A 57,671-nucleotide genomic window follows, 5' to 3' on the forward strand; every position below is an offset into this window, starting at 1 on the left:
TGATTGTGCGGGTCAGCGACAAGGCCGGCGGCACAGAGGGCGGTATGAGCACCGGCACGGTGCTGCGCGTTCGCGCCGGCATGAAGCCGATCGCCACGATTCCCCGGGCGCTGCGCACGGTCGACGTGGCAACGAGCGAGCCGGCAGCGGCGCACCACCAACGCTCCGACGTCTGTGCGGTTCCGGCGGCCGGTGTCGTTGCCGAGGCCATGGTGGCGCTCGTGCTCGCGAATTCGGTGCTCGAGAAGTTCGGCGGCGACTCGATCAAAGAGACCCGCCGTAACCTTCAGTCTTATCTGGCCGAAATTCCCGCCAACCTGCGCACGGGTGCGTCCAGCGACGCGACACTGTGACGAGTTTTCGGCCTGACCGATGCTGAGTCTGCGTAACTCGTTGCTGCCGATCGTCTTCATCGGGCCGATGGCCGCCGGTAAGACCAAGATCGGTCGCCGAGTGGCGCGCGGCCTGGACGTGCCCTTCATCGACACCGATAAACGCATCGTCGAACGCTACGGTCCGATTGGCGAGATCTTCGCTCGTGAGGGCGAAGAGTACTTTCGCATCATCGAGCGCGAAGCCGTCGATTGGGCTCTCGGTGAGCCCGCCATCGTGTCGCTCGGTGGGGGAGCGGTGCTGAATGCCGACACCCAGTCCGATCTCGAAAACGCGACGGTCGTCTACCTGAGCGTCACGACGGCGGCAGTGCAGGCGCGCCTGGGGGGCGGCAAAAGGCCGCTTCTGGCGGGGGGAATCGCCGACTGGGAACGCATTTACAACGTTCGTCGCTCCACTTATGAGGCCCTCGCGACGATTCACTTGGATACTTCCAACCGACCCATCAGCGGCATCGCCGACGAAATCGTGAATTGGGTACAAGAAAGAAATGATGAGTGAGATTTTCAGGATGACCGAGATGACCGAGATGACCGAGCAGCCCGCAACTACCGTGATCACCGTGACGGGGGTCGATAGCTATCAGGTCCACGTGGGGCGTGGCCTCGTCACCACCGTCGCCGAGCAGCTGGGCAGCGGCGTCAACAAGGTACTCATCGTGCACACCTCCACCGTCGGTGCCCGCGCCGTTGCACTGCGGGATAGCCTGCTCGAAACCTATTCCGAAGTATTGCTCGCTGAAGTTCCCGACGCCGAGGCCGCCAAGCGCGTCGAGGTGGCAGCGTTCTGCTGGGGCGTGATGGGTCAATCCGACTTCAGCCGTACCGACGCCGTGATCGGACTCGGTGGCGGCGCGGTCACCGACCTCGCCGGTTTCGTTGCGGCTACCTGGCTGCGCGGTGTGAAGCTCGTGCAGATTCCCACGAGTGTACTCGGCATGGTCGACGCCGCCGTTGGCGGCAAGAACGGCATCAACACCGCCGAGGGTAAGAACCTCGTCGGCACCTTCTACGCGCCCGCCGCCGTGCTCTGCGACCTGGACCTGCTCGACGCGCTGCCGAAAAATGAGATCCTGGCCGGTTTCGCGGAAATCGTGAAGGCCGGCTTCATCCAGGTTCCCGAAATTCTCGACATCATCGAAGCGGATGTCGACCGCGCCACCGACCCGACAACCCTCGAATTTCGCCGGCTGATCGAACTGTCCATCGCGATGAAAGCCCGCATCGTGGGGGAGGACTTTAAGGAGGTCGGCCTCCGTGAGATCCTCAACTACGGCCATACCCTCGGCCACGCGGTCGAGCACGCCGAACGGTACGGCTGGCGCCACGGCGCTGCCGTTGCCGTCGGAATGATGTTCGCGGCCGAGCTCGCCGCACTGAGTGGCCGGCTCCCGGTCGAGGTCGTCGACCGGCACCGCAGCATTCTCGAATCGCTGACCCTGCCCACCGGCTATCCGGTGGGTCGCTGGCCCACCCTGCTCGCCACGATGCAGCGCGATAAGAAGACGCGCAGCGGCATGCTGCGCTTTGTCGTGCTCGATGATGTGGGCAAGCCCACCATCCTCGAGGGCCCGGACGCCTCCTTGTTGTTCAGCGCGTACCAGGCCATCGGCCAGTAGCCTCAGGCTGGAACAGCCTTCGTGGCGCTGGCCACGGCATCCTCTCCGGCGGTGTCGGTTTCGGCCGAGTCGGCAAACGGGGTCATCGTGGTCATGAGCTCGGAGCGGATGAGAAAGCGCACACCGCGCGGGGCTTCGGCGCTGAAGCCGCTGCCGCGACCCGGTACGACGTCGACGGTGAGGAAGGTGTGGCTCCAGTAGGTGAACTGTTCGGCGGACATCCAGAAGTCGAGGGGCTGGCTGGGCTCATTGGCCGGAGCGATATCGAACTGGCCGAGGCGCACGTCCTGGTCGGAGGTGATGAACTCGCCGGCCATGAACAGCATCGGGGAACTACCGTCGCAGCATCCGCCGGACTGGTGGAACATGAGGGGTCCGTGCTCCTCCCACAGGCTGCGGAGCAGGTCGACCGCGACCGGGGCGAGCTGCACGCGGGGAACGGTTTCATCGGCGATCGTGACCGATGCGGTGATCGTGGGTGTCGACATTGACTGACCTCCTGCTAGACGGATGATGATAAAAAGGGCTGCCTACGACGTTACGTCGTTGGCAGCCCCCCGGCCAGCCCTCCAGCGAACTCCCACCGATAGGGCTACTCGGCGACCAGATTGATCGGTTTAGAAGAAGCCGAGCTTATTTTCTGAGTAGGAAACCAGCAGGTTCTTGGTTTGCTGGTAGTGACCGAGCGCGAGCTTGTTGTTCTCCCGGCCGATGCCGGAGCTCTTATAGCCGCCGAACGCGGCGCCGGCCGGGTAGGCGTGATAATTGTTGACCCAGACACGACCGGCCTGGATATCACGGCCAGCCCGGTAGGCGACGTTACCGTTGCGCGACCAGACACCCGCTCCGAGGCCATAGATGGTGTCGTTGGCGATGGAAATAGCGTCGTCATAGTCCGTGAAGCTCGTCACGGCCAGTACCGGTCCGAAGATCTCCTCCTGGAACAGGCGCATCTTGTTGTGGCCCTCGAAGATGGTCGGCTGCACATAGTAGCCGTCGGTGAGGTCACCGCCAAGATCGGCTCGTTCGCCGCCGAGCGCCAGTTTCGCGCCCTCCTTGGTGCCAATGTCGATGTACGACAGGATCTTCTCGAGCTGGTCGTTGCTGGCCTGTGCGCCCATCTGGGTGTCCGTGTCGAGCGGGTTGCCCTGGATGATCTTTTTGGCGCGCGTGACCGCGTCCCCGAGGAAGCTGTCGTAGATCGGCTTCTGTAGCAGCGCCCGGCTGGGGGCCGTGCAGACCTCTCCCTGGTTGAAGGCGAACAGCACGAAGCCTTCCTGGGCCTTGTCGTAGAACGCATCCTTCGCCTCTGCAACGTCGCTGAAGAAGATATTCGGGCTCTTACCGCCGAGCTCGACGGTCGACGGGATGATATTGGCCGAGGCGTACTGAAGAATCAGGCGGCCGGTGGTGGTTTCCCCGGTGAAGGCGATCTTGCGGATGCGGTTGCTCGAGGCGAGCGGCTTGCCGGCCTCGAGGCCGAAACCGTTGACGATGTTGACCACTCCCGGGGGGAGGATGTCGCCGATGAGCTCCATCAGAACGAGAATCGAGACCGGGGTCTGCTCGGCTGGCTTGAGGACGACCGCATTGCCGGCGGCGAGGGCAGGGGCAAGCTTCCAGACGGCCATCAAAATGGGAAAGTTCCACGGAATGATCTGGCCGACAACGCCGAGCGGCTCGTGGAACTGATATGAGACCGTGTCGCCGTCGAGCTGGGCGTGGTCGCCGTCTTGGGCGCGGATCGCCGCAGCGAAGTAGCGGAAGTGGTCGGCGGCGAGGGGAATGTCGGCATTGATCGTCTCGCGAATGGCCTTGCCGTTGTCCCAGGTTTCGGCGACGGCGAGCATTTCGACATTGGCGTCGATGAGGTCGGCGATCTTGCCCAGGACCGCGGCGCGCTCGGCGGGGCTGGTCTTTCCCCAGGCGGGAGCAGCCTTGTGGGCGGCGTCGAGCGCCAGCTCGATGTCTTCGGCGGTGCCCCGAGCCACTTCGGCGAATGCCTTGCCGGTGACCGGGGTGATGTCTTCGAAGTACTGGCCTTTGACGGGGGCGACCCATTCGCCGCCGATCCAGTTCTCGTAGCGGGACTTGAAGGTAATTTTGGAGCCGGGTGTTCCTGGGACTGAATAGACGGTCATGTCACTCCTCTTTCGACGACGGTGTCGGGCTCGCAAACCTGCGGCCTATTTCTACTCTAGGAGGGGGGACGTTGCAAAATGTTGCGATGGCCACCGATTTCGACTTCGATGCGGGCAAGATGCGCCACGACCGTTGCACGTTTGGGCGATCGGGCCGGGAGCAGCTCGAGGCAGGCCCGCCAGACTTCGGCGTCCCAGGTGGCTTCTTCGGTACGCGCGTAGGTGAGCAGCAGGTCGACCGAAGCATCCGCGAGCATTGCCTCGCGCAGTCGGCTGCTCACTTCTGAACGGATTTCGATGATCCCGGGAGCGGACGATCCCGGGAGTACAGCGCCGCGGTAGGCGCCGAGAGCCACCCGGTGAGCGCCGCGATCCAGAAAGGCCAACACCTGTTGCGCATCGAGTTCGAGCCGTGATTCCAGCCGATACGGCCGGGAGGTGATCGTGATCGAGGGATCGAGGAGGGCGAGTACCTTGCGTACCCGCACCATTTCGGCGCGCAGCGTTTCCACTGCTGTGTCCAGATCAAAGAGGTAGCTGGCCAGACGATCGGCGGAAAGTCCTTCGCGGTGCCAGGCGAGAAGTGTGAGAATCTCGGTGTGGCGGGGCGAGACATCCACGGTGCGGCCGCCGCAACATAACTGGCCGTGATCGGTGCCGAGCACACTCAGACCGGCCGGCGCCAGTCGCCGCACGGTCGTCGGCAGCGATGTATGCGACCGGCGAGCGGGCGGCGAAGAATTCGGCTGGCCAAGACGCTGGATGCGCAACTCTGCCTCCATCGCGGCGACAGCTGCTTCAACGAGGGGGAGTGTTTGCGGTGCGACCGCCTGATCGCCGCCGGTGATGTCGATCACGCCGAGGATTTTGCCGGTGTCTGGATCGTGGATGGGTACGGCCGTGCAGCTCCAGGGGTGCGCGAGGGCGTTGAAGTGTTCGGCCCGCCGAATCTGAATACCGCGGTCCAGGGCCAGTGCGGTACCGGGGGCGCTGGTTCCGACCCGTTTTTCTGACCAGTCCGCTCCCTCGACGAACAGCATTTCCTCGACCTGGCGGCGCAGCGCCCGGTCGCCGTCGATCCAGAGCAACCGGCCGGATTCGTCGCCGATGGCCACGAGTAACTCAGCATCAAAGGCGTGGCGAATAAGCAGGTTCTGCACGACGGGCAATACCGTGGCGAGCGGATGCTGGTTGCGCAGGTCCCGCAGTTCGATATCGGTCAGTGCCCGCTCGGGTGCCACACTGCCGGGGTCGAGGCTGAGAGAGAGCGACCGCTGCCAGGAATCCTGCACGAGCTGGCGCACGCCGGACTGGAAGACTCGGTCTGTGACGGCGGATTCGTGGGCCCGTTCCAGGGCGAGCAGGCTTTCGTACGCCGACCCGGACGGAACCGACGAGGTACTCTTCAAGCCGTGTCCCATCAGCGTCTGCCTCCATTAGCAGTAGCGGGCGCAGCTGCCGCGGCCGCCGTTTCAGTGTCATTCTACGGGCACTGACGCAGCGGGGCGTGCGGACCATCGAACTACCCGAACCGTGCCACCGCCGTCGCCCGAATTGAACCGCAACGTCGCCGTCCGAATTGAACCGCAACGTCGCCGACACCCGGACGACCGGACGCCCGCCGGAAGATACCCACAGCCGAGCGGATTCAGGAAATTCCTGTGGATAATCCTTCGCGACTACGAGACCGGCTCATGCTGGGCACATGACAATCAACATCGACGACGCTCCGCCCGTGAGCACTGTGGTGCAGGCCAAGGCACGGGTTTTCGACCTGATCGGCCCCGCTATCCGCCGCCAGCTCTGGCTCATGGTTCTCGACGCCCACGGGCAACAGCTCCCACTGATGATTCCCCTCGACGGCATTCCGCTCCGGCCGGAACCTGGTTCGGTGCGACCGTTCGCCGTGAGAATCAATGAAATCCTGGCCCGGGACGCCCCGGGGGGCAGCCTCATTGTGACCCTGGAACGACCAGGGTCAGCGGCCCGCACCGCCCCAGACCAGGCCTGGGCAGTGGAGTTGACCGAGTCCTTTGGCAAACTCATGCGCATTACCGGCCTGTTCGTCGCCCACGATGACGGCGTGGCCGTACTCACTCCCTGACGGAGACTGCCGACACGGCAGCTGCACGGGGACGGCCTAGGCTGAGAGCATGAGTACAGTGCTGGTTCTGAACGGTCCGAACCTCGGGCGCCTGGGTAGTCGCGAGCCAGACGTGTACGGGTCGGCGAACCTGGAGGACCTGCGGGAGCTGCTCGTCGCATCCGCTCGTGACGGGGTCTTGATCGACCTGCGGCAGACCGACGACGAGGCAGAGCTGATCCACTGGCTGTACGAGGCAGTCGACGAGCGGATGCCGGTCATCCTGAATCCGGCAGCGTTCACGCACTACAGCTACGCGCTGAGGGATGCCGCTGCCCTCGTCACCAAGGCTGGCCTGCCGTTGATCGAGGTGCACATCTCGAACCCGCACGCTCGTGAGACGTTTCGCCACACGAGTGTGGTGAGCGCCATCGCGACCGGTGTCATTGCCGGTCTTGGCTTCGACTCCTACCGGTTGGCACTGGACTTCGTCACCGCTTCGTGACGCAGGGTCGAAACGGTGCCTTTGGCGCTTGTGGCTTCGGCACCTAGACTTCACACGGTGCCATTTGCACCCGCGCACCTTATCAATTGAACGGAACACCCCTCCCATGGCTTCTACCGCTGATATCAGAAACGGCGTCGTACTCAACATGGATGGCCAGCTCTGGGCCGTCGTCGAGTTTCAGCACGTCAAGCCGGGCAAGGGCGGCGCCTTCGTTCGTACCAAGATGAAGAACGTCGTCTCGGGTAAGACCGTTGACCGCACGTTCAACGCCGGCGCCAAGATCGAGACCGAGAACGTTGATCGTCGCGACTTCCAGTACCTCTACAACGACGGTGACGCCTACGTCTTCATGGACGTGGCCGATTATGACCAGATCACCGTCTCCGCTGCGGTCGTGGGTGATGCGAGCAACTTCATGCTCGAAAACCAGGCCGTGACCGTGGCCCTGCACAACGGCAACCCGCTGTACGTCGAGCTGCCGGCATCCGTCACCCTGGAAATCACCTACACCGAGCCAGGCCTGCAGGGCGATCGTTCCACCGGCGGCACCAAGCCGGCCACCGTGGAGACCGGCTACCAAATTCAGGTTCCGCTGTTTCTCGAGCAGGGCACCAAGGTCAAGGTCGACACCCGCACCGGCGACTACCTCGGCCGCGTCAACGAATGAGCGCACGTACCAAGGCTCGCAAGCGCGCCATTGACATCCTGTACATCGCGGATGTGCGCCAGATCAGCATTCCGGAGTCGCTCGCGATCGAGGCTGAGCGCGCAGCAAGCGAGCCAGCCCGCCTGGTGTCCTGGCTGTATGCCCGGGAGCTCGTCGACGGGGTCGTCGACCACCGCGAAGAGATCGACGAACTCATCGAGACCTACTCGCAAGGCTGGTCGCTCGCTCGCATGCCCAACATCGATCGTGCCATTTTGCGGATCGGTATCTGGGAGATCCTGTACAACGACGCAGTACCGCACGCCGTCGCCATCGATGAAGCCGTCGAAGCCGCCAAGATTTTCTCAACGGATGACTCGGCCGGTTTTGTCAACGGGCTGCTCGGCAAGATCGCCCAAACCGCGCCGTCTGCCTAACGACCCGATCGGCAGGTTCGGCTGTCGCCGGGCGCGCCTCGACGTCACCGAAGGACACGAACATGGATAGCTTCGGACCGAACGGCTTTCGCGACGAGCCGATGCAGCCCAACTCATATGCGCCGCCGCTGCCGGGGCCGGTTATTCCGTTTGCGACCGTACCGAAGACCAACACCCTGGCGATTGTGTCACTCGCGTCGTCGTTCTTCGTTGGTCTCGTCGCAGTCATCACGGGGCACATCGCGCTGGGGCAGATTCGCGCACGCGGTGAACTCGGCCGCGGTTTTGCGTTGGCCGGTCTCATCATCGGATACGTCCACCTTGCTGTGACAGCCTTTCTGGTTGTTTTACTGATCGTGTTCGCCTCCGCTGTCGGAGCATTCTTCGTCGCGCTGAATGCAGGCCTGGCCTCCTCGACGCCGACGGAATCTCCGGCACCACTGCCGACCGGTCAGCTCGGCGCCGCCAACTTCGATGGCGGATATCTCGAATTCGGTACCGGCGCCGTCATCGTCGACGAGTATGTGGATTTGATGTGCCCGTTCTGCGCCCAGTTCGAGAAGACCAACGGAGAACTGCTGGCCGCGGGTGTGGAAAGCGGCGTTATCACCCTCCGGGTGCACTCGCTCACCTTTCTCGACCGAGTCTCTCAGGGCACGAACTACTCCAGCCGCGCATCCGCAGCGCTGACCTGCCAGGCCACCCTGAACCCCGATCAGAGCCTCGACTATCTGTCAGCGTTGTTCGCCGAGCAACCACTTGAACAGACGACCGGGCTCAGCGATAGCCAACTCGTAGACCTCGCTTCCGGGGCGGTCAGCATCGCCGACTGCGTTGAAGCTGGTGAATACCAGACCTGGTCGCAGCAGAACACCGAAACAGCCCTGACCGGGCCGATCGCGGGTGCTGAGGTCGCCTCTATTCAGGGCACCCCAACCGTGCTCGTTGACGGGGCGCTCTACACCGGCAGCAACCTTGACCGGTCCGAATTTCAGGCTTTCGTTGCCGCTGCTTTTTCGTAATTCGCTTTCCCCGAAGCCGTTGGTGCGCGGACAACGGCGCCAACGGTAAGCTACTGGTAATCAGACATCCTTTAATGATCCGTCCTGTGAGACGGGGAAGGAGGTCGGCATTTGGCGCACATTGTGCTCACCCAAGCTGACATCACCCGCGCGTTGACTCGAATTTCCCACGAGATCCTGGAGTCCAATCGGGGGCCGGACAACCTGGTCATCCTCGGTATTCCGACGCGGGGCGTGATCCTCGCCCGCCGCATCGCCGAGATCATCCAGCGGATCGAACCAGCGGCAACCGCCCTTCGGGTCGGATCGCTTGACGTGACGCTTTATCGTGACGATCTCGCCCACGGACGTACGCGCACGCCGTCGCGCACTGAGGTGCCTGGCCGCATCGACGACGCTACCGTCGTGCTCGTCGATGACGTGTTGTACTCGGGGCGCACCATCCGCAGCGCCCTCGACGCGCTCGGAGACCACGGCCGTCCGAATATCGTGCGCCTGGCCGTGCTCGTTGATCGCGGCCATCGTGAGCTGCCGATTCGCGCCGACTTCGTCGGTCGAAACCTGCCGACGGCTGCTGACGAACGCATCAACGTGCACCTCGAAGAGATCGACGGTGACGAATCCGTCTCGATCGATGGACGGAGTGACCGATGAGGCACCTTCTTTCCACCAAAGACCTCTCCCGCGACGAGGCCATCAACCTGCTCGACATTGCCGAAGACATGGCGGATGTGGCACAGCGCGAGGTCAAAAAGCTCCCGACCCTGCGCGGCAAGACCGTGGTGAACCTTTTTTTCGAAGACTCCACCCGCACCCGCATTTCCTTTGAAGCGGCTGCGAAGCGACTCAGCGCCGACGTGATCAACTTCAGCGCCAAGGGATCGAGCGTGTCGAAGGGGGAAAGCTTGAAAGACACCGCTCAGACCCTCGCCGCAATCGGTGCGGACGGCGTCGTCATTCGTCACCCAGCCTCAGGCGGCCCCGCCGTGCTTGCTGCGAGCGGGTGGATCGACGCCGGCATCATCAACGCCGGTGACGGCACCCACGAGCATCCCACCCAGGCACTGCTCGACGCGTTCACCATCCGCCGTCGCATCCACGGCCAGGCCTCCCGTAGCCGGGGACTCGACGGGGTCACGGTCACCATCGTCGGCGACGTACTGCACTCCCGGGTGGCTCGCTCCAACCTCTGGCTGCTCACCACTCTCGGCGCGGAGGTCACGTTCGTCGCCCCGCCCACCCTGTTGCCGAGTAACACCGCACTGTGGCCGGCTCGCTTCAGCTTTGACCTCGATGATGCGATCGATGCCGGCCCCGACGTGGTCATGATGCTGCGCATCCAGACCGAACGGATGAGCGCAGCGTTTTTTCCGAGCAGCCGTGAGTACTCCCGGGTCTGGGGACTCGACGACGCGCGATTTGGCCGACTCGGTCCGGCTAGCATTGTTATGCACCCCGGCCCGATGAATCGTGGTCTGGAGATTTCCTCGGCGGCCGCCGACTCCGCGAATTCGACCGTACTCGAACAGGTCACGAACGGTGTCTCCGTGCGGATGGCCGCGCTCTACTTGCTCTTATCCGGTGATCGGAAGGAATCGAAGAATGTCGATTGACGGATTACAGCAACACGACGTGCGCGAACCCTGGCTGATTCGCGGCGCGACCTTGCCGGACGGCACGCGCACCGACATCCGTCTGGCTGGCGGACGTATCGACGAGCTCGGGACCGGCCTGTCCCCGAGCGGCGCGCGCGTGCTCGACGCCGACGGCCTCATCGCGCTGCCCGGCCTGGTCGACCTGCACGCCCACCTGCGCGAACCCGGCTACGAGCACAGCGAAACCGTGCTGAGCGGCAGCCGCGCCGCTGCCCGGGGCGGGTTCACGAGTGTGTTCGCCATGGCCAACACCCTGCCGGCCCAGGACACTGCCGGGGTGGTCGAGCAGGTACTCGCCCTCGGCGAGAGCGCCGGCTACGTTGACGTTCAGCCGATCGGGGCCGTGACCGTTGGCCTGGCCGGCAAACAGCTCGCCGAACTCGGAGCCATGGCATCGAGCAGGGCGCGTGTGCGGGTGTTCTCGGACGACGGATTCTGCGTCTCGGACCCGCTCCTCATGCGCCGTGCCCTCGAGTACGTCAAGGCCTTCGATGGCGTCATCGCGCAGCACTCTCAGGAACCACGCCTCACCGAAAAAGCCCAAATGAACGAGGGCGCCCTCTCCGGTGAGCTCGGTCTCATCGGCTGGCCGGCCGTCGCCGAAGAGTCGATCATCGCCCGCGATGTCCTATTGGCCCAACACGTCGGTTCCCGCCTGCACGTCTGCCACGTCTCCACGGCCGGTTCGGTCGACGTGATCCGCTGGGCCAAGGCTCGCGGCATCAACGTGACGGCCGAGGTCACCCCGCACCACCTGCTGCTGACCGAAGACCTCGTGCGCGGCTACGATGCCCGGTTCAAGGTGAATCCGCCGCTGCGCAGCCGCGAAGACGTCGAGGCGCTGCGCGCCGGACTCGCCGACGGCACGATCGACATCGTCGCGACCGACCACGCACCGCATCCAGCCGAAAGCAAGGACTGCGAGTGGGACGCCGCCGCCAATGGCATGGTGGGGCTGGAATCGGCTCTGTCGGTCGTGCATGCCGCCGTTGTCGCCACCGGGCTGCTCGACTGGGCCGACATCGAACGCGTTTTGTCGCGCACCCCGGCCCGTATCGGTGGCCTGGCCGGTCAGGGCAACCCGATCGCGGTCGGTTCCCCGGCCGAGCTGGCGCTCTACGACCCGGCAGCGACCCGAGTTTTCGGCCGCGCCGACCTGGCCGGTACCAGCTCGAACTCGCCCTACCTGTCCATGACGCTGCCCGGCGACGTGCGAGCGACGTTCCACCGTGGCTATGCCACGATGCTCGACGGAGCGGTTCTCAGCAGCCTCGAGATAGCCGGCCACGCCAGAGGAGTAGTCACCCATGGATAGGTCCATTCCCGCCATCATCACAGGCCTCGTTCTGCTCGGCGTTCTCGTTCTCATGTGGCGCAGTTGGCGAAAGCGCAGTCGACGAGATGGCGCCCTTGCCGCCGGCTACCCGATGCCGGAGGACACCGGAGCCGCACTGGCCGGTGCCGCGACCTACTATGTGGCGACCACCCCCCGCGGCGCGCCGCTCGAGCGGCTGGCTATTCCCGGGCTGGGCTTTCGGGCCCGCGCCGCTGTCACCGTGACCGAGGCCGGCGTGACGCTCGACCTCGATGGTAACCAGCCGGTGTTCATTGCTGCCAGCGCCGTCGACGCGGTTGGTGCGGCCCAGGTGGCCATCGACCGGGTGGTCGAAACCGACGGTCTGGTCTGCCTGGGCTGGCGTCTCGCTCCGGGCACCACCTCCGGCCCCGACGACCGCCGTGCCGTTGACAGCTTCTTTCGCATCATCGATCCCAATGATCGTGCTCGCCTCGTCGACTCGATCCGAACCATTGCCACTACGGCTCATCAAGATGAAAGCGAGGCCTGACGTGCCCGACTCGACCGCTCCAAACCAGGCAGAAGCAATCCAGGCTGTACCAACGGATGCCGCACCAAGCGACGCCGTCGCATCCGCTGCCGCCGTATTGCCCGCAGTGAGTAGCACTTTCTCGGCGACCGACCGGCCGGGCCCGGCCGTACTCGTTCTCGAAGACGGCCGCCGCTTCGTAGGCCGCCGCTACGGCAGCGAAGGCCAGACGCTCGGCGAAATCGTCTTCGCTACCGGCATGACCGGCTATCAGGAAGCCCTGACCGACCCGTCCTACGCCGGGCAGATCGTACTCATGACTGCCCCGCACATCGGCAACACCGGAATGAACGACCAGGACATGGAGTCCAGGAAAATCTGGGTCGCCGGCTTCATCGTGCGGGAACCGGCCCGGATCGCCTCGAATCATCGTGCCACCCGCACCCTCGACGACGACCTCGAAGCCCAGGGCGTCGTCGGGATCAGCGGCATCGACACCCGTGCGATCACCCGCCACATTCGCTCGAAGGGCGCGATGAAGAGCGGCATCTTCTCGGGCGACCTGTTCGGCTTGTCCGACAGTGAACAGCTCGAACGGGTGCTCTCGGGCGCGCCCATGCGCGGTCGCAATCTCTCGCTGGAGGTCTCGACGGTCGAACCCTTCTCGATTCCCGCCCAGGGCGAACGCATCGGCTCCGTCGCGGTGCTCGACCTCGGTGTGAAGACCAGCACGCTCACCTACCTCGCCGAGCGCGGGTTCGAGGTGCTCGTCTTGCCGCAGTCGGTCACCGCCGAACACGTTCTCTCGCTGAAGCCCTCTGCCCTGTTCTTCTCCAACGGACCCGGTGACCCGGCTGCCTCCGACGCCCACGTCACCCTGCTGCAGGAGGTGCTCCGCGCCGGCATTCCCTACTTCGGTATCTGCTTCGGCAACCAGCTGCTCGGCCGGGCACTCGGGTTTCGCACCTACAAGCTGCCGTTCGGGCATCGGGGCATCAACCAGCCCGTGCTCGACAAGACCACCGGACGGGTGGAGATCACCTCGCAGAACCATGGATTCGCCGTCGACATGCCTATCGAGGGCGTCCACGACTCGCGCGCCGGGTTCGGTCGCGTGGAAGTGAGCCACTACAGCCTCAACGACCAGGTAGTCGAAGGCATCCGCTGCCTCGACATCAACGCTTTCTCGGTGCAGTATCACCCGGAGGCAGCCTCCGGCCCGCACGACGCCAACCACTTGTTCGATCGATTCAGAGACGTTGTGCTGGCTTCGCAGCGCGGCATTGCAGGAGAAACCAAATAATGCCCAAGCGCGACGATATCAACAGCGTTCTTGTCATCGGCAGTGGCCCGATCGTCATCGGCCAGGCGTGCGAGTTCGATTACTCCGGCACCCAGGCCTGCCGGGTGCTGCGCGAGGAAGGCGTTCGCGTCATCCTGGTCAACTCGAACCCGGCCACCATCATGACCGACCCCGACTTTGCCGATGCGACCTACATCGAACCCATCACGGCCGAGATTCTCGAGACGATCATCGCCAAGGAACGGCCGGATGCGATTCTGCCGACCCTGGGTGGGCAGACCGCCCTCAACGCGGCAATCCAGCTGCACGAGCGCGGAATCCTGCAGAAGTACGACGTCGAGCTGATCGGCGCGAGCTTCGACGCCATCAACAAGGGCGAAGACCGCATGATCTTCAAGCAGCTCGTCATCGACGCGGGCGCCGGCGTGGCCCGGTCCTTCATCGCCCGCACGGTCGAGGAAGCCGTCGGCTACGCCGCCGACCTCGGCTACCCGCTGGTCGTGCGTCCCTCCTTCACCATGGGCGGACTCGGCTCGGGCTTTGCCTACACCGAGGTGGAACTGCGCCGCATCGTCACCGACGGCCTGCACCACAGCCCGACGACCGAGGTACTGCTCGAGGAGTCGATTCTCGGCTGGAAAGAGTACGAGCTCGAGATGATGCGCGACACGGCCGACAACACCGTCGTCGTCTGCTCCATCGAAAACATCGACCCGGTCGGTGTCCACACCGGCGACTCGATCACCGTCGCCCCGGCCCTCACCCTGACCGACCGTGAATTCCAGCACCTGCGCGACATCTCCATCGACATCATCCGCGCCGTCGGCGTCGACACCGGCGGCTGCAACATCCAGTTCGCGATCAACCCGGTCGACGGCCGCGTCATCGTGATCGAGATGAACCCGCGGGTCTCGCGTTCCTCTGCCCTGGCCAGCAAGGCCACCGGCTTTCCGATCGCCAAGATTGCGGCCAAACTCGCCATCGGTTACCGTCTCGACGAAATCCCCAATGACATCACCGGTGTCACCCCGGCAAGCTTCGAACCCACCCTCGACTATGTCGTGGTCAAGGTGCCGCGCTTCGCGTTCGAGAAGTTCCCGGCCGCCGACATGCGCCTGACCACGACCATGAAGTCGGTTGGTGAAGCCATGGCGATCGGTCGCAGCTTCACATCCGCATTGCAGAAGGCGCTGCGCTCGCTCGAGAAGCGCGGCTCGAGCTTTCACTGGGGTGAGGAATCCCGCACGGTCGACGAACTGCTCATTGCCGCCGAGATTCCAACCGACGGCCGCATCGTCACCGTGCAGCAGGCCCTCCGCCGTGGCGCGACCATCGATCAGGTCTTCGCCGCCACCAAGATCGACCCGTGGTTCCTCGATCAGATCGTTCTGATCAACGAGATCGCCGACTCGGTCAAGGCCGCCGACCGGCTCGACCGCGACGTCATGATCCTCGCCAAGGACCACGGCTTCTCCGACGCCCAGATCGGTGAGTTGCGCGGTTTCGGCGAAGCGGATGTCCGCACCGTGCGCCACATTCTCGGCGTGCGTCCCGTGTTCAAGACCGTCGACACCTGCGCGGGGGAGTTTCCCGCCCTCACGCCGTACCACTACTCCAGCTACGACGACGAAACCGAGGTCGTCGCCAGCGACCGCCGCAAAGTCGTCATCCTGGGCTCCGGCCCGAACCGCATCGGGCAGGGTGTCGAATTCGACTACTCCTGCGTGCACGCCTCTTTCGCACTGTCGGAGGCCGGCTACGAGACCATCATGATCAACTGCAACCCCGAGACGGTCTCTACCGACTACGACACGAGCGACCGGCTCTACTTCGAACCGCTCACCCTGGAAGACGTGCTCGAGGTCATCTACGCCGAAAGCCAGAGCGGCGAACTCGTCGGCGTCGTCGTACAGCTCGGCGGCCAGACCGCATTGAGCCTCGCCCGAGGCCTGGAAGCGGCGGGTATCCCCATTCTCGGCACCACCCCCGACGCGATCGACCTCGCTGAGGAACGCGGACTGTTCTCGAAGATTTTGGACGATGCCGGCCTGCTCGCGCCCCGCAACGGAACAGCGATCGACTTCGCCGGTGCCGTCGTGGTCGCCGAAGAGATCGGTTACCCGGTGCTCGTGCGCCCAAGCTACGTGCTCGGCGGCCGCGGCATGGAGATCGTCTACGATTCCCCGTCGCTCGCCGATTACTTCACCCGCATGGCCGGGCAGGGAATCATCGGCGCGGGGCATCCGCTTCTCGTCGACCGTTTTCTCGACGATGCGATCGAGATCGACGTCGATGCTATTTACGACGGTCACGAGCTCTACATCGGCGGCGTCATGGAGCACATCGAAGAGGCCGGAATCCACTCCGGCGACTCGAGCTGCACCCTGCCGCCGGTCACCCTCGGGCGCGCCGAAATTGACCGGGTACGCGAAGCCATGCTCGGCATCGCCCGCGGTATCGGCGTGAAGGGCCTGCTCAACGTACAGTTCGCGATCGGCGCCGGTGTGCTCTACGTGCTCGAGGCCAACCCGCGCGCCTCGCGCACGGTGCCGTTCGTCGCGAAAGCGCTGGGCATCACGCTCGCCAAGGCCGCCGCGCTGATCATGGTCGGTACGACCATCGCCGAGCTCAAGGCCGAGGGCAAGCTGCCGCTGATCGACGGCTCTCGCGTTTCGATCGAATCACCGGTCGCGGTGAAGGAAGCCGTGTTGCCGTTCAACCGGTTCCGCACCCCCGAGGGCCTCGTCGTCGACTCCATCCTCGGCCCGGAGATGCGCTCCACCGGCGAGGTCATGGGCATCGACCGCGACTTTCCGCGGGCCTTTGCCAAGAGCCAGCTCGCCGCCTACGGTGGAATTCCGCTGTCCGGTACCGTCTTCGTGTCGGTCTCCGACCGCGACAAGCGCGCGATCATCCTGCCCATGCTGCGGCTGCAGCAGCTCGGCTACGAGATCACCGCGACCATCGGTACCGCCGAGGTGCTGCAGCGCAACGGTATCCGTGCCCGCGTCGTGACCAAGTTCAGTGAGAAAACGGGGGAGGACGACGTGTCCATCGTCGAGCTCATTCGCCGCGAAGAGATTCAGATCGTCATCAACACCCCCGGTGGCAGCACGGCCAGGGCCGACGGCTATGAGATTCGCGCAGCCGCCGTTGCCGGCGACCTGCCGTTGTTCACCACGATTGCGGAGCTCAGCGCCGCGGTCGCCTCAATCGACTCCATTCGCGACGGGTTCGAGGTGACCTCGCTCCAGGAATACGCCACCGCGCGAACGGCCCTGTTGTGACGAGGTCGCCTGAACCGGGCGTGACCGGATCGGGTCTCTCCTTCGGTGATCGTCTCGCTGGAGTGTTCGCCGAGCGCGGCCAGCTGTGCGTGGGCATCGATCCGCACTCCTGGCTGCTGAGCGACTGGAACCTACCCGATACGGCCGCCGGCGCCGAATCCTTCGGCCGCGCGGTTGTCGCCGCTGCGGCCGGCCGGGTCGGCCTCGTCAAACCTCAGGTCGCTTTCTACGAACGTTTCGGTTCGGCCGGGTTCGTCGCGCTCGAACGGGTACTGGCCGACGCCCGGCAGGCTGGTCTGCTCGTGATCGGCGACGCCAAACGCGGCGACCTCGGCACGAGCGCACTGGCGTATGCCGAGGCCTGGTTCTCACCCGGTTCCCCGCTCGAAGTGGATGCCCTCACCCTGGCCGCGTACATGGGTGTCGGTTCGCTCGACTCGTCACTCAGTCTCGCGGCAGCACACGGCAAGGGTGTCTTCCTGCTTGCCGCGACGTCCAACCCCGAGGCCGAAGACATTCAGCGAGCGATCGTAGCCGACGGGAGCTACGCCGGTTCGAGTGTCGCCCGCGCCATTCTCGATGATGTCGGAGAGCGCAATGCGCGTGTCGGCCGGGCCACCGAAATGGCGGCATCCGTTCGTGCAGTGACCGGTCTCGGGTCGATCGGCGTCGTGCTGGGAGCCACTCTCGACCTGGCCCGCTTTGGCATTGACGTGCACCAGGCGCCGACCGAATTTCGAACACCCGTGCTCGCACCGGGCTTCGGACACCAAGGTGGGAATATTATGGATCTGATCTCGATATATGGCGGATACGCCGATGGGGTTATCGTGAGTGAATCGCGCAGTGTGCTCTCGGCCGGACCCCACCGAATCGAAGAAGCCATTGAGCGCCGAGTAGCCGAGGTAGGTGCCGTTCGTGGCTGAAAATCGTCCAACCCCGCCCGAAGTCGACCGGGTGGCTGCCTCCCGTGCCGCTGTCGCGGCACGCCGTGCCCGCGCCCGGGTCAAGGCGGAGGTTGCCTCCGGCGAACGGACCGCGCTCGAGGTACTCGCCACAGCGATTGCGAACCCGATCGGAACCGAGGGTCGGCTGCGAGTGACCGAGTTGCTCGTGAGTATTCCGGCCATCGGCGTGACCAAGATGCAGCGCATCATTCACCGTTTGGAGATTTCACCGTCCAAACGCCTCGGTGGGCTCGGCCGTCACCAGCGCGATCGGCTGCGCGATTTTCTCTCTGAACGACCCACCCTGCGCCATAGCGCTGTCGACTCCAAGCTCATCGTTCTTGCTGGCCCGACTGCCGTCGGCAAAGGAACTGTTGCCGGGTACATTCGCGAGAACTACCCGCACGTGCTGCTCTCCGTTTCAGCGACGACCCGAGCGCCGCGTCCGGGAGAGATTGAGGGAGTGAGCTATTTCTTTGTCTCTGACGACGAGTTCGATAAAATGATCGAGTCCGGCGAATTGCTCGAGTGGGCCACAGTGCACAACGCTTACCGCTACGGCACCCCCCGCGGACCGGTCGACGACGCCATCGCTGCAGGCAACAGCGTGCTTCTCGAAATCGATTTGCAGGGCGCCCGCGCCGTCCGGCGCGCCATGCCGGAAGCCCGCCTCGTGTTCCTGCTGCCACCGAGCTGGGAGGAACTGGTGCGCCGCCTCATCGGTCGCGGCACCGAAGACGCGGCAGAACAGGCCCGCCGTCTCGAGACCGCAAAGCTGGAATTAGCGGCCCAGGGCGAGTTCGATTATCGCGTGATCAACCATGATGTCGGCGACGCCGCTCGTGAGGTCGTAGACTTGATGGAGATCCGCGCTGCATCCAGCATGTCGTAGCGCCCGTTTCTGATGAATTCTTGCGTGTCTTCGGACGCGTTTGCCGATCGTATTTTCTCGTTCAACAACAGATTCGCACAGGCCACGGCCGTGCTCTATTAGGAGTGTGACACCAATGGCGAACAAGCCCACTGGCATCATTGACCCGCCCATCGACGACCTCCTGTCCAAGGTCGATTCGAAGTATGCCCTCGTGATTTTCGCGTCCAAGCGTGCGCGCCAGATCAACGACTACTACGCCGACCTGCACGAAGGCAGCCTGTTCGACAATGTCGGACCGCTCGTGGACTCAACCGTTGAAGACAAGCCGCTTTCGGTTGCACTGCGCGAGATCAACGACGACAAGCTCGTTTCCCGCCCGATCGTCGAGGCCTAGAACACCACACCCTAAGCGCGCAGGATGAAGACACCTCGCACGATCGTCGTCGGCATCACCGGCGGCATCGCAGCGTACAAGGCAGTCAACATCGTGCGCGCTTTCGTGTTGAACGGCGACTCGGTGCACGTCGTCGCCACCGCGGCGGCCCTGCGCTTCGTTGGCAAGCCGACCCTCGAAGCGATCTCGCGTAACCCGGTGCATACCGACCTCTATGAGGGCGTCGCCGAGGTGCGTCATGTAGCCATCGGGCAGAGCGCCGACCTCATCATCGTGGCCCCGGCCACGGCTAACAGCATTGCCAAACTTGCCGTTGGCCTGGCCGATGATCTGCTCGGCAACACGATTCTGGCCAGCACCGCGCCGCTCGTGATCGCCCCGGCCATGCACACCGAGATGTGGAACAACGCGGCCACGGTCGCCAATGTCGCCACGCTGAGGTCGCGCGGCGTCACCATCGTCGGCCCCGGCGTCGGTCGCCTCACCGGCACCGACACCGGCGCTGGGCGCATGGAGGACCCCGAGACCATCGTGGCGATGGCTTTGGCTGTGCTCGACCGCTTGCAGCCCGGTGGCGAGTCCGCAGTATCCGCTGTGCACGATCTGACCGGTCGCCGGGTGCTGATCAGCGCCGGCGGCACCAGGGAACCTCTCGATCCGGTGCGGTTCCTCGGCAATCGGTCGAGTGGAAAGCAGGGCGTCGCACTCGCTCAGGCTGCGCTGGCCCGGGGAGCTCAGGTCACCCTGGTCGCCGCCAATCTCGAAGTGCCCGTTCCCACCAGCGTCACCACCGTCAGGGTCACCAGCGCCGTGGAGATGCACGAGGCTATGACGCTCGCCGCCGAATCGGCCGAGGTCATCATCATGGCCGCCGCGGTGGCCGACTATCGGCCCAAGACCGTACAGGTCGGTAAAATCAAGAAGGAAGACGTGGGGGATACCCTCACCCTGGAACTTGTCAAAAATCCCGACATCCTGGCCAGCCTGTCTGCTGCGCGCCGGCGGGGCCAGCTGATCATCGGCTTCGCCGCCGAGACGGAAACGGATGCCGATCGGCTGCTCACCCTCGGCCGCGCCAAAATCTCCCGCAAGGGTTGTGATTACCTGGTCGTGAACCGGGTGGGCCCGGGCGTCGGTTTCGGCACGGAACGTAACACCGTGACGGTGCTCGATCGCGACGGAGTTATAGTGAATGAGGCCTCCGGCAGCAAAGTGTCGGTGGCCAATTGCATACTTGACCTGATCGGCTAGCGTCCGCTGCGACAGGCAACAACTTCTACGTTTTCATTCAAAACTATGTTTTTTAGTAAACAGAGACGGGCCAGATGAGCGATCTTCGCCTCTTCACCTCGGAATCAGTGACCGAGGGTCATCCCGACAAGATCTGCGACCAGATCTCCGACAGCATCCTCGATGCCCTGCTCGCCGACGATCCGCACAGCCGGGTCGCGGTTGAGACCCTGGTCACGACGGGGCTCGTGCATGTGGCGGGCGAGGTCTCGACCGAGGCGTATGTCGAGATTCCCTCGATCGTGCGCAAGTGCATCACGGACATCGGCTACGACTCTTCCGACGTCTGGTTCGACGGCCGCTCCTGCGGCGTGGAAATCTCTATCGGCGGCCAGTCGCCCGACATCGCCCAGGGCGTCGACAACGCCTTCGAAACGCGCGAGCAGTCCAGCGTCGACGACTTCGACCGCCAGGGCGCCGGCGACCAGGGCATCATGTTCGGCTACGCCACCCGTGAAACACCCGAACTCATGCCGATCCCCATTTGGATCGCCCACCGCCTGGCCGAACGCCTCGCCTTCGTGCGCAAGAGCGGCGAACTCGATTACCTGCGCCCCGACGGCAAGACCCAGGTCACCATCGGCTATGACGGAATCGTTCCGCGCACCGTCGAAACCGTCGTGGTGTCGACCCAGCACGCGCCCTCGGTTTCCACCGAGCAGTTGCGCCTCGAGGTGGAAGAGCTCGTGATTCGTCCGGTGCTCGACCTGATCGATCTTGATTCTTCTGCGCTCACAACCCTGATCAACCCGACGGGGCGCTTTGAAATCGGTGGCCCGCAGGGCGATGCCGGCCTCACCGGTCGCAAGATCATCATCGATACCTACGGCGGATCGAGCCGCCACGGCGGCGGTGCATTCAGCGGCAAGGACCCATCCAAGGTCGACCGGTCTGCCGCCTATGCCATGCGCTGGGTTGCGAAGAATGCCGTGGCTGCCGGCCTGGCCGAGCGCCTCGAAGTGCAGGTTGCCTACGCGATCGGAAAAGCGTCCCCGGTTGGCCTGTACGTTGAAACTTTCGGCACCGGTGTGCTGCCCGACAAGGAGATCACCGCGGCTATTCGCGCCGTGTTCGACCTGCGACCGGCAGCCATCATCCACTCGCTTGACCTGCTGCGTCCGATCTACGCGCAGACGGCCACGTATGGCCACTTCGGCCGGGAGCTTCCCGACTTCACCTGGGAGCGTCTCGACAAGGTCGACGACCTGATCCGCGCCGCCGGCCTCTGAAGTCGGCGCAGTCATGACGCACTCCGGCCTCGTCGCACGGGTGCTGATCGAGTCCCCCCTGCCGCAACTGGACCACCTGTTCGACTACGGCGTCCCCACCGAACTGGTCGGTCAGGTTGCGGCGGGAATGCGCGTCAAGGTGCCCTTTCGCTCTGGCGGCCGTGTCGTGGACGCGTATGTGATCGAGGTGCTGGATCCGCGATCCGCTCGGCCCCGGTCCGACTCTGAAACGGATGTCGCCTTCCGCGGCGCCCTGAGTCCACTCGACTCGGTCGTATCCCCGGCTGTCGTGCTCACGCCCGAGGTGTGGAAACTGGCGCGACGGCTGGCGGATCGGGCTGCCGGCAACGCGAGTGACATCATCCGACTCGCGGTGCCGCCGCGGCAGGTGCGCGTTGAAAAGGCCTGGTTGGCGGCGCAGGCCGTTGCTGCTGTTTTGAGCACGGGTACCGAGCCGGCTGATCCTGGTCCGTCACCCGTAACGATGGGCCTGGCCGCTCCCGCTTTCGTCGGCTACCCGACCGGACGGCTCGACAGTGTGATCATGGAGCACCACCGCGTCGCCGTCGCCGCTATCCCCGAACTCACGCAGCTGATCGACGGCAGCACGATCGGCCGTTGGGCCCAAACATTGGCTGAACTCGCCGTCGCCACCGTCAGCGCAGGTCAGAGCGCCATTCTCTGCGTGCCCGACTTTCGTGATCAGGACCAGGTACAGGCCGCCCTGGCCCAGCTCGCCCCGACGCTGCCGCTCTGTCGGGTCGATGCCCGGCAGCCGAACCCCGACCGGTACCGCGCCTTTCTGGCTTGCCTCGAACCCGCGCCGCGCATCATCCTCGGCAACCGCTCGGCCGTCTACGCCCCCGCGCACGACCTCGGTCTCATCGCCGTCTGGGACGACGGCGACCCGCTCTACTCCGAACCGCTCAGCCCCTACGTCAATACCCGCGACGCGGCCCTGGTGCGCCAGCAGGACAGTGACTGTGCCCTCGTGCTCCTCGGCCACTCGCGCAGCGTCGAAACCCAGCGCCTGGTCGAGCTCGGATACCTGACCGAGGTGAATCCGGCCGCCGACCGACACCCGCGCATCATCCCCACTGATTTTCAATCCGAGCCCGACCAACAGGCTCGCGCAGCCCGGATCCCTTCAGCAGCCTGGCAGGCTGCCCGGGAGGCGCTCGCGCACGGGCCGGTACTGGTGCAGGTCGCGAGCCCGGGGTATGCCCCGATGCTCGCCTGCCAAAGCTGCAAGAAAGCCGCCCGGTGCACCCGCTGCCAGGGTCCGCTCGGGCTGAAGTCAGCCTCGGCCGTGCCGTCTTGTCGGTGGTGCGGCGCCCTCGCCGCCGGTTGGACCTGCGCGCACTGCGAAGGCACCAAACTGCGTGTGGTGACGCTCGGCACCGGACGCACCGCTGAAGAACTCGGCCGCGCCTTTCCCGGCGCGCGCGTCATCGTCGCCGACGGCGAACACACGATTCAGACCCTCGGCGCCCAGCCCGCTCTCGTGATCGCCACCCGGGGCGCCGAACCGGTGCCGACCAATGGTTACCGGGCCATCCTCATCCTCGACGGCGAGCGGATGCTTGCCCGCGAATCGCTGCGCGTCGCTGAGGACTGCCTGCGCTGGTGGGCCAACGCGGCCGCTCTTGCCGCACCCGGCGCTCCCGTGTTGCTCGCCGGGGTCGGGGGCGCCCTCGCCCGGGCACTCAATTCCTGGCGGCCAGACAGCTTCGCCGCGAGCGAGCTCGCCGACCGTCGCCAGCTGCGGTTTCCGCCGGCCGTGCGCGTGGCTTCGGTCACCGGCACCGCTGCAGACGTCGACGCTGCCCTCGCTGATCTCGTTGCGGTGGCAGGCCTTGACATACTGGGCCCGGTCGACACCGAGGCCCCCCTGGTGCGGGCGGTCGTTCGGTTCGGCTACGCCCGCGGCGATGAAGTGGCCCACGCGCTCAAGGCGGCGGTCGTGCGAAACGCCGCCAAACGCCGCAAGTCGAAGTCGGGTTCGTTCCAACCGCCACCTACACTTAAAGTTCGATTCGACGACCCGGAGCTGCTTTAAATGAAAATCGTCTTTGCCGGCACGCCCGAGGTCGCGCTGCCCAGCCTCACGGCCCTGGCCAGCTCCGATCATGAGATCGTCTCCGTGATCACTCGAGCGGATGCTCCGCTCGGCCGCAAGCGCACCCTCACTCCGTCGCCGGTCGCGCAGGCCGCGGTGGCCTATGGCTACCCGGTACTGAAGACCAACCGACTCGACGCTGAGGCGACCGAGACCATCCGCGCCCGGCAACCTGACCTCGGTGTCATCGTCGCCTACGGCGGCATCGTGCGCGAACCTATGCTCTCCGTTCCCCGCCTCGGTTGGATCAACCTGCACTTCTCCCTCCTGCCGCGGTGGCGGGGGGCCTCGCCGGTGCAGCGCGCCGTCATCGCCGGTGATGAACTCACCGGCGCCGCAGTGTTCCAGCTGGTACCCGAACTCGACGCCGGTGCCGTTTTCGGGAGTTTCTCCCAACCCCTCGGCGCACATTCCACATCAGGAATGCTTCTCGATGAGCTCAGCCACAGCGGCGCCGCTCTGCTCCTGCGGGTCGTCTCTGAGCTCGCCGCCGGCACCGCCCTGGCCGTGGCGCAGACCGGCGAGGCGACCCTCGCGCCCAAACTCGTGCGGGACGATGCGCGGATCGTGTTCAGCCGACCGGCGGCATCCGTTTACAACCATATTCGCGGAGTGACCCCGGAGCCGGGTGCGTTCACGACCGTGAACGGCGCCGAATTGAAACTTCTCGAGGTCGCTCCCAGCGTCGACCAACCCAACCTGCCTGCCGGAACTATTGTGCAGCGCGAAAAGATAGTGCTGGTAGGCACGCAGACCGAACCCCTGGTTCTGCTGCGCGTGCAACCGGCCGGAAAGACAGCGATGACAGCGAACGACTGGTGGCGCGGAGTGGCGGCAGAATCGGTGACGGCGTCATGAGTGACGATCGCCTAGGTTCGGCCCGCGGAGGCTCGGCCCGTCCAGGCTCGGACCGTGCAGGCTCGGACCGTGCAGGCTCGGACCGTGCTCACTCGGATCGGGCGGCCGACTCGGCACCGTCGGGCAATGCCCGGTCTCGCCCGGTCCCGGCCGACTTCGTGCAGCCGGCTCGACGCATCGCCTATGAGGTGATCGCGGCGGTGCGCGAATCCGACGCGTACGCGAACCTGCTGCTGCCGACCCGCATTCAACGCGCAGCCCTGAATACGGCGGATGCCGCCCTCGCGACCGAGCTCACCTACGGGACCCTGCGCATGCAGGGGTTCTATGACCGTGTGATCGCCCTCGCCGCCAACAGACCGGTCAGCGCCATCGATCCGGCCATTCTCGATGTGCTCCGCCTTGGCGCCCATCAGCTGCTGGCCACTCGCATCGCGACCCACGCCGCGGTCAACGAGTCCGTCTCGCTCGCCAAGCAGGTCGGTTCGCGCTCCGCGACCGGTTTCACCAACGGCGTGCTGCGCACCATCTCCCGATCGAGCGCTGAGGAATGGCGTGACCGGGTGCTCGAAGGTGCGGTCAACGTCGATGACCGGCTCGCCGCCGAATATTCACATCCCGCCTGGATCGTGCGGGCTTTTCGGCAGGCACTGCGTGCGGAGGGTCACGAAGACGAGCTGGCCGATCTGCTCGCAGCTGACAATATGGCGGCAAAGGTCAATATGGTCGCGTTGCCCGGTCTCGCCACCGACGAAGACCGCGAACGGCTGGGCCTCGCCGATGAATTCTCGCCGGTTGGTTTTGTGTTGGACTCCGGAGACCCCTACCACCTCGTGACGGCGACGGCGGGTCGCATTCGGGTGCAAGATGAGGGATCGCAGATCGCCGCTCTGGCACTCAGTCGGGCCCGGCCGATCGTTGCGGGGGAGCGGTGGCTCGACCTCTGCGCCGGACCCGGTGGCAAGGCAGCCCTGCTCGCTTCCGAGGCACGTGCCGGGGGAGCCGAACTTGTGGCCAACGAGCTTGTTCCCGCCCGGGCGACCCTCGTGCGCACCGCCCTCGAGGCTCTCCCCGAGCCAGTTCCGGTGTGGGAAATCGACGGCACCACCATCGGCCGAACGCACCCGGAAACCTTCGACCGTATTTTGCTCGACGCCCCCTGCACCGGCCTCGGCGCTCTTCGGCGCCGACCCGAGGCTCGTTGGCGCAAACAGCCCAAGGACGTCGCCGACCTCGCTGGTCTGCAGTCTGGACTCATCGAGGCGGCTTTGCTCGCGCTCAAGCCCGGCGGCATCCTCGCCTATGTCACCTGCTCTCCGCACACCGCCGAGACGCGGGCGATCGTCGCCCTCGCCGTGCGCGATGCCGGCGGAACCGTGACGGCGCTCGACACTGCGGCCGTCGTGCAGTCATTCAGCGCGGCGAACCTTGACCTGCCCGCCGACACCGGGAGTGTTCAGCTCTGGCCGCACCGCCACGGGACCGACGCCATGTTCATCACCCTGCTGCAGCGCTCCAACGAGTAAGAGCCGGCGCGCCGGCGTGGGCCGATGCGTGCGCTCCCGGTCTCTTTCACGTTCGGGGCCCGGGACGCGGGCCCGGTTGAGAGACTGGGCACGCCAGTATCGAAACCTCTGGCTGGGTACGACGCCGAAACCGCCCCACATCGCACCCGGAGCGAACTCGTTCAGCTCGACTGAGACCCTCCCGCAAACGGTACGAACCAGGGGGCAACCGCGCGTCGCGCGGGGCTCGATAAACTGAGCGGATGGCTAACCGCATCAATCCGAGCATTCTCGCCGCCGATTTTGTCAATATTGAGAGCGAGCTGGGTCGCATCCGCTCCGCCGACCTCGTGCACGTCGACATCATGGACAATCACTTCGTTCCCAACCTCACTTTCGGGCTGGGAATGGTCGAACGCCTGCAGCAGATATCGCCGTTGCCGCTGGACATCCACTTGATGATCGACGATCCCGAGCGGTGGGCGCCCGGCTACGCCGAGGCCGGTGCCTACTCGGTCACCTTCCACGCCGAGGCCACGACCGAGCCCGTCGCTCTGGCCCGTCGCCTGCGGCAGATCGGCGCGCGCGCTGGCATCGCCCTGAAACCGGGCACCGATGTCGCACCATATCTCGAACTGCTCCCCGAATTCGACCAGGTGCTGGTGATGACTGTAGAACCCGGATTCGGCGGCCAGAGCTTCATGGAATCGACCATGCCGAAGCTGGTTCAGTTGCGGAGAGCAGTCCAAAAGACCGGCCTCGACGTCTGGTTGCAGGTGGACGGCGGCATTACCGCACAGACTATCGAGATCGCAGCTGTGGCCGGCGCCGACACTTTCGTGGCTGGTTCCAGCGTGTTCGGGGCTGAGAATCCGGCCGCCCAAATCGGCCTGCTGCGGGAGCGCGCGGCTAGCCACCGGCACGGGGCGGGTAACCTAGAGTTGTGAAAACATTCGATGACCTTTTCGTAGAACTGAGCGACAAGGCCGCCACCCGTCCAGAGGGCTCCGGTACCGTGCTCGAACTCGACGCCGGCGTGCACGCCATCGGCAAGAAAATTGTTGAGGAAGCCGCCGAAGTCTGGATGGCCGCTGAGTTTCAAAGCGACGACGAAACCTCCGCTGAAATCTCCCAGCTGCTTTATCACCTGCAGGTCATGATGATCGCCAAGGGCCTCTCTCCGGCCGACATCTACCGACATTTGTGATCCACACCAGCGCCCGCCGCTGGCTCGAATTCACTGAATAGTCGTGTGAAAAAAACCAAGAGAGTATCCCCATGCTGAGAATTGCCGTGCCCAACAAGGGCTCGTTGTCTGAAACCGCCGCGCAGATGCTTGCTGAAGCCGGCTATACCGGCCGCCGCGACCCCCGCGACCTTGTCACCGCCGACCCCCGCAACGGCGTCGAATTTTTCTACCTTCGTCCCCGCGACATCGCCACCTACGTCGGTTCCGGCGCCCTCGACGTCGGCATCACCGGACGCGACCTGCTGCTCGACTCACACTCGAAAGCCGTGGAGATCGCCAGCCTCGACTTTGGAGACTCGACTTTTCGCTTCGCCGGGCCGGCCGGTCGCTTCACCGAGCTGACAGACCTCGACGGCCTGCGCGTCGCCACGAGCTACCCGGGTTTGGTCGAACGCTTCCTCGCCACGCACTCGGTGACCGTCGAACTGGTTGAACTCGATGGCGCGGTCGAATCGGCGGTTCAACTCGGGGTAGCGGATGCCGTCGCCGACGTCGTCTCCACCGGGACGACCCTGCGCAAAGCCGGCCTCGAAATCTTCGGACCGGTCATCCTCGAGTCCACGGCCGTTCTGATCAGTTCCACCAACGACAAGGCCGGAATCGACACCCTGCTCCGTCGTCTCCAGGGCGTGCTCGTGGCCCGCCAGTACGTGCTCCTTGACTACGACATCCCCGTTGCCCTGCTCGATGCGGCCGCAGCGCTCGCGCCCGGCATCGAATCGCCGACGGTTTCCTCCCTTCACGACCCCGAGTGGGCCGCCGTGCGGGTCATGATCGGCCGTGTCGACATGAACAACGTGATGGATGCCCTCTACGCCCTCGGGGCCCGGGCCATTCTCGTCACCACCATCCACAACGCCCGTTTATAACCCGGCCCGTTTATAACCCGGTGAGAGGAGAACTCGCATGAGTTTGAGTGTGCGCGTCATTCCCTGCCTTGACGTGGCCAACGGTCGTGTCGTCAAGGGCGTCAACTTTCAGAATCTGCGCGACGCCGGCGATCCGGTCGAACTGGCGCGGCGCTACTACGAGCAGGGTGCCGACGAACTGACCTTTCTCGACGTCACGGCCACGGTGGACAACCGCTCAACGACCTATGACGTGGTGCGCGCCACCGCTGAGCAGGTGTTCATTCCGTTGACGGTCGGCGGCGGCATCCGCAGCGTCGAAGACGTCTCCCGGCTGCAGGCGAGCGGCGCTGACAAGGTCGGCGTCAACAGCGCGGCCATCGCCCGGCCCGCCCTCATCGCTGAAATCGCCGACCGGTTCGGCGCTCAGGTTCTCGTGTTGAGCCTCGACGTGAAACGGTCCGAACGCACCGAGAGCGGTTTCGTTGTCACCACACACGGTGGTCGTACCGAGACCGACCTGGATGCCGTGGCCTGGGCCCGGCGAGCGATCGAGCTCGGTGCCGGAGAACTCCTGGTCAACTCGATCGACGCCGACGGTACCAAGACCGGTTTTGATACCGACCTGATCGCGCTCATGCGCACGAATAGTCGGGTTCCGGTGATCGCCTCCGGTGGCGCCGGGCGGGTAGAGGACTTTCCGCCGGCGATCCGAGCCGGCGCGGATGCCGTTCTCGCGGCATCTGTTTTTCACAATCGACTATTGACCATAGGCGACGTCAAGCGTGAGCTCGCCGACGCCGGAATGCTGGTGCGCTGATGACCAACGAACTGACCGATCAGCTGGACGCCGCTGTATTCAGTGACAACGGGCTGCTGCCCGCCGTCATCCAGCAGTGGGACACCCACGAAGTGCTCATGCTCGGGTGGATGAACCGGGAAGCGCTGCGCCGCACCCTCACCGAGGGACGCGTCACGTTCTGGTCGCGCAGCCGGCAGGAGTTCTGGCGTAAGGGCGACACCTCCGGCCACGCCCAGTATGTGCAATCGGCCGCCTTCGACTGCGATAGCGACACCCTGCTCGTGCAGGTCGACCAGGTTGGAGCGGCGTGTCACACCGGCACGCATACCTGCTTCGACGGCCGCGACCTGGGCGCGATTACCATGGATAGGCCGATGGAATGAGTGACGGTATCCCAGTCGCAACCGGTTCCCGTACCGCCGGTTCGACGACGCGCAATCAGTTTGACGCGTTGACCGGGGAGCACCGGGTGATCCCGGTGATCCGTGAACTATTCGCCGACGGTGAGACCCCGGTCGGTATCTATCGCAAGCTCGCCGAGGGGCTGCCGGGCAGCTTTTTGCTGGAGTCCGCCGAACAGGGCGGCATCTGGTCTCGGTTCTCGTTTGTCGGTGTCTCCTCGTTCGGTGTGCTCACCCAACAGGGCGACGACACCCGTTGGATCGACTACGGGCTCTCCGCCGAGCGTGCGCTCGGTTCCGCAGCCGATCTCGGACCGCTCGACGCTCTGGCCTACTTGTTCGAACGCTGGCAGACGCCCAGGCTGCCCGAGCACCCTCCACTCACGGGCGGACTGGTCGGCTTCATCGGCTGGGAGGCAATTCGCCAGATCGAACGCCTGCCGCACCAGCCGCCGGCCGACTACGACGTGCCAGGCCAGTCCTTCAGCTTCGTTGCCGACCTCGTTGTCCTCGACCACAAGTACGGAACCGTGCAGCTCATCGCCAACGTGCTCAACGACGGTGCCGACACCCCCGAAAAGCTCTGGGCTGACGCGAGCACACGACTGGATTCACTGCAAACCCGTCTCGCCGCGCCCGGAGAAGCCTGGCTGGCCGAGGTTGACCTGCAGGCGCCGAGCGCGCCGCTCCACCGCACCACGCGAGACGATTTTCTCGCCGCCGTCAATATCGGCAAACAGCACATCGTCGACGGCGACGTGTTTCAGGTCGTCATCTCCCAGCGTTTCGACCAGGTCTGCACCGCACACCCCATCGACGTCTACCGGGTGCTGCGCAGCCTCAACCCGAGCCCATACATGTACCTGCTCAGCCTGGAAACGCCGGGGGGCGACCCGTACTGGATCGTCGGGTCCTCGCCCGAAGCGCTCGTCAAGGTGCAAGACCAACGCGTCTTCACCCACCCGATCGCCGGCTCGAAACCCCGTGGCACCACACCGGATGCCGACGCCGACTACGCGATCGAGCTCGCCGAAGACCCGAAAGAACGTGCCGAGCACCTCATGCTCGTCGATCTCGCCCGCAACGACCTGCTCAAGGTCTGCGCGGCCGGGTCGGTCGAAGTGACCGAATTCATGCGCATCGAACGGTTCAGCCACATCATGCACCTGGTGTCCTCGGTCGAGGGCAATCTGGTTCCCGGTAAGACCGCGATCGACGTCTTCCGTGCCACGTTCCCGGCCGGCACCCTGTCGGGCGCGCCGAAACCGCGGGCGCTCGAGATCATCGACGCCCTCGAACCAGCCCAGCGTGGCGTCTACGGGGGAGTGGTGGGCTACTTCGGCTTCGCCGGCGACGCCGACCTGGCTATCGCCATCCGTACCGCCACAATCAAGGACGGCGTCGCCCGGGTGCAGGCCGGCGGCGGCGTCGTCACCGATTCCGATCCGGCCTCCGAGTATCAGGAGTCGCAGAACAAAGCGGCAGCACCCCTGCGCGCCGTCGCTATCGCCAACGCGATGCGGCGAGTGTTCTAATGAGGGAACGGATGTCTCCGCGTCGCCTCAAACTCGTGCTCATTCTCGCCATTTTGGGAGCGAGTGCCCTGGCAATGCTGGCCTGGACGCAGGTCTGGGTGCGCGCCGAAGTGGGGCTGCCCGACGCTGGCACCCAGGTGCTTCAAATCGACGGAGCCATCGCCGCGCCGGCACTGACGGCGCTGGCGCTTTCCGGGTTCGCCCTCGCCGCGGCCCTCACCATCGCGGGTCGGCTCATTCGAGTCGTGCTCGGTGCGCTCGAAGTTCTTCTCGGATTCTCGGTGTTTCTCGCCGCATACCTCGCGGTCGAGGACCCCTCCCAAGCCAGTGCCGCTGCGGTCACCGCTGCGACCGGAGTTGCCGGGCATGAGTCCATTCAGTTGAGCGTCCTCGGCACGGTGGTCACCGCGTGGCCGTTCGTCGCAATGGGCGCCGCAGTCATTATGGCGGCGACCGGTGTGACCGTCATCACGACGAGCGCACGGTGGCCCGGGCCGACCCGTAAATACCAGGGCGTGCGTTTTGAACCGGTAGCCGCTCCCGACGGATCCCTGAAAGCTGCGCCCGTGACCGTTGACGTGTCGACCGAGCCCACACCGGCGGACTCCGTCGGCGACTGGGACGATCTCAGTCGCGGCGAAGACCCGACCGCTCGCTAGGGACGCGCTGCCGCTCCGCTAGACTTGATTTGCTTGTCAACGCACACAGGCTTACGCATTCACGAGGAGAACCATGAGCATCGATCTGTCAGATCCCGGACACGGCCACTCCCCGGCGGCTTGGATCGCGGTCATCATCATGCTGGCTGCCTTCACCATCGGCACCACAGCATTCTTCTTCAACCTGGTCTGGCTCGTCTGGGCCTCATTCGGATTGCTCATTGCCGGACTCATCGTCGGCTACGTACTCGGCAAAGTCGGCTACGGCGTCAGCGCCACGTCGACCGGCCACTAGCAGTCGGCGCTGAGACCTGGTGCTCCAAGAACTTCTCGCTGGCGCGCTCTCTGACGCCGAACAGCGCCTCCTCACTCGCCCGCTGGCGAGCGTGGAGGCTGCGGCGCGCGCCCACGCGCCCGCCCTCGATGCCTTGGCGGCCCTGGCCCCCACTGACCGGGTCAAGATTCTCGCAGAAATCAAGCGGGCCAGCCCGAGCCGTGGCGCCCTGGCGTCCATCACCGATCCGGCAGCCCTGGCAGTCTCCTATGAAACCGGGGGGGCCAGTGCTATCAGCGTACTCACCGAGGGTCGCCGTTTTCACGGCTCGATGACCGACCTCGAGCAGGTGCGGGCTGCGGTGAGCATTCCCCTCCTGCGCAAGGACTTCATCGGCACGCCGTACCAGGTGTTCGAGGCCCGCGCTGCGGGCGCCGATCTGGTGTTGCTCATCGTCGCCGCCCTCGATCAAGCCACGCTGCTCTCGTTGCACGAGCTTGTCCACGAGCTCGGCATGACCGCCCTGGTCGAAACGCACAGTGGCGACGAAGTCAGTCGCGCTCTCGACATCGGAGCGAGCCTGATCGGGGTCAACGCGCGCGACCTGTCCACCTTTGAGCTCGATCCGAACCTCTTCGGCACTCTCGCCGGCACAATTCCCTCCGGCGTCATCCGTGTCGCCGAATCCGCCGTCAAGACTGCCGCCGACGTCGCGCACTACCGTGGTGCCGGCGCCGATGTCGTCCTGGTCGGCGAAGCGCTCGTCACGAGCGATCCCATCCGAACCCTCTCTGAGTTTTTGGCGGTCTAAATGTCTCTACGTACACAGCCCGGCCCCTATTTCGGTGACTTCGGCGGCAGGTTCGTGCCCGAGTCCCTCGTGGCGGCGCTCGATGAATTGACGGCGGAATACGAACTCGCCAGAAACGATCCGGCTTTCGCAGCGGCCTTGACGAAGTTGCACATTAACTACAGCGGTCGTCCCTCCATCATCACCGAGGTGCCGCGCTTCGCCGAATATGCCGGTGGCGCCCGTATCATCCTCAAGCGTGAAGACCTCAATCACACCGGTTCGCACAAGATCAACAATGCCCTCGGCCAGGCCCTGCTCACCCAGCGCATCGGCAAGACTCGTGTGATCGCTGAAACCGGGGCCGGCCAGCACGGTGTGGCCACGGCCACCGTCGCGGCCCTGTTCGGGCTGGAGTGCGTCGTCTATATGGGAGAGGTCGACACCGAACGTCAAGCTCTTAACGTCGCCCGAATGCGCCTGCTCGGCGCCGAGGTCGTTCCGGTGAAAACCGGCTCGCGCACCCTGAAGGACGCCATCAACGACGCCATGCGCGATTGGGTCAGCAACGTCGACACCACCAACTACATTTTCGGGACCGTGGCCGGACCGCATCCGTTCCCGGCCATGGTGCGTGACTTTCAGAAAATCATCGGTGAGGAGGCCCGGAAGCAGGTTCTCGATCTGACCGGGGGCCTGCCGGACGCGGTCACCGCCTGTGTCGGCGGCGGTTCTAACGCCATGGGGATCTTCGACGCCTTCCTCGACGATCCCGATGTCGCCCTGTTCGGCTATGAAGCGGCTGGCGACGGCGTCGAAACGCCCAGGCATGCGGCGACCATCACGAAGGGCCGCCCCGGTGTGCTGCACGGCGCCCGCAGCATGCTGCTGCAGGACGAAGACGGTCAAACCGTTGATTCGCACTCCATTTCGGCGGGCCTCGACTACCCAGGCGTCGGGCCGGAGCACGCCTGGCTTGCCAGCATCGGCCGGGCCACCTATCTACCGATCACCGACGACGAGGCAATGAGCGCCCTGCGGCTGCTGAGTCGCACCGAGGGCATCATTCCGGCGATCGAGTCGTCCCATGCCCTCGCCGGCACCCTCGAGCTTGGTCGCGCACTCGGCCCGGAGGCAACCATCCTGGTCAACCTCAGCGGTCGCGGCGACAAGGACATGGAAACAGCCGGTCGGTACTTCGACCTGCTCGACGAAGGCGCGGAACAGTCATGACGACCCCCATCACCAGCGGCGCTGTGAGCACGGTCGAACACACCATCGCCCGGAGGCGCTCTGAGGGCGGGGGAGCCCTCATCGGCTACCTTCCGGTTGGTTTCCCCACGCTGACCGACAGCATCGACGCTGCGGTGGCGCTCGTGGCCAACGGCGTCGACATTATCGAACTGGGCCTGCCCTACTCCGACCCGGTGATGGACGGGCCCGTCATTCAGGCGGCCACCCAACAGGCACTGGCCAACGGATTCAAGCTGCGCCACGGGTTCGAGGCGATCCGGGCCATCACCGCGCAGGTTGATGCCCCCGTTCTGGTCATGACCTACTGGAACCCCGTCCTGCAGTACGGCGTTGAACGATTCGCCGACGACCTGCGCGCCGCTGGCGGTGCCGGTCTGATCACACCAGACCTCATTCCCGACGAAGCCGACGACTGGATGACCGCAAGCGAACGCAGCGACCTCGACCGCGTCTTTTTGGCCGCACCGTCGTCGTCTGACGCACGCCTGGTGCAGGCGATCGAGGCGAGCCGCGGCTTCGTGTACACCGTCTCGACGATGGGAACTACCGGCGCTCGCGCCGGCGTGGACGCGGCCGCTCGTATTCTGGTGGAGCGCTTGCGCGCGGTCGGCTGCACCAGTGCGTGCGTCGGCCTCGGTATTTCGACCCCCGAGCACGTGCGTGAAATTCTCGGCTACGCCGACGGCGCCATTGTCGGGTCAGCCCTCGTGAAAGCACTCACCGACGGGGGAGTGCAAGCCGTCGCCCGTATGGCTCTCGACCTTGCCGCCGGCGCTAACAATATCCGCCCGGCTTCAACCCCCCAGTAAATCCAGGCGCGCTTCACACTCAATTGTTCGCGGCGATCAATTCGCCCCAGGTGACGTGAGTCACGATGAAAGGTAGTACCCCGGTGTCTTTGAATCTTCTGAGCGCGAGTATCCCGAGCCCTGAGTGGAGCTTCTTCGACCTCGGTCCGTTCCGGATCCACGCGTACGCGTTATGCATCCTCGCTGGAATCATTCTTGCGACGGTCATCACCTCACGCCGCCTCACCAAGCGCGGGGCTGAACCGGGTGTCGTACTGGACATCATTCTCTGGGCGGTCCCGCTCGGCATCGTCGGGGCGCGCATCTACCACGTACTCACCCACCCGGGGGACTACTTCTTTGAGGGCGCCGACTTGCTGCGCACCCTGTACATCTGGGAGGGCGGCAACGCCATCTTCGGATCGTTGATCGGTGGCGCCGTCGGCGCCTATATCGGCTGCCGGCTGACGGGCATCCGCTTTTGGACGTTCGCCGATGCCGTCGCGCCAGCGCTGCTCGTCGCGCAGGCCACCGGCCGGCTCGGCAACTGGTTCAACCACGAACTGTTCGGTCTGCCGACGACCCTGCCCTGGGGCCTCGAAATCGAAGCGAGCAATGTTGCCTTCCCGGTCGGGCTGCCGTCCGGCACGCTGTTCCACCCGACTTTTCTCTATGAAATCATCTGGAACCTGCTCGGTGTGGCCGTCATCCTCTACCTCGAACGCAAATTCCGTCTGCGGTTCGGTCAGACCCTGGGTGCCTACCTCATCTGGTACGGACTGGGACGTAGCTTTTTTGAGTCGATTCGCATCGACCCGAGCGAGATCTACTTCGGCATCCGAACCAACGTCTGGGCTGCCCTGGCTGCCATCGCGCTCGGTCTGGTCATCATTTTCGTGCAGCGTCACCGCCACCCGGGACTTGAGTCCAGCCCGTATGTTTCCGGGCGGGAATGGATTGCCCCTGACGCTGGGGTAGAATTCGAGGACAGCGATTCGGAACCAGAAGACAACACCACCGCGGATCAGAGCGATGATGCCGATCACCCCGAATCACCCGCGACCGCAGCCACAAGCACGAGCGCTCCGCGTCTGTAGTCTCACGTCTGCGCAATCCCAGCTGACATACCCGTATTGGCGTCCGGTTACGGGCCCGTCCCGAACAGGGCGCCGCTACGGTCTCCTGCACACTTCACCATCGGGCCAACGTCGTCCCTTACAGCCAATCATTTCGTGAGGACGGTCTCCATGGCGCAGAAACCTCTCTATTCCCGCTTTAGCAGCATGCCCGAAGCATCCGGTCTGTACGACCCGTCGGCCGAACGCGACGCGTGTGGCCTGGCCATGGTGGCGACCCTGCGGGGAACCGCCGGACACGACATCATCACCCAGGCCCTCGATGCCCTGCGCAACCTCGAGCACCGCGGCGCGGTCGGCTCCGACGCCGGAACCGGTGACGGCGCCGGCATCATCACGCAGGTACCGGATGCGTTCCTGCGCGCCGTGACCGATTTCGCGCTCCCCCCGATGGGTCAGTACGCCGTTGGTAACGTGTTCCTCCCGACCGACCCGACCGCGCGCACCAGGATCAAACGCGCGATCAGCCTGATCGCTGAGGAGGAAAGCCTCACCATCCTCGGCTGGCGCGAGGTTCCGGTGCACCCGGAAGACCTCGGCATCCAGGCCCGCGCCAATATGCCCGCCATTCAGCAGCTGTTCGTGCAGAGCACCCGCACCACCGAATCTGGCGACCCGTTTTCGGATATCGCGCTGGATCGGCAGACGTTTCGGCTGCGCAAGCGTGCCGAACGCGAACTTGAGATCTACTTCGTCTCTCTGTCCAGTCGCACCCTGGTCTACAAGGGCATGGTCACCACCCTGCAGCTCGAACCGTTCTACCCCGACCTGTCCGACGAACGCTTCGTCTCGACACTCGCCCTCGTACACTCCCGCTATTCCACAAACACGTTCCCGTCCTGGCCCCTGGCCCAGCCGTTCCGCATGATCGCCCACAACGGCGAGATCAACACGGTGCAGGGCAACCGCAACTGGATGCGTGCGCGCCAGTCCCAACTCGAATCCGAGCTGCTCGGCGACGTCGCACCACTGCTGCCGATCGTCACCCCGGGCGCAAGCGACTCGGCCTCCTTCGATGAGGTTGTCGAACTGCTCAGCCTGTCCGGTCGTTCGCTGCCACACGCCATCATGATGATGGTGCCCGAGGCGTGGGAGAACCAGACCGACCTCGACGACGAACGTCGTGACTTCTATGAATACCATTCCATGCTCATGGAGCCGTGGGACGGTCCAGCCGCGATCGTTTTCACCGATGGTTCCCTGGTAGGGGCAACGCTCGACCGCAACGGCTTGCGCCCCGGACGCTACCTCGTCACCGACGACGGCCTCGTCGTGCTCGCGAGCGAAATCGGCGTGCTCGGCATCGACCCGGCCCGCGTCGTGCGTAAGGGCCGCTTGCGCCCCGGACAGATGTTCCTGGTCGACACCAAGGCCGGCCGCATCATCGACGACCGGGAGATCAAAGCAGAACTGTCCGCGAGCGAACCGTGGGGAGACTGGCTCGAGAAGGGGCGCATCAACCTCAAGGACCTCCCGGAGCGAGAGCACATCGTGCACCCACCGGCATCCGTAGTGCGTCGTCAGCGCACCTTCGGCTACACCGAAGAGGAGGTGCGCATTCTGCTCGCCCCGATGGCCAGAACCGGCGCTGAACCGCTGGGCGCCATGGGTAGCGACACCCCCATCGCCGTGCTCAGCGACCGCCCACGCCTGATGTTCGACTACTTCACCCAACAGTTCGCGCAGGTCACCAACCCCCCGCTCGACTCGATTCGCGAAGAAGTCGTCACGAGCCTCAAGCTCGCTCTCGGGCCGGAACGCAACCTGCTCTCCGCCGGTCCGGAGCATGCCCGCCAGGTCATTTTGGATTTCCCGGTCATCGATAACGACGAACTGGCGAAGATCCAGCACATTGACCCTGTGGTCGGCAGCCGCACCACCACGACCATTCGTGGCCTCTACCGCGTCGAAGAAGGCACCGACGCGCTGTCACAGCGCCTCGCTGCCATCTGCGTTGAGGTCGACGAGGCCATAGAGGCCGGCGCGCTGTTCATCGTGTTGAGTGACCGCGACTCCAACAAAGACCTCGCACCGATCCCATCGCTGCTCATGATCGCGGCCGTGCACCACCACCTGATTCGCACCGAACACCGTATGAAGGTCGGCATCGTCGTCGAGGCCGGTGACGTGCGCGAGGTGCACCACGTGGCGTTGCTGATCGGCTACGGCGCGTCCGCCGTCAACCCGTACCTGGCAATGGAAACGTGCGAAGACCTCGTGCGCAGCGGAATCATCACCAACGTGACGCCTGAAAAGGCGGTACGCAACGTCATCAAGGCCCTCGGTAAGGGCGTGCTCAAAATCATGTCCAAGATGGGCATCTCCACCGTGTCGTCATACGCCGGCGCGCAAACCTTTGAAGCCGTTGGCCTGGCCCAGTCCTTCGTCGACCAGTACTTCACCGGAACGACGAGCAAGCTCGGCGGCGTCGACATCGACGTGATCGGCGTGGAAAACCTGGCGCGGCACGCATCCGCCTATCCGATGGATGCCGCCGTCACCGCCCACGAACGCCTCGCGACCGGCGGCGAATACCAGTGGCGCAGGGACGGCGCCCCGCACCTGTTCAACCCGGAGACCATTTTCCGGCTGCAGCACGCCACCCGCACCCGGCGCTACGACATCTTCCGCGAATACACGAAGATGGTCGACGATCAGGCCGAATCCCTGATGACGCTGCGGGGCATGTTCACGATCAGCCCCGGCCAGCGCCCCCCGGTACCCCTTGACGAGGTCGAATCGGTCTCCCAGATCGTCAAACGGTTCTCCACCGGCGCGATGAGCTACGGCTCCATTTCGCAGGAAGCGCACGAGACCCTCGCGATTGCAATGAACCGCCTGGGCGGTAAGTCCAACACCGGCGAAGGCGGCGAAGACCTCGACCGTCTACTCGACCCGACCCGGCGTAGCGCTGTGAAGCAGGTTGCGTCCGGTCGATTCGGTGTCACGAGCATGTACCTGACCCACGCCGATGACATCCAGATCAAACTTGCCCAGGGTGCCAAGCCCGGTGAGGGCGGTCAGCTGCCGCCCACCAAGGTGTACCCGTGGATCGCTCGCACCAGGCACGCCACGGCCGGCGTCGGCCTCATCTCGCCGCCACCGCACCACGATATCTACTCGATCGAAGACCTCAAGCAGCTCATCTTCGACCTGAAACGGGCCAACCCGAAGGCCCGCATTCACACCAAACTGGTCAGCCAGTCCGGTATCGGAGCCGTTGCGGCCGGTGTCGCCAAGGCCCTCTCCGACGTGATCTTGATCAGTGGGCACGACGGCGGAACGGGCGCCAGCCCGGTCAACTCGCTCAAGCACGCCGGTACGCCGTGGGAACTCGGCCTCGCCGAGACCCAGCAGACGCTCATGCTCAACGGCATGCGTGACCGCGTCGTCGTGCAGGTAGACGGCCAGCTGAAGACCGGGCGTGACGTGCTCGTCGGTGCCCTGCTCGGCGCCGAGGAATTTGGTTTCGCCACCGCGCCGCTCGTCGTCTCGGGCTGCATCATGATGCGCGTCTGTCACCTCGACACCTGCCCGGTCGGCGTCGCCACGCAGAACCCGGAGTTGCGCAAACGCTTCAACGGTCAGGCTGACCACGTCGTGAACTTCTTCGAGTTCATCGCCCAGGAGGTGCGTGAGTACCTCGCCGAGCTGGGATTCCGCAGTCTGGACGAAGCCATCGGTCACCGTGAGGTGCTGAACGTCAACCGTGCCCTGACCCACTGGAAGGCGCAGGGGCTGGACCTCTCACCCATTCTGAGCGGCCCGGACTTTTCCGAGAGCGAACCGCGCAAGTGGGCCCGCTCCCAGGAGCACGAACTCGACAAGCACTTCGACAACGAACTGATTCGCCGGAGCCAGAACGTGCTCGAGCATGGCGGCACGATCAGCATCGACCTGCCGATCCGTAACACCGAGCGCGCCGTCGGAACCATGCTCGGCAACCAGGTCACCCTGCGGCATGGCGAAAACGGCCTGCCGGCCGGCTCCATCGAGGTCACCCTCACCGGGTCCGCTGGGCAATCATTCGGAGCGTTCCTGCCGAGCGGCATCACCCTGCGGCTCGAAGGGGATTCCAACGACTATGTCGGCAAGGGCCTGTCGGGCGGGCAGATCGTCGTGCGCCCCGATCGGGCCAGCCAATTTCCCGCCGAAGACAACGTCATCGCCGGAAACGTCATCGGTTACGGGGCTACCCAGGGCAGTATGTTCATTCGCGGCATCGTCGGCGAACGATTCCTGGTGCGTAACTCCGGCGCGATCGCCGTCGTGGAGGGTGTGGGCGACCACGCCCTCGAGTACATGACCGGGGGTCTCGCGGTCATCCTCGGCGAGACCGGACGCAACCTCGGAGCTGGGATGAGCGGCGGCACGGCCTACGTCTACGGGCTTACCGCCGAACGGGTCAACCGTGATGCGTTGACCTCGGGGGAGTTGCGCCTGCTGGCACTCGAAAGTGTCGACCGTGAGATCGTGCGCGACCTGCTCGAACAGCATCGGGACCAAACCGACTCCGAGCTGGCCAAGCGGATGCTCGACAACCTGGAAGAAACCATGGATACATTTGTCAAGGTGCTGCCGCGCGACTACGCGGCCGTACTGGAGACCAGACAGACGGCGCTCGATGAGGGACTCGATCCCGACGGACTCGTTGTCTGGAATCGAATTCTGGAGGTAACCAATGGCTGATCCGAAGGGATTTCTGAAGACCACGGAACGTGAGCTGCCAGCTCGTCGGCCGGTGGCCATCCGCTTGATGGACTGGAAAGAGGTCTACGAGCAGGGTGATAGTGCCGTGCTCAAACGGCAGGCCGGCCGCTGCATGGACTGCGGTGTGCCGTTCTGCCACCAGGGTTGCCCGCTCGGCAACCTCATTCCCGAGTGGAACGACCTGGTCTGGCGCGACGAGGGTCGAGCCGCCATCGAACGCCTGCACGCGACGAACAACTTTCCCGAATTCACCGGTCGCCTCTGCCCGGCGCCGTGTGAATCGTCGTGCGTGCTCGGCATCAACCAGCCGGCCGTGACCATCAAGCAGGTCGAGGTGTCGATTATCGACCAGGCCTTCGCGAAGGGCTGGGTGCAGCCGCAGCCGCCCGGCCGCCTGACCGGTAAGACCGTCGCGGTCGTCGGCTCCGGCCCGGCCGGGCTGGCCGCAGCCCAGCAACTCACCCGCGCCGGTCACACCGTCGCCGTGTTCGAACGCGACGATCGCATTGGCGGGCTGCTGCGCTACGGCATTCCGGACTTCAAAATGGAGAAGAAGCACCTCGAACTGCGCCTCGCCCAGATGACCGCCGAGGGCACTCGGTTTCGCGCGAACGTCAACATCGGTGTGGACATCAGCTGGGACGACCTGCGGGCCCGCTATGACGCTGTCGTGGTAGCGACCGGGGCGATGGTTCCCCGCGATCTGCCCATTCCGGGGCGCGATCTGCCCGGAGTGCACTTCGCCATGGAATTCCTGGTTCAGCAGAACAAGATCGGTGCCGGTGGAAGCATCGAAGCGTTGATCACCGCCGAGGGTAAGCACGTCGTCGTGCTCGGCGGTGGTGACACCGGTGCCGACTGCATCGGGACCGCGCATCGCCAGCTGGCAGCATCCGTCACCAACCTGGCGATCGGCAAGCAGCCGGGCACTACCCGCCCGGAAAGCCAGCCCTGGCCGATATCGCCGACCCTGTTCGAGGTGTCCAGCGCTCACGAAGAGGGCGGCACCCGCCAGTACCTCGCGTCAACGGTCGAATTTCTCTCCAACGAATTCGGCGAGGTGCGAGCCATTCGCATCGCCGAGACCGAGTACCTTGACGGACGCCGCGTGCCCAAGGCCGGTTCGGAACGAGAGATTCCGGCCGACCTGGTGTTGCTCGCCATGGGATTCACCGGTCCGGAACAAAGCGACCTCAGCCACCAGCTGAAGGTTCCCTTCGATGGGCGCGGCAACGTTGAGCGTGACGGCAACTACCAGACCAGCCAGGAGGGTGTCTTCGTCGCCGGTGACGCCGGTCGTGGCCAGTCGCTGATCGTCTGGGCCATTGCTGAGGGTCGCGCCGCCGCCGCTGCGGTCGATGAGTTTCTGGAAGGGCAGACGCAACTGCCGTCTCCCGTCAAGCCCACAGATCGCTCGTTTGCCCTCTAATTCACCAGCCTTCCTGCACCACGTTCACATGCGCTTGAAGAGCGCGGAAATCGGAGATTCACCAGAATGAGACGCGCAAAAATCGTCGCCACCCTTGGGCCGGCAGCTGCCAGTTACGAGCAGATCAGGGCTCTCATCGATGCGGGGGTCGACGTATGTCGAATGAACCTGAGCCACGGCAACTACCAGGTGCACGAGAGCGTCTATGCCAATGTGCGCAAGGCCGCCAACGATTCCGGTCGTGCCATCGCCGTCATGGTCGACCTGCAGGGTCCGAAGATTCGTCTGGGTAAATTCGAAGGCGGCCCGTACGACCTCGCCGTCGGCGACATCTTCAAGATCACCACCGAAGACGTACTCGGCACGAGAGAACTCTCCGGCACGACCTTCAAAGGACTGCCGCACGACGTGAACCCCGGCGATTTTCTGCTCATCGACGATGGCAAGGTCAAGGTGCAGGTCGTTGAAACGGATGGCGTCGTCGTCACGACCAGGGTGATCGTCGCCGGCCCGGTCTCCAATAACAAAGGCATCAACCTGCCCGGCGTCGCCGTCAACGTTCCCGCCCTGTCGGAGAAGGACGAAGCAGACCTGCGCTGGGGCCTGCGTCTCGGAGCCGACCTCATCGCGCTGTCGTTCGTGCGCAGCGCCGATGACATCACCCGCGTGCACGAGATCATGGCCGAAGAAGGTCGCCGCGTTCCGGTGATCGCCAAGATCGAGAAGCCGCAGGCCGTCGACAACCTCGAAGAGATCGTTCACGCCTTCGACGCGATCATGGTCGCCCGAGGTGACCTCGGCGTCGAGCTGCCGCTCGAGGCCGTGCCGATTGTACAAAAGCAGGCCGTGGAAATCGCTCGCCGCATGGCCAAGCCGGTCATCGTGGCCACGCAGATGCTCGAATCCATGATTTTGAGTCCGGTACCCACCCGGGCGGAAACCAGCGACGTCGCCAACGCCGTGCTCGACGGCGCGGATGCCGTCATGCTCAGCGGTGAGACCAGCGTCGGAGCATACCCCGTTGTCACGGTGCAGACCATGGCCCGCATAGTGGAGTCCACCGAGGTGCACGGACTCGAGCGCATCGGCAAGCTGACCAATAAGCCGCGCACGCAGGGCGGTGCCATCACCCTGGCCGCCATCGAGGTCGCCGAGTTCGTCGACGCAAAGTTCCTCTGTATTTTCACCGAGTCGGGAGACTCTGCCCGACGCATGTCGCGTCTGCGGTCGAAAATCCCGATGCTGGCCTTCACCCCTGAGGCGGGCATCCGTCGTCGTCTGGCCCTCACCTGGGGCATTCAGACCTACCTGGTGGACCCGGTCACGCACACCGACGCAATGTTCGGTCAGGTGGATGACATCCTCATCGGTCAGGGACTCGCGCAAATCGGTGACAAGGTCGTCGTCATCTCTGGTTCCCCTCCCGGAATCGTCGGTTCGACCAATGACATTCGCGTGCACCGCGTGGGCGACGCCCATAACGAGGTCGCGCCGGCGTACGTCAAGAAATAGCGTGTAGCGCGATCAGCCTCGCTCTGTGATTTTTACGGAGCGAGGCTTTTTGTCGTTATCGACGACTCATTTCTGGTGCCGCCAGTGCGCTCGCTTTCGCCGAGACGAACTGGTCTACCTCGGCGACCGTGTAAAAAACCTCACCTGCACATCAGTGCCGGTGAGGCCAAGCAGCGTCAGAAACTGCATTTGATCTGGTCATTTACTGGTGAAAAATTGTACCGGTGGTGGGACTCGAACCCACACGTCCTTGCGAACAAAGCATTTTGAGTGCTCCGCGTCTGCCATTCCGCCACACCGGCTAACAACTACTCGTTCAGAATACCGTAGGCTTTTGCACGTGACCGACCAAGACAGCACCCCCACCCCTCCGCGCCGCGTTGTCGTCGCTGAGGATGAATCCCTCATCCGCCTCGACATCGTCGAGATTCTGCGCGACAACGGCTTTGAAGTCGTCGGCGAAGCCGGTGACGGAGAAACTGCGGTCGCCTTGGCACGGGAACTCCGCCCCGACCTGGTCATCATGGACGTCAAGATGCCCCAACTGGATGGCATCAGCGCAGCTGAACGCCTCTCCAAGGAGCACATTGCACCGGTCGTGCTGCTGACAGCGTTCAGTCAGAAAGAACTGGTCGAACGCGCCACCGAAGCCGGCGCCCTCGCTTATGTTGTCAAGCCCTTCACCCCGAACGACCTGCTGCCTGCAATCGAGATCGCCCTCTCGCGCTACAGCCAGATCATCACCCTCGAGGCTGAGGTCGCCGACCTGGTCGAGCGGTTCGAGACCCGTAAGCTCGTCGACCGGGCCAAGGGCCTGCTCAACGAGAAAATGGGCCTGACCGAGCCGGAAGCCTTCCGCTGGATCCAGAAAGCCTCGATGGACCGGCGCCTCACCATGCACGACGTGTCGCAGGCGATCATCGAACAGCTCAGCGCCAAGAAGTAGTCGTGGTTTAAAAGCAGAACGGCCCGGCAGGTTCTGCCGGGCCGTTCTACTGTCTGTCGGTCCAGCCCAGGGCCCGGTGGACGGTGTGTCAGTGCTGCCCGCTACGCTCGAAATTGACGAAGGGCGGTCGCATGTTCCTACTGGATGGCCAGGTGGTGACCAGTGCGAGTGACCTGAGCGCTGCATCCGTCTGCGAGTTTGCGTTTCTGCGCCGTATCGACGCGAAACTCGGCCGCATTGACGGGGTTCCTGAACCGGTCGACGCCATGCACAAACGCACGTCCCGGCTCGGCGACGAGCACGAACATCGGGTGCTCGAACGCTACCGGCAGGACTATTCGGTCGTGGAGATCGCCCGGCCAGAGCGGATATCGCGCCCAGCCCTCGAGACAGCAGCCGAGAACACGCGGCTGGCCTTCGCGGAGCACACCGACGTTATTTTTCAGGCCACCTTCTTCGATTCCGATTATGGCCTGACCAACATAGCCGACCCCATCGTCTTCCTCGGATTCGCCGACTTCATCGTGCGGCAGAGTGATCACACCTGGTTGGTACAAGACACGAAACTTGCCCGGCACGCCCGGGTGACCGCCCTGCTGCAACTGGCCGCATACGCCGAACAACTCGAACGCATTGGGGTTGACCCGGCTGAGACCGTCGAGCTGTTGCTCGGCGATGGCTCCGTCAGCGTGCACCAGCTGGAAGACATTCGCCCGGTATACCGCAAGCGCAAACAGCGTCTCGTGCAGATCATCACGGAACGCCTCGGCGACAGTGCCTTCGTCAGGTGGGGTGACCCGCGCTACACCGTCTGTGGGCGCTGTGTCACTTGTGAACTAGAGGTGCAGAAGCACCGCGACCTGCTTCTCGTAGCCGGTCTGCGGCTGACCCAGCGCGCCCGGCTTGCGGCCGCCGGCCTCTGCACCATCGATGAACTCGCTGCATCCGGTGGCGCTATCGACGGCATGGCCGATTCCACGCTCGCCGCCCTGCGCACACAGGCGCGGCTCCAGCTTCAGGCGGTCGCGGGGACAGCGCCGCCGGTAGATCTGTGCAATCCGGGGGCGCTGGCGGTGCTGCCCGAGCCAAATCCCGGCGATATCTTCTTCGACTTCGAGGGTGACCCGCTGTACACAGAAGACACTGCGACCGAGGGTGCGACCACGCAGTGGGGCCTGGACTACCTGTTCGGTCTGGTCGACGTCGATGAATCCTTTCGCGCCTTCTGGGCGCACACCTGGGCCGAGGAGAAGCAGGCACTCACGGACTTTCTGGCGTACCTGGTCGAGCGTCGCGCTCGATACCCGGGCATGCACGTCTACCATTACGCCGCGTACGAGCGCACTCATCTGCTCAGCCTCGCTGCCCGGCATGGCGTCGGCGAAGATCAGGTCGACTCGCTGCTGCGTGAGAACGTGCTGGTCGACCTCTATCCGCTCGTGTGCAAGAGCATGCGTGTCGGGTCCCGCTCCTACTCAATAAAGAAGCTCGAGCCGCTCTACATGGGCTCCGAACTGCGCGGCGGCGAGGTCACTAACGCAGCGGAGTCCATCACCGAATATGCCGGCGCTCGAGACCTGCACGCGCACGGCGACACGGCCGAAGCGCAGCGCATGCTGGAATCCATCGCCGACTACAACCGCTACGACTGTGTGTCAACGTTGCGGCTGCGTGACTGGCTGCTCGCGCTCGCGCGTGGGGCGGGCATCCGTTCAGTCGGCACCCAGCCCGAAGCGGATGCCGACACGCTCGAGCCGTCGCCGGTGCGCGACGCCCTGCTCGCCATCGCGGCCACGGCTGGCCGCACGTCGCGCACCGCAGACCAGGCAGCGGCAGCCTTCGCCGCCGCCGCGATCGACTACCACCGCCGGGAGCAGAAGAGTTTCTGGTGGGGACACTATTCTCGGCTCGAATACCCCATCGACGACTGGCAAGACACCCGCGACGTGCTCGTAGTCGACCGCGTCGACGTGGACCGTGACTGGTTTCGCGAGGGCCAGCAGCGCGTCGATCGTCGCCACCTATGGCTTCGAGGGCGTCTGGCACCGGGCAGCAGCATCAAACCGGGCGACCAGGCCGGGCCATACCTGCTCTACGAATACCCCGGGCCTTTCACCAACCCCGACACATCGGAGGGCGCTCGCACCCACCGCGCCGTAAAAGTGCTCGCGGTCGACGACGACGGCGCAATCCTGGTCGAAGAGACCCTGCTGAAAGATGTCGCCCGCTACGACCACCGACCGAGCGCACTCGCACCGGCCGCACCACCCCGACCGTTACAGCAGAAGCCCGCCATCGATGAGTGGGCTCAAGCGATCGTTGACGCCCAGCCGGACTGGCCGCGCGACCCTATGGTCGATATTTTGCGCCGCACCCCGCCGCGCACCCATACCGGACACCTGGCGGCCGTCACGGTCGACGGAGAGACCATAGACGCTGTCCTGACAAGTCTGCGTGACCTCGACAGGTCGTATCTTGCGATCCAGGGGCCACCCGGCACCGGCAAAACCCACCTCGGCGCCCACGTCATCACGGCGCTCGTGCAGCAGCACGGCTGGAAGATTGGCGTCGTCGCCCAATCCCACGCAGTCGTTGAGAATCTGCTCGGCGCCATCGTCACGGCCGGGCTCGACCCTGCGCTGGTCGGAAAGGTAGCCAAAACCGGGGCTGACCGGGCACAGGCCGTGTACACGGTGCTGCCCAAAGACGGCCAGCTGCTCTTCGCACTCGACCACGCCAACTCCGGATTCGTCATCGGCGGCACTGCCTGGGACTTCAGCAATCCTGCTCGTGTGCCGCGGCACAGCCTGGACCTGCTCGTCGTCGACGAGGCGGGCCAGTTTTCGCTCGCCTCGACCATCGCGGCGAGCGTCGGCGCGAAGAACCTGTTATTGCTGGGTGACCCGCAGCAACTGCCGCAGGTGAGCCAGGGCATGCACCCCGAGCCGATAGACCAGTCAGCGCTCGGCTGGGTCGCGGCCGGCCACGACGTGCTGTCAGGGACGCGAGGCTATTTTCTGGCCGAGAGTCGCCGCATGCATCCGGCGGTGACAGCCCCGGTCTCCCGCCTCTCCTACGGCGGACTCCTGCGCGCCAATCCGATCACCTCGACCCGGTTCCTCGCCGGTGTCACGCCTGGGCTGCACGCTGTTCCGGTGGTGCACACCGGCAATGCCATTTCATCGGCTGAAGAAGCGGAAGCCGTCGTGGCACTCGTGCATAATGTCCTCGGCCGCCTCTGGACCGACCCGACCGACTGCCGCACCGAGGACCCACTCAGCGAAGCCGACGTGATCGTCGTAACCCCCTACAATGCCCAGCTGGCGCTCGTACACGCGGCACTGGCTGCTGCCGGCTACTCCAACGTGAGAGTGGGCACGGTCGATAAGTTCCAGGGTCAGGAGGCGGCCGTCGCGATCGTCACACTCGCCGCCAGCTCGGCCGACGACGTACCGCGCGGCCTGGCGTTCCTCATTATGAAGAACCGCCTCAACGTCGCCATCTCGCGAGCCAAATGGGCCGCGTACCTGATCTACTCACCTGCCCTGACCGCATACCTGCCGGTAACGTCCGCCGGCCTCGCCGAACTCAGCGCGTTCATCAGCCTGGTGGAGCCAGACCCGGCCGAGATCTAGGCTTGCGGCGGCAAGTCCTTGATGATGTTCGTGATGCGAATCGTCGAGCAGCGCCGGCCGGCATCATCGGTGACGACGATCTCGTGGGTGGTGAGCGTGCGGCCAAGATGAATCGGGGTACAGACCCCCGTGACGTAGCCGGACGTTGCCGAGCGATTGTGCGAGGCGTTGATTTCGATACCGACTGCGAGTTTTCCCGGTCCGGCATGCAGATTCGCGGCCATCGAGCCGAGCGACTCACCGAGCACGACATAGGCGCCGCCGTGCATGAGCATGGCCGGCTGCGTGTTCCCCGCCACGGGCATCCGTGCCACGGCCCGGTCAATGGTGAACTCGGTGAACTCCAGCCCCATCTTGTCGGCGAGATCTCCGCAGCCACGCTGCTGAACCCAGGCGAGTGCGTCGTCAGTCGTATTGAACATGATCACCTTTGGTCGGGGAGCCTTGTCGGGGAGACACTTGTAGGCTAGGGGAGTGTTGGACTCCGAAAAGCCTACCCTGATGATCATCGACGGCCACTCCCTGGCATTCAGGGCGTTCTACGCCTTGCCGGTGGACAGCTTCCAGACCCATGCCGGTCAGCATACAAACGCCATCCACGGCTTTCTGTCGATGCTGCTCAGCCTGCTGCGCAACGAGAAGCCGACCCACCTCGCCGTCGCCTTCGATATTTCGCGCGCATCCTTTCGCACCAGGGAATACCCGGAGTACAAGGGCACGCGCAACGCGACACCGCCGGAGTTCCTCGGCCAGATTCCACTGCTGCAAGACGCCCTCGCCGCGATGAACATCACGACCATCACCAAGGAAGACTTCGAGGCCGACGATATTCTGGCGACCCTCTCGGTGCAAGGCACCGTGGCCGGCTACAACGTACTCGTCGTCTCTGGCGACCGGGATGCGATCCAGCTCGTCAACGAGACCGTCACCCTGCTCTACCCTTCCAGCCAGGGCGTGTCCGCCCTCACTCGCTACGACCCGGCCCGGGTGCGCGAGCGTTACGGCGTCGAACCGGAGCAGTATCCCGACGTCGCCGCCCTCGTCGGTGAAACTAGTGACAACCTGATCGGCATCAGCAAGGTGGGCGAGAAGACCGCCGTCAAATGGCTCGGCCTCTACGGCAGCCTCGATGGCATCCTTGAACACGCCGACGAGATCAAGGGCGTCGTCGGCAACAACCTGCGCGAGCAGCGGGAGAACGCGATTCGCAACCGCCGTCTCAACCGTCTGGTCACCGACCTGGAGCTGCCTGTGGCCGTTGCCGGCCTCGAACGCGGGGCCATGAACACCGACGCTGTGCGTGACATCTTCACCCGCCTCGAATTCAAGACGTTGCTCGACCGGGTGCTCAAGCTCGCCGGGGAAGACCCGGCGGCCGCAGCATCCGCTCTCGTCGCCGCCATCGACGAGGTTCCAGCCGTGCAATCGCCCATTGCGCAGGACCTGCTCGACGAAGAGTTGCAGTCCTGGCTCGACCGGGCAACGGCGGCGCACCCGGCCGGACTCGGCCTCACGGTGGAAGTGCAAGACGGCAAGGCCATCGGTTTCGGACTGGCTAGCCCGACCGAAACCATCAAGCTGCCGTGGCAGCAGGGCCGCAAAGACTACGCTCCGTTCGAAGCTTGGCTCGCGAGCGACGCTCTGAAGATCATGAACGACGCCAAACACCAGGTGAAGGCGCTGCGCCGCAGCGGTTTGCCCTTCGCCGGCCTCGCCTTCGACACGCTGGTCGGCGCCTGGCTCTTTCGCCCCGGGGGACCGGACAAGACCCTGGCCGACCTCGTGTCACGGTACCTCGACGAAGCACTGCCGGTGGCCGACCCCAACCAGCTCGTGCCCGACGAGACCCAGCAGGCCGGCGCCCCCGCCCAGGCCTGGTACACCCTGCGGGTGTTCGCCGCCGTCGAGACCGCGCTCGACCCCGGCTCTCTCAAGCTGCTGCTGGAGATCGAACTGCCCACCCTGCTGGCTCTTGCCGACATGGAGCTCGCCGGCGTCAGCGTCTCGCACGAGCAACTCGCCGAACTCTCAGCTGAACTCGGCGCCAGCACCGCGAGTCTCGCGGCGGCGGCGTACGCCGAAATCGGCCGTGAGGTGAACCTCGGCTCACCCAAACAACTACAAGACGTGTTGTTCGAGCAGCTTGAGATGCCCAAGACCCGGGCCAACAAGACCGGTTTTTCAACGGATGCCGGCGCCCTGGCCGACCTGCAGGCGAGCAACCCGCATCCGTTCCTCGACCTGCTGCTGAAGCACCGTGATGCCACCAAGCTGCGGCAAATTGTTGAGACCCTCGATAAAGCCATCGACACCACCGGGCGCATCCACACTACGTATGTGCAGATCGGTACCACGACCGGCCGCATCTCCTCGAACGATCCAAACCTGCAGAACATCCCCGTTCGCACCGAGGAGGGTCGGCGCATCCGTGCCGCTTTCCAAGCCGGTGCGGGAAGCGAGAGCCTGCTCACTGCGGACTATTCACAGATCGAGATGCGCATCATGGCGCATCTTTCCGAAGACGCGGGGCTGATCGAAGCCTTCAATGCCGGCGAGGACCTGCACCGTTTCGTCGGTTCGCGTATTTTCGGTGTCGACCCCGCTGACGTATCCGGTGAGATGCGCAGCAAGGTCAAGGCGATGAGCTACGGGCTCGCCTACGGCCTCAGCGCCTTCGGTTTATCCAAGCAGCTGCGCATCGATACCAAAGAAGCCAAGCAGCTCATGACCGACTACTTCGACCGGTTCGGAGCGGTGCGCGACTACCTGCGCAACGTCGTTGAGCAGGCCAAGGTCGACGGCTACACCGAGACCATCTACGGGCGGCGCCGGCCGTTCCCTGACCTGGCCAGCCCCAAACGAGTGCTGCGCGACAACGCCGAACGCGCGGCCCTCAACGCTCCGATCCAAGGTTCGGCGGCCGACATCATGAAGATCGCCATGAACGGTATCGCCGCCGACCTGGCGGATGCCTCGATGGGGTCCAGCATGCTGCTCCAGGTTCATGACGAGTTGATTTTCGACGTGGCTCCGGGGGAGTGGGACGCCCTGCGCCAGGTCGTCACCCACAACATGGAGTCCGCCGCCGACCTGCTCGTACCGCTGACGGTGCAGGTCGGTCGCGGACCCAACTGGGACGCAGCCGCCCACTAGTTCCGTGCGGGTTGACCGGCCGCTCTCCCCGATTGGGGGGTTCAGCCGAAACCCTCGTGTCCTAGGCTCGGGGCATGACACACGACATCCAGCGCACGCCAACGGCCATCGACCAGATCGCTGAAGAGTGGGTGGACACCCTCGTCGACCTCGACCCAACGGTGGGTACCTACATCGGCCGCACCGAGGGGGATGGTCGTTACGGCGACTATTCCCCCGCCGGCCACGAACGATTCGTCGCCGAGGCGAAGAAGACCATTGCCCAGCTGGATGCCGCCCACCCGGTCGACAGCGTCGATGACGTCACCCAGACCGACCTGCGCAGCGAGTTGGCCCTCACCGTGGAAAGCTCCGACGCCGAGTTACAGCTGCGCGACCTCAATGTCATTGCATCCCCGGCGCAGGAGATTCGCGAGATCTTCGACCTCATGCCGACCAAGACCGTTGACGACTGGGCCAACATCTCGTCCCGGCTCGGCAATCTGCCCGCAGCCATCGACGGGTATATCGACACGCTGCGCCTCGGCATCGAACGCGGCGTGACGCCGGCTCTTCGGCAGGTGCGCGAGGTGCTCGCCCAGGCGCAGCGCCACGCAGCCAGCGACGGGTTCTTCGCCGAGTTCACCGCGAACGCCGCTGCGGACGATGGCGCACTGCCGGCGTCCCTGGTCACAGACCTCGGTGTGGGCGCACGCCGCTCAGCGACCGCCTACGACAAACTGGCCACTTTCTTCACCACAGAACTCGAGGGTAGAGCCACCGAAAACGACGCGATCGGTCGTGATCTCTATACCCTCGCCTCCCGTCGCTTTTTGGGCGCAACTGTCGACCTCGACGAAACCTACGAATGGGGCATCGAAGAACTCGCTCGCATGGTGGAAGAGCAAGAAAAGATCGCCGACCAGATCAAACCCGGTGCGAGCGTACTCGAAGCCATCGCCTACCTCGACACTGACCCGAAACGCAAACTGCACGGCACGCAGGCCTTGCAGGAGTGGATGCAGAAAACCAGCGATAAAGCCGTCGCCGACCTCGCCGAAACCCAATTCGACATTCCCGACGAGATCAAGACCATCGAGTGCATGATCGCGCCAACCCAAGAGGGCGGCATCTACTACACCGGCCCCACCGACGACTTCTCCCGCCCCGGACGCATGTGGTGGTCAGTACCCGTCGGAGTGACCGAATTCGACACCTGGCGCGAACTCACCACCGTCTATCACGAGGGCGTGCCCGGCCACCACCTGCAGATCGGCCAGGCCGTCTATAACCGGGCCAAGCTCAATACCTGGCGCCGCCAGCTGGCCGGCACGTCGGGGCACGCCGAGGGCTGGGCGCTCTACGCCGAGCGACTGATGGAACAACTCGGCTACCTCGACGACCCGGCAGACCGTTTCGGAATGCTCGACGGGCAGCGAATGCGCGCCGCTCGTGTAGTCCTTGACATCGGCGTGCATCTCGGCAAGACCCTGCCAGACGGTTCGGGCCCGTGGACTTCAGACTATGCCTTCCAATTTCTTGGTCAGAACGTCAACATGAACGAGAGTTTCGTGAAGTTCGAGGTCAACCGCTACCTGGGCTGGCCGGGCCAGGCGCCGTCGTACAAGGTGGGCCAGCGCATCTGGGAGCAGCTGCGCGACGAGTGTGCCGCTCGCGAGGGAACGAACTTCAGGGTCAAGGAATTTCATCGTCGCGCCCTGGACCTTGGCGGCGTTGGCCTCGACACCCTGCGGTCGGCACTGGCGTAACGGGCAGGGGTGACGCAGTCCTCAGCGAGCATATAGGGCTCGGTAAACTGAACAGGTGCGTCCCCCCGAGTCGTCCCCGTTCGATTCCTGCTCTGTATCTCCGCCGGAGCAAGTGACGGGCGTCACCGCTCCAGTGCAGGTTCGGCCGGAGTCCCGCCGCGCCGTGATTGATCGCACGGGCATCCGTTTTTTGTTTTTGGCTCCAGCCGGGGCGTCGCTGCTGCTTGGGCTATACGCGGCGACGGCCCTGCTCGGCTTCGACGTTCCGCCGCTCGCCGACCGCGTCGCCGCGTCCCACGGTGCGCTGATGGTTTTCGGTTTCGTGGGTACCCTAATTGTGCTGGAACGGGCCGTCGCCATCAAGAGGTGGTGGGCGTTCACCGCCCCGGCCTTGCTCGGCTTCGGCAGCCTGCTCGTGCTGGCGCCGCTGCCGTCCTGGCTCGGACGTACCGCGATCGCGGTCGGTGCGCTCGGCCTGCTGCTGATCTACCGCAGCATCTGGCGACGGCAGGCGATGACAGCCATCGCGATCCAGTTCCTCGGCGGCGTCAACCTCCAAGTCGCCGCGATTCTCTGGCTCGCCAACGTTCCCGTTGCCCACCTGATCCCGGCGTTCAGCGCCTTCCTCGTGCTCACCATCGCCGGCGAACGCCTCGAACTCGCGCGGTTGACCCTGCGCGGCACCCATCCCGGACGAGGCCTGCTGTGGGCGTCGCTATCGTTGACCGGATGCGTCTCGCTCGCCCTGTGCGTGCCCGCATTTGGCTACCCGTTGTTTGGCCTGGCCCTTTTCTGGGTGGTCTGCTGGCTGTTTCTGCACGACGTCGCACGCCGCACGCTGGGGTCGTTCGGGCTTCCGAGGTACATGGCAGCTTGCTTGCTCAGCGGGTATGCCTGGCTGGTCGTCGCCGGCGGAATCTGGCTCGTCGAAGGCGCCGCGACGAGCGGCGCGACCTACGACGCAGTCATCCATGCGGTACTGCTGGGGTTCACGCTCTCGATGATCATGGCGCACGCGCCCGTCATTCTGCCGGCGGTGCTGCACCGCCCGCTACCGTATCGGCCGATCATGTACCTACCCGTAGCTCTGCTGCACGCCTCGCTCGTGCTGCGGGTGCTGTTCGGCGATGCGCGCGGCTTGCCCCACCTGCTACAGCTGGGCGGATCACTCAACATCACAGCCCTGCTGCTGTTCATCGTCATCGCTGTGGTCTCCGCGGTGCTCGGCCCGGTACACCAGGCTAAACCCGCGAGGCCCGTTCGGAAAGATCGATGATGAGTCTCGTCTCGGCCCGCGTGCATGCCCGCCGCACGTGGTATCTGCAGACCAACGCCGTCATCGCCGCCTGGCTCGCCGTACTCGGCGTCGTTGTTCTGGCCCATCAGGGCATTCCGGTTGCCAACTGGTTCATGGTGCATCTTTTGCTGCTCGGCGCAGTCAGTACGGCGATCATCATCTGGAGCCAGCATTTCGCCGATACCCTGGTGCGACGGCCGGCACTCGATGGGCGCCGGTCGCTGATCGTTCGCTTGGTCGGGCACACGCTTGGGGCCATTCTCGTGATGATCGGCATGATTTTGAACCTGTTCGTCGTGGTGCTCGTGGGCGGCGTGTTGGTCGGCGCGGTTGCGGTGCTGCATGCGGTCCTTCTGGGCGGCGAGCTCCGCCGGGCGAAACCCACCCGCTTCGGTTCGCTCGTGCGTTACTACGTCGTCGCCGCGGTGAGTCTCTTCGGTGGGGTAGGCCTCGGCATCTGGATGGCGAACCCGGGGACGGGCGGCGACCTGCACGCTCGCCTCTACGTGGCGCACATTGCCCTGAACGTGCTCGGCTGGGTCGGTCTAACCGCGGTGGGAACTTTGCTGTTGCTCTGGCCCACGGTGCTGCGTACCCGGCTCGGTGATGGAACGGATGCCGCCGCCCGCACCGCCCTTCCCTTACTCACCGCCGGCGTAACGGTCGTCGCCGGCGCCAGCCTGGCCGGAGTGCCGCTCGGTGTCGGGGCCGGCAGCGTGCTCTACCTGCTCGGACTCGTACCCGTCACGCGGGAGGCCGTGCGGCAGGCCCGGCACGCGCCACCGACGACTTTCGCCGGCTGGAGCCTCGCCGCCTCAATGGCCTGGCTCGCATTCAGTGTTGCGGCGCTCGGTGTCGTGGTCGCGACTGCGGCCACCCCGGCCGACGCCGTCGCCCGCCTCGGCTGGCTGGTGATTCCGTTGCTGGCCGGCTTCAGTGCGCAACTGCTGCTCGGCGCCCTCAGCTACCTGGTTCCGATGGTTTCCGGCGGCGGACCGCAAGCCGGTAGGGCTGCCGCCCTCGAACTCAACCGGGCGCCGCTGTTTCGCCTGCTCGTCACCAACGGCGGCATCGTGCTGTACCTCCTGCCGGTACCGAGCCTGGTCAAGGTCGTGCTGTCCCTGTTGGTGTTCGGGGTGCTGCTGAGCTTTCTGGTACTGCTGGTGCGCGCGGTCGCGGCGGGCGGGCGCATCCGCTCCCGTGCCGGGTCCGCTCCGGTCGCCGGGCTCACAGCGGTCCCGGCAGGTGCGGTGGGCCCGCGCCGCACGCGCAGTGGGATGGCCGCCGCCGCGGTCGGCGCTCTCGTTCTGGCCGTCACCGCGGGTATCGCACTCGACCCGGTCACGGCCGGGGTCGGTACGGCGTCGCTCACCACTCAGGGCGCCAACGCGAGCATCGCCTCGGGCGAGGTCACCGAGGCGACCGTGACCATGCTGGACATGCGGTTCTCACCGTCAATCCTGACGGTACCCTCCGGCAACCGGCTCGAACTCACCGTCACCAACGGCGACACCGCCGTGCATGACCTCACCCTCGCGAATGGGTTGACCTCGGGCCGGGTCGCGCCGGAGGAGACCGTCATCGTCGACGCCGGAATCATGGCCGCCGGCAGTGAAGGCTGGTGTTCCATTGCCGGCCACCGCCAGATGGGCATGGTGCTGCAGATCGTCGTCACGGGGTCCGCAGCGACGGATGCTGCGGCCGACCACGCCGGATCCGGTGCGACGGACTCGGAAGCATCCGCCGCCGACGACCTCGGAGCCCAGTCTCCGCCCTCGCCGGGATTCGTGGCGCGCGATGCCGCCCTGCTGCCTGCATCGGCCGAAACCCACCACGATTACACGTTCCGGGTCGGCGACACCGAGATCGAGGTCGCCCCAGGAGTGACCCAGGCACTGTGGCCGTTCAACGGCACTGCGCCAGGCCCGACCCTGCGCGGAAAAGTCGGCGACACCTTCACGATCACCCTGGTCAACGAGGCCTCGATCGGCCACTCCCTCGACTTCCACGCCGGCGCGCTCGCCCCCGACGGTCCCATGCGCACGATCGATCCGGGCGAAACCCTCGAGTATTCCTTCACCGCCACGCGGTCCGGGGTCTGGCTGTACCACTGCTCCACGATGCCGATGTCGCTGCACATCGCCAACGGCATGTTCGGGGCTGTCGTCATCGATCCCGCCAGACTCGACCCGGTCGACCGGGAATACCTGCTGGTCCAGTCTGAGTTCTACCTCGGGCCGCAGGGAGGCGTTGCCGATTCCGACAAGATTGCCGCCGCCGCCCCCGACCTCGTTGTCTTCAATGGTTATGCCAACCAATATCAGGATCAGCCGCTCCGCGCGAAGGTGGGCGAGCGCATCCGCTTCTGGGTAATCGATGCCGGGCCCAACCTGGCGAGTTCCTTCCACATCGTCGGGGGCCAGTTCGACACGGTGTACGTGGAGGGTGAATATCTGCTGCGTGACGGCGGCAGCACCGGCACCGGCGGCAGTCAGGCGCTGGCGCTCGCGCCGGCGCAGGGCGGGTTTGTGGAGCTGAGCTTTTCTGAAGCAGGTACCTATCCATTCGTGACGCACGCCATGACAGACGCTGAACGCGGCGCCGCCGGGCAGATCGTGGTCGTTCGATAGCAGCTTTCCGACGGCAGGGCAGCCGCGCTGGACACCGAGTTGCTCCTCGTCGCTCAGGGTGGCTAAACTGAAGTGTCACAATCGTGACGCCTATCCGCTGCCATGCGCGGAGTGTTCCCCGGGTTTTTTGCCGCTGAGCATCCTCAACACTTGTACGACTTTTTCGCGTATGGCCCGATTTTGTCCATCCTGGAGCAACTACTACATGACAATCGCAACGACCGAACGGGCACCCAAGCAGGTCGCCATCAACGACATTGGATCTGCTGAAGACTTTCTTGCCGCGGTCGAAAAGACTCTGAAATTCTTCAACGACGGAGACCTCATTGAAGGCACCGTTGTGAAGATCGACCGCGACGAGGTTCTCCTCGACGTTGGGTACAAGACCGAGGGTGTCATTCCCTCCCGCGAACTCTCCATCAAGCACGACGTCGACCCTTCTGAGGTCGTCAAGGTCGGCGACCTGGTCGAGGCCCTCGTTCTTCAGAAAGAAGACAAAGAAGGCCGCCTCATCCTGTCCAAGAAGCGGGCTCAGTACGAGCGTGCATGGGGCGACGTCGAGAAGATCAAGGAGTCCGACGGTGTTGTCACCGGTTCGGTCATCGAGGTCGTCAAGGGTGGACTCATCGTCGACATCGGCCTGCGCGGCTTCCTGCCGGCATCGCTCATCGAACTTCGTCGTGTTCGCGACCTGACCCCGTACCTGGGCCAGGAGATCGAAGCGAAGATCCTCGAGCTCG

Annotated in this window: 47 protein-coding genes, 1 tRNA gene and 1 pseudogene (2 of these 49 cut by a window edge); 44 read left to right on the forward strand and 5 right to left on the reverse strand. The window is 64.8% G+C overall.

Going from position 1 to position 57,671, the window contains the following annotated elements; all coding sequences use genetic code 11:
- The 3 genes in view from aroC to aroB are tightly spaced (at most 19 nt apart) and all read left to right on the forward strand, a layout consistent with a single transcriptional unit that may run on beyond the window.
- Window positions 1–353, forward strand: the 3' end of a protein-coding gene (gene aroC / locus CXY83_RS14000; protein ID WP_104197932.1) for a chorismate synthase. It extends 856 nt beyond the left edge of the window; 353 of the gene's 1,209 nt are visible here — the last part of the coding sequence; its start codon lies beyond the left edge, outside the window; it ends in the stop codon at window positions 351–353.
- 19 nt (window positions 354–372) lie between these two features.
- A complete protein-coding gene (locus tag CXY83_RS14005; RefSeq protein WP_233200961.1) occupies window positions 373–894 on the forward strand; it encodes a shikimate kinase in 522 nt (173 codons plus the stop codon).
- Between the two features lie 19 nt (window positions 895–913).
- Complete coding sequence (aroB, locus tag CXY83_RS14010) at window positions 914–2,011, forward strand: 3-dehydroquinate synthase (RefSeq protein WP_369831171.1); 1,098 nt, start codon at window positions 914–916, stop codon at window positions 2,009–2,011.
- Between the two features lie 92 nt (window positions 2,012–2,103).
- Here the strand turns inward: aroB and CXY83_RS14015 are convergent.
- The 3 genes and pseudogenes from CXY83_RS14015 to CXY83_RS14025 form a co-directional block, all read right to left on the reverse strand.
- Window positions 2,104–2,499 (reverse strand): annotated as a pseudogene (locus CXY83_RS14015) (DUF779 domain-containing protein); the annotation flags it as partial.
- 129 nt (window positions 2,500–2,628) lie between these two features.
- Window positions 2,629–4,152 carry an aldehyde dehydrogenase family protein gene (locus CXY83_RS14020; protein WP_104197934.1) on the reverse strand — a complete coding sequence of 508 codons (1,524 nt, stop codon included), beginning with the start codon at window positions 4,150–4,152 and terminating at the stop codon, window positions 2,629–2,631.
- Window positions 4,153–4,208: 56 nt separating this feature from the next.
- Entirely contained in the window at window positions 4,209–5,573 is a 1,365-nt protein-coding gene (locus tag CXY83_RS14025) for a helix-turn-helix domain-containing protein (RefSeq protein WP_104197935.1), read from the reverse strand.
- A 284-nt stretch (window positions 5,574–5,857) separates the two neighbouring features.
- Between CXY83_RS14025 and CXY83_RS14030 the strand changes: the two genes are divergently transcribed.
- The 34 genes from CXY83_RS14030 to pyk all read left to right on the forward strand — a co-directional run bounded on the left by CXY83_RS14030 (window position 5,858) and on the right by pyk (window position 43,522).
- Window positions 5,858–6,256, forward strand: coding sequence for a hypothetical protein (locus tag CXY83_RS14030; RefSeq protein ID WP_104197936.1), 399 nt, complete (start codon window positions 5,858–5,860; stop codon window positions 6,254–6,256).
- A gap of 49 nt (window positions 6,257–6,305) precedes the next feature.
- The gene (locus tag CXY83_RS14035) at window positions 6,306–6,740 is read left to right on the forward strand and encodes a type II 3-dehydroquinate dehydratase (protein WP_104197937.1); all 435 of its coding nucleotides are present in this window, start codon (window positions 6,306–6,308) and stop codon (window positions 6,738–6,740) included.
- 106 nt (window positions 6,741–6,846) lie between these two features.
- Window positions 6,847–7,410, forward strand: coding sequence for an elongation factor P (gene efp / locus CXY83_RS14040; protein WP_092107753.1), 564 nt, complete (start codon window positions 6,847–6,849; stop codon window positions 7,408–7,410).
- A complete protein-coding gene (gene nusB, locus CXY83_RS14045; protein ID WP_104197938.1) occupies window positions 7,407–7,826 on the forward strand; it encodes a transcription antitermination factor NusB in 420 nt (139 codons plus the stop codon). Before efp ends, nusB begins: the two co-directional genes overlap by 4 nt.
- A gap of 62 nt (window positions 7,827–7,888) precedes the next feature.
- On the forward strand, window positions 7,889–8,848 hold the full coding sequence (locus tag CXY83_RS14050; RefSeq protein ID WP_104197939.1) for a thioredoxin domain-containing protein: 960 nt from the start codon (window positions 7,889–7,891) through the stop codon (window positions 8,846–8,848).
- 111 nt (window positions 8,849–8,959) lie between these two features.
- Window positions 8,960–9,502: a bifunctional pyr operon transcriptional regulator/uracil phosphoribosyltransferase PyrR gene (pyrR, locus tag CXY83_RS14055; protein WP_104197940.1), complete on the forward strand. Its 543-nt coding sequence runs from the start codon at window positions 8,960–8,962 to the stop codon at window positions 9,500–9,502.
- Window positions 9,499–10,461, forward strand: coding sequence for an aspartate carbamoyltransferase catalytic subunit (locus tag CXY83_RS14060; protein WP_104197941.1), 963 nt, complete (start codon window positions 9,499–9,501; stop codon window positions 10,459–10,461). The genes pyrR and CXY83_RS14060 overlap by 4 nt, the downstream gene beginning before the upstream one ends.
- Entirely contained in the window at window positions 10,451–11,818 is a 1,368-nt protein-coding gene (locus tag CXY83_RS14065; protein ID WP_199184973.1) for a dihydroorotase, read from the forward strand. The genes CXY83_RS14060 and CXY83_RS14065 overlap by 11 nt, the downstream gene beginning before the upstream one ends.
- Window positions 11,811–12,350, forward strand: a complete 540-nt coding sequence (locus CXY83_RS14070) for a hypothetical protein (protein WP_104197942.1) — start codon at window positions 11,811–11,813, stop codon at window positions 12,348–12,350. The genes CXY83_RS14065 and CXY83_RS14070 overlap by 8 nt, the downstream gene beginning before the upstream one ends.
- A 97-nt stretch (window positions 12,351–12,447) precedes the next feature.
- Window positions 12,448–13,632 carry a glutamine-hydrolyzing carbamoyl-phosphate synthase small subunit gene (gene carA, locus CXY83_RS14075; RefSeq protein WP_369831172.1) on the forward strand — a complete coding sequence of 395 codons (1,185 nt, stop codon included), beginning with the start codon at window positions 12,448–12,450 and terminating at the stop codon, window positions 13,630–13,632.
- Window positions 13,632–16,919 carry a carbamoyl-phosphate synthase large subunit gene (gene carB / locus CXY83_RS14080; RefSeq protein ID WP_104197944.1) on the forward strand — a complete coding sequence of 1,096 codons (3,288 nt, stop codon included), beginning with the start codon at window positions 13,632–13,634 and terminating at the stop codon, window positions 16,917–16,919. Before carA ends, carB begins: the two co-directional genes overlap by 1 nt.
- 20 nt (window positions 16,920–16,939) lie before the next feature.
- Window positions 16,940–17,845 carry an orotidine-5'-phosphate decarboxylase gene (gene pyrF, locus CXY83_RS14085; RefSeq protein ID WP_104197945.1) on the forward strand — a complete coding sequence of 302 codons (906 nt, stop codon included), beginning with the start codon at window positions 16,940–16,942 and terminating at the stop codon, window positions 17,843–17,845.
- Window positions 17,838–18,758 (forward strand): guanylate kinase, encoded by a 921-nt coding sequence (gene gmk, locus CXY83_RS14090; protein ID WP_104198109.1) that lies wholly within the window; start codon window positions 17,838–17,840, stop codon window positions 18,756–18,758. Before pyrF ends, gmk begins: the two co-directional genes overlap by 8 nt.
- Before the next feature lie 115 nt (window positions 18,759–18,873).
- Complete coding sequence (rpoZ, locus tag CXY83_RS14095) at window positions 18,874–19,134, forward strand: DNA-directed RNA polymerase subunit omega (protein WP_092107764.1); 261 nt, start codon at window positions 18,874–18,876, stop codon at window positions 19,132–19,134.
- Window positions 19,135–19,158: 24 nt separating this feature from the next.
- Entirely contained in the window at window positions 19,159–20,385 is a 1,227-nt protein-coding gene (gene coaBC, locus CXY83_RS14100; RefSeq protein ID WP_104197946.1) for a bifunctional phosphopantothenoylcysteine decarboxylase/phosphopantothenate--cysteine ligase CoaBC, read from the forward strand.
- Window positions 20,386–20,459: 74 nt separating this feature from the next.
- Window positions 20,460–21,653 (forward strand): methionine adenosyltransferase, encoded by a 1,194-nt coding sequence (gene metK, locus CXY83_RS14105; RefSeq protein ID WP_104197947.1) that lies wholly within the window; start codon window positions 20,460–20,462, stop codon window positions 21,651–21,653.
- A gap of 13 nt (window positions 21,654–21,666) precedes the next feature.
- Window positions 21,667–23,712 carry a hypothetical protein gene (locus tag CXY83_RS14110; RefSeq protein ID WP_104197948.1) on the forward strand — a complete coding sequence of 682 codons (2,046 nt, stop codon included), beginning with the start codon at window positions 21,667–21,669 and terminating at the stop codon, window positions 23,710–23,712.
- The gene (gene fmt, locus CXY83_RS14115; protein WP_104197949.1) at window positions 23,713–24,630 is read left to right on the forward strand and encodes a methionyl-tRNA formyltransferase; all 918 of its coding nucleotides are present in this window, start codon (window positions 23,713–23,715) and stop codon (window positions 24,628–24,630) included.
- Window positions 24,627–26,156, forward strand: a complete 1,530-nt coding sequence (locus tag CXY83_RS14120; protein WP_199184974.1) for an RsmB/NOP family class I SAM-dependent RNA methyltransferase — start codon at window positions 24,627–24,629, stop codon at window positions 26,154–26,156. The genes fmt and CXY83_RS14120 overlap by 4 nt, the downstream gene beginning before the upstream one ends.
- A gap of 242 nt (window positions 26,157–26,398) precedes the next feature.
- Window positions 26,399–27,082 (forward strand): ribulose-phosphate 3-epimerase, encoded by a 684-nt coding sequence (gene rpe, locus CXY83_RS14125; protein ID WP_104197950.1) that lies wholly within the window; start codon window positions 26,399–26,401, stop codon window positions 27,080–27,082.
- Window positions 27,079–27,342, forward strand: coding sequence for a phosphoribosyl-ATP diphosphatase (locus CXY83_RS14130; RefSeq protein WP_104197951.1), 264 nt, complete (start codon window positions 27,079–27,081; stop codon window positions 27,340–27,342). Before rpe ends, CXY83_RS14130 begins: the two co-directional genes overlap by 4 nt.
- A gap of 71 nt (window positions 27,343–27,413) precedes the next feature.
- On the forward strand, window positions 27,414–28,253 hold the full coding sequence (gene hisG / locus CXY83_RS14135; RefSeq protein ID WP_104129058.1) for an ATP phosphoribosyltransferase: 840 nt from the start codon (window positions 27,414–27,416) through the stop codon (window positions 28,251–28,253).
- Between the two features lie 37 nt (window positions 28,254–28,290).
- Window positions 28,291–29,052 (forward strand): imidazole glycerol phosphate synthase subunit HisF, encoded by a 762-nt coding sequence (gene hisF / locus CXY83_RS14140; protein ID WP_104197952.1) that lies wholly within the window; start codon window positions 28,291–28,293, stop codon window positions 29,050–29,052.
- On the forward strand, window positions 29,052–29,417 hold the full coding sequence (gene hisI, locus CXY83_RS14145; protein ID WP_104197953.1) for a phosphoribosyl-AMP cyclohydrolase: 366 nt from the start codon (window positions 29,052–29,054) through the stop codon (window positions 29,415–29,417). Before hisF ends, hisI begins: the two co-directional genes overlap by 1 nt.
- The gene (locus CXY83_RS14150; RefSeq protein ID WP_104197954.1) at window positions 29,414–30,970 is read left to right on the forward strand and encodes an anthranilate synthase component I; all 1,557 of its coding nucleotides are present in this window, start codon (window positions 29,414–29,416) and stop codon (window positions 30,968–30,970) included. Before hisI ends, CXY83_RS14150 begins: the two co-directional genes overlap by 4 nt.
- 11 nt (window positions 30,971–30,981) lie before the next feature.
- Window positions 30,982–31,629 carry a Trp biosynthesis-associated membrane protein gene (locus tag CXY83_RS14155; RefSeq protein ID WP_158251890.1) on the forward strand — a complete coding sequence of 216 codons (648 nt, stop codon included), beginning with the start codon at window positions 30,982–30,984 and terminating at the stop codon, window positions 31,627–31,629.
- A 73-nt stretch (window positions 31,630–31,702) separates the two neighbouring features.
- Window positions 31,703–31,924: a DUF6704 family protein gene (locus CXY83_RS14160; protein WP_104129063.1), complete on the forward strand. Its 222-nt coding sequence runs from the start codon at window positions 31,703–31,705 to the stop codon at window positions 31,922–31,924.
- 19 nt (window positions 31,925–31,943) lie between these two features.
- Window positions 31,944–32,714, forward strand: a complete 771-nt coding sequence (trpC, locus tag CXY83_RS14165) for an indole-3-glycerol phosphate synthase TrpC (RefSeq protein WP_104197956.1) — start codon at window positions 31,944–31,946, stop codon at window positions 32,712–32,714.
- Window positions 32,715–33,926 (forward strand): tryptophan synthase subunit beta, encoded by a 1,212-nt coding sequence (gene trpB, locus CXY83_RS14170; RefSeq protein WP_104197957.1) that lies wholly within the window; start codon window positions 32,715–32,717, stop codon window positions 33,924–33,926.
- Window positions 33,923–34,756, forward strand: coding sequence for a tryptophan synthase subunit alpha (trpA, locus tag CXY83_RS14175; RefSeq protein WP_104197958.1), 834 nt, complete (start codon window positions 33,923–33,925; stop codon window positions 34,754–34,756). Before trpB ends, trpA begins: the two co-directional genes overlap by 4 nt.
- 65 nt (window positions 34,757–34,821) lie before the next feature.
- Window positions 34,822–35,832 carry a prolipoprotein diacylglyceryl transferase gene (gene lgt / locus CXY83_RS14180; protein ID WP_104197959.1) on the forward strand — a complete coding sequence of 337 codons (1,011 nt, stop codon included), beginning with the start codon at window positions 34,822–34,824 and terminating at the stop codon, window positions 35,830–35,832.
- A 150-nt stretch (window positions 35,833–35,982) separates the two neighbouring features.
- Window positions 35,983–40,560: a glutamate synthase large subunit gene (gltB, locus tag CXY83_RS14185; RefSeq protein ID WP_104197960.1), complete on the forward strand. Its 4,578-nt coding sequence runs from the start codon at window positions 35,983–35,985 to the stop codon at window positions 40,558–40,560.
- Window positions 40,553–42,010 (forward strand): glutamate synthase subunit beta, encoded by a 1,458-nt coding sequence (locus CXY83_RS14190; RefSeq protein ID WP_104197961.1) that lies wholly within the window; start codon window positions 40,553–40,555, stop codon window positions 42,008–42,010. The genes gltB and CXY83_RS14190 overlap by 8 nt, the downstream gene beginning before the upstream one ends.
- Window positions 42,011–42,076: 66 nt before the next feature.
- Window positions 42,077–43,522, forward strand: coding sequence for a pyruvate kinase (gene pyk, locus CXY83_RS14195; RefSeq protein ID WP_104197962.1), 1,446 nt, complete (start codon window positions 42,077–42,079; stop codon window positions 43,520–43,522).
- Window positions 43,523–43,741: 219 nt separating this feature from the next.
- On the opposite strand, the gene CXY83_RS14200 is transcribed toward pyk, so the two are convergent.
- A tRNA-Leu gene (locus CXY83_RS14200) sits at window positions 43,742–43,824 on the reverse strand.
- 38 nt (window positions 43,825–43,862) lie between these two features.
- On the opposite strand from CXY83_RS14200, the gene CXY83_RS14205 reads away from it, so the two are divergent.
- Together CXY83_RS14205 and CXY83_RS14210 are read left to right on the forward strand one after the other, a co-directional pair.
- Window positions 43,863–44,468: an ANTAR domain-containing response regulator gene (locus CXY83_RS14205; protein ID WP_035879545.1), complete on the forward strand. Its 606-nt coding sequence runs from the start codon at window positions 43,863–43,865 to the stop codon at window positions 44,466–44,468.
- 131 nt (window positions 44,469–44,599) lie between these two features.
- Window positions 44,600–48,103, forward strand: coding sequence for a bifunctional RecB family nuclease/DEAD/DEAH box helicase (locus CXY83_RS14210; protein ID WP_104197963.1), 3,504 nt, complete (start codon window positions 44,600–44,602; stop codon window positions 48,101–48,103).
- Here CXY83_RS14210 and CXY83_RS14215 read toward each other — a convergent pair.
- Window positions 48,100–48,525 (reverse strand): hotdog fold thioesterase, encoded by a 426-nt coding sequence (locus CXY83_RS14215; protein ID WP_104198111.1) that lies wholly within the window; start codon window positions 48,523–48,525, stop codon window positions 48,100–48,102. The genes CXY83_RS14210 and CXY83_RS14215 overlap by 4 nt on opposite strands.
- Before the next feature lie 52 nt (window positions 48,526–48,577).
- Here CXY83_RS14215 and polA point away from each other — a divergent pair, with 52 nt between their 5' ends.
- From polA to rpsA, 5 genes are all read left to right on the forward strand, one after another.
- Entirely contained in the window at window positions 48,578–51,256 is a 2,679-nt protein-coding gene (polA, locus tag CXY83_RS14220; protein WP_104197964.1) for a DNA polymerase I, read from the forward strand.
- A 74-nt stretch (window positions 51,257–51,330) separates the two neighbouring features.
- Window positions 51,331–53,004, forward strand: coding sequence for a DUF885 domain-containing protein (locus tag CXY83_RS14225; RefSeq protein WP_104197965.1), 1,674 nt, complete (start codon window positions 51,331–51,333; stop codon window positions 53,002–53,004).
- 163 nt (window positions 53,005–53,167) lie between these two features.
- Window positions 53,168–54,280: a hypothetical protein gene (locus tag CXY83_RS14230; protein WP_199184975.1), complete on the forward strand. Its 1,113-nt coding sequence runs from the start codon at window positions 53,168–53,170 to the stop codon at window positions 54,278–54,280.
- Window positions 54,280–56,931, forward strand: coding sequence for a multicopper oxidase domain-containing protein (locus CXY83_RS14235; RefSeq protein ID WP_104198113.1), 2,652 nt, complete (start codon window positions 54,280–54,282; stop codon window positions 56,929–56,931). Before CXY83_RS14230 ends, CXY83_RS14235 begins: the two co-directional genes overlap by 1 nt.
- 205 nt (window positions 56,932–57,136) lie before the next feature.
- Window positions 57,137–57,671: the 5' portion of a 30S ribosomal protein S1 gene (rpsA, locus tag CXY83_RS14240; protein WP_092448535.1), read on the forward strand. Its footprint extends 920 nt past the window's final position; the window shows 535 of its 1,455 coding nt (coding positions 1–535); the start codon lies at window positions 57,137–57,139; its stop codon lies beyond the right edge, outside the window.

The organism is Cryobacterium sp. M15, from assembly GCF_002929675.1.
Classification (GTDB): domain Bacteria; phylum Actinomycetota; class Actinomycetes; order Actinomycetales; family Microbacteriaceae; genus Cryobacterium; species Cryobacterium lyxosi.

What these genes read in the sequence shown, in the direction of transcription:
- CXY83_RS14005 (WP_233200961.1), top strand. Translation starts at nt 373, where the DNA reads ATGCTGAGTCTGCGTAACTCGTTGCTGCCGATCGTCTTCATCGGGCCG.
- aroB (WP_369831171.1), top strand. Translation starts at nt 914, where the DNA reads ATGACCGAGATGACCGAGCAGCCCGCAACTACCGTGATCACCGTGACG.
- CXY83_RS14020 (WP_104197934.1), bottom strand. Translation starts at nt 4,152, where the DNA reads ATGACCGTCTATTCAGTCCCAGGAACACCCGGCTCCAAAATTACCTTC.
- CXY83_RS14025 (WP_104197935.1), bottom strand. Translation starts at nt 5,573, where the DNA reads ATGGGACACGGCTTGAAGAGTACCTCGTCGGTTCCGTCCGGGTCGGCG.
- CXY83_RS14030 (WP_104197936.1), top strand. Translation starts at nt 5,858, where the DNA reads ATGACAATCAACATCGACGACGCTCCGCCCGTGAGCACTGTGGTGCAG.
- CXY83_RS14035 (WP_104197937.1), top strand. Translation starts at nt 6,306, where the DNA reads ATGAGTACAGTGCTGGTTCTGAACGGTCCGAACCTCGGGCGCCTGGGT.
- efp (WP_092107753.1), top strand. Translation starts at nt 6,847, where the DNA reads ATGGCTTCTACCGCTGATATCAGAAACGGCGTCGTACTCAACATGGAT.
- nusB (WP_104197938.1), top strand. Translation starts at nt 7,407, where the DNA reads ATGAGCGCACGTACCAAGGCTCGCAAGCGCGCCATTGACATCCTGTAC.
- CXY83_RS14050 (WP_104197939.1), top strand. Translation starts at nt 7,889, where the DNA reads ATGGATAGCTTCGGACCGAACGGCTTTCGCGACGAGCCGATGCAGCCC.
- CXY83_RS14060 (WP_104197941.1), top strand. Translation starts at nt 9,499, where the DNA reads ATGAGGCACCTTCTTTCCACCAAAGACCTCTCCCGCGACGAGGCCATC.
- CXY83_RS14065 (WP_199184973.1), top strand. Translation starts at nt 10,451, where the DNA reads ATGTCGATTGACGGATTACAGCAACACGACGTGCGCGAACCCTGGCTG.
- CXY83_RS14070 (WP_104197942.1), top strand. Translation starts at nt 11,811, where the DNA reads ATGGATAGGTCCATTCCCGCCATCATCACAGGCCTCGTTCTGCTCGGC.
- carB (WP_104197944.1), top strand. Translation starts at nt 13,632, where the DNA reads ATGCCCAAGCGCGACGATATCAACAGCGTTCTTGTCATCGGCAGTGGC.
- rpoZ (WP_092107764.1), top strand. Translation starts at nt 18,874, where the DNA reads ATGGCGAACAAGCCCACTGGCATCATTGACCCGCCCATCGACGACCTC.
- coaBC (WP_104197946.1), top strand. Translation starts at nt 19,159, where the DNA reads ATGAAGACACCTCGCACGATCGTCGTCGGCATCACCGGCGGCATCGCA.
- metK (WP_104197947.1), top strand. Translation starts at nt 20,460, where the DNA reads ATGAGCGATCTTCGCCTCTTCACCTCGGAATCAGTGACCGAGGGTCAT.
- CXY83_RS14110 (WP_104197948.1), top strand. Translation starts at nt 21,667, where the DNA reads ATGACGCACTCCGGCCTCGTCGCACGGGTGCTGATCGAGTCCCCCCTG.
- fmt (WP_104197949.1), top strand. Translation starts at nt 23,713, where the DNA reads ATGAAAATCGTCTTTGCCGGCACGCCCGAGGTCGCGCTGCCCAGCCTC.
- CXY83_RS14120 (WP_199184974.1), top strand. Translation starts at nt 24,627, where the DNA reads ATGAGTGACGATCGCCTAGGTTCGGCCCGCGGAGGCTCGGCCCGTCCA.
- rpe (WP_104197950.1), top strand. Translation starts at nt 26,399, where the DNA reads ATGGCTAACCGCATCAATCCGAGCATTCTCGCCGCCGATTTTGTCAAT.
- hisG (WP_104129058.1), top strand. Translation starts at nt 27,414, where the DNA reads ATGCTGAGAATTGCCGTGCCCAACAAGGGCTCGTTGTCTGAAACCGCC.
- hisF (WP_104197952.1), top strand. Translation starts at nt 28,291, where the DNA reads ATGAGTTTGAGTGTGCGCGTCATTCCCTGCCTTGACGTGGCCAACGGT.
- hisI (WP_104197953.1), top strand. Translation starts at nt 29,052, where the DNA reads ATGACCAACGAACTGACCGATCAGCTGGACGCCGCTGTATTCAGTGAC.
- CXY83_RS14150 (WP_104197954.1), top strand. Translation starts at nt 29,414, where the DNA reads ATGAGTGACGGTATCCCAGTCGCAACCGGTTCCCGTACCGCCGGTTCG.
- CXY83_RS14155 (WP_158251890.1), top strand. Translation starts at nt 30,982, where the DNA reads ATGTCTCCGCGTCGCCTCAAACTCGTGCTCATTCTCGCCATTTTGGGA.
- CXY83_RS14160 (WP_104129063.1), top strand. Translation starts at nt 31,703, where the DNA reads ATGAGCATCGATCTGTCAGATCCCGGACACGGCCACTCCCCGGCGGCT.
- trpB (WP_104197957.1), top strand. Translation starts at nt 32,715, where the DNA reads ATGTCTCTACGTACACAGCCCGGCCCCTATTTCGGTGACTTCGGCGGC.
- trpA (WP_104197958.1), top strand. Translation starts at nt 33,923, where the DNA reads ATGACGACCCCCATCACCAGCGGCGCTGTGAGCACGGTCGAACACACC.
- lgt (WP_104197959.1), top strand. Translation starts at nt 34,822, where the DNA reads ATGAAAGGTAGTACCCCGGTGTCTTTGAATCTTCTGAGCGCGAGTATC.
- gltB (WP_104197960.1), top strand. Translation starts at nt 35,983, where the DNA reads ATGGCGCAGAAACCTCTCTATTCCCGCTTTAGCAGCATGCCCGAAGCA.
- CXY83_RS14190 (WP_104197961.1), top strand. Translation starts at nt 40,553, where the DNA reads ATGGCTGATCCGAAGGGATTTCTGAAGACCACGGAACGTGAGCTGCCA.
- pyk (WP_104197962.1), top strand. Translation starts at nt 42,077, where the DNA reads ATGAGACGCGCAAAAATCGTCGCCACCCTTGGGCCGGCAGCTGCCAGT.
- CXY83_RS14210 (WP_104197963.1), top strand. Translation starts at nt 44,600, where the DNA reads ATGTTCCTACTGGATGGCCAGGTGGTGACCAGTGCGAGTGACCTGAGC.
- CXY83_RS14215 (WP_104198111.1), bottom strand. Translation starts at nt 48,525, where the DNA reads ATGTTCAATACGACTGACGACGCACTCGCCTGGGTTCAGCAGCGTGGC.
- CXY83_RS14225 (WP_104197965.1), top strand. Translation starts at nt 51,331, where the DNA reads ATGACACACGACATCCAGCGCACGCCAACGGCCATCGACCAGATCGCT.
- CXY83_RS14235 (WP_104198113.1), top strand. Translation starts at nt 54,280, where the DNA reads ATGAGTCTCGTCTCGGCCCGCGTGCATGCCCGCCGCACGTGGTATCTG.